Here is a 49,171-nt window from a genome sequence, read left to right on the forward strand (position 1 = left end):
AATAAGGCACCAAAAGAATGGGGAGAATTATTGGGTGATCAAGCTATAACAACAGCAATTCTAGATAGGATTCTTCACCGAGTAGAAATCATTCATTTAAATGAAGATAGTTATCGTATGAAGCATCGTTCTACCATATTTGGGGAACAAAGTGTTTCAAAATAACGAGCAAAAATTGTTTCATTCTACTTGACGGTCACACACTGTTTTTGTCATAGTAATAATTCCTAATAATTCGACAAAATCCTCCATTATTTAATAATTAATCTGCTTCATTCAATAATCAGCAGGTAAGCCCTGTATTCAATCAACTATAATTGTACAAGTCTTTAGATAAACAAAAACAAGTGGAAGTTTTTCCACTTGTTTTTGTTTATCGTTTGAAAGAAAATAAAAAAGGTTATCCAATTTCTTAATCATGGTCATTATAAAAAACTTCTTTCACAAGTCTGTTAATCATTAAATAGATATTAATCGTTTCTATTTTTAGCCCCATTTCTTGATTCATGAATATGATCAAGCCATTGTTTTTTTCTGGATTGTAAAGTGCTATAGAAAATACCCCCGGATCAGAACCAGTGTGTCCAATAATGTTTCCGCTATTCAATCTTTTCATAAAAATATCATCTAAAGCTGAATAACTCCATCCTAAAGCTTGCTTTCCATCGTTCGATTGGGGGCTTAGCATCTCTTTAATGGTTTCCGGTTTTAGTATGGCATTATCTTTATTTAGAGTGGACATACTCATAAGAAATTTACTAAAATCAACCACATTTGTCTTTAAAGAACCATCAGGATATGTTGGAAAAGAGTATTTTGGTAATTCTTTACTCCCATCATATGGTGCTGCAAAATTATCTGTTTTTACATCTTTATGAAGCCAATATGTTTGTGACATCCCTAACGGATTAAAAATGTATTGTTGAGAATATTGTTCAAATGGCAATTGACTAATTTGTTCAACCATATAACCTAATAGTCCGTATCCGACATTACTATACACAAAAGTGGTTCCTGGTTTATATTCTGTATAATTATTTTCCGCCGAATACCATTTCCCGTCTTTATTTAAGTATTCTTTAGAAAATTCACCGATTGAAATTTCAGAGTCTCCTCCACCATTATCAATCGTATAAAGACTGTTTAAAATATCCCAATTATCTTCAATTCCTGATGTATGATCCAATAACATTCGAACAGTTATCGGCTCATTTGAAAAATGGGGGTGTTCAACTGAAAACGGAAGATGCATGTTAATGTCATCATCCAAATTGATTTTTTTCTTTTCAATTAGTTGCATGATAGCGGTAGCTGTGACAACTTTTGATAATGACGCAATTTGAAATACGGTGTCTTGATTTACTTTTCTTCCTTCATTGATATTCGCATAGCCATAATTTATAAACCTCTCAACTTCGTTATTTTTTATGATAGCAATGGAAACACCTGGTACATTTGATTTATCTAGCTTATTATGTACAAAACGCTCTAAGTTTCCTGGGGTTGAAAAATCTACTTTAATTATGACTGCTATACTTGTAACTATTAGAACTAGAGCGATCAATGCTCCCAATATTTTAGTGATCTTAATAGCCATGCAAACACTCCTTTTTCTTAAAACAACTATGTTTATTTAATATACCATTTTTTTCTATTAACTAATGTTAAAGAATATTAAAGTTAACGTCAACTTTTCTTAGTATTTCATTCTACAAATCATAGTTATTAAGATTTCAAGACTCGTTAATCGGAAAATTACTAGATGGTCAGGATAGAACAAACAGGGGAAAATTTCAGATGAGGATATACTAGGTGATACGATAGATTTAAGGCAGTCGATCTGACGATTCACATTTATAATAAATGACCCCCGATAAGCTGTCGCGAAGGTTTTTATCCAGAGAATCAAATATGTAGCATTTATTGATCGTGCAATTAACTATTTTTAATGAAGCTATGTTATATATTCAAGGCGAGTTTTGAAAGCTTACTAAAAAACCGTTATTTTGAGTAATCTCAAAATAACGGTTTTCTTTCACTTTTCTTTTAACGGTTAAAAAGGATATTTTTTCTCAATATTAATTTTATGGAAATGGTTAATGACACTTGGTTTTTCCCTTACCGTAATTTTCAATGCTCCAAAGGGACAATTGTCAACACATGCACCACAAAGACTACAATCTCCAGCTCTCACGTATTCATTTTCTCTATTTATCGCAGGTTCTAAAATGTCAGGGTCAGCAAAGCAAACAGATCGGCATTTTGTACAGCCAACACAAAGATCATGGTTAAATTTTACTTGAAAGGCTCCCACTTTCCCAATCGATTGATAGAATCCACCAAGAGGACAGAAATATCGGCACCAGCCTCGCTTAGAGATAAACAACTCAAAGAGAACGATAGCCACGATTAACCATAAACCGATACCAAAGGTAAACAAAAGATTACGCATCGCGAATCCAATAGGTGAAATCATTTCAAAAACTGGGACTCCGAGAAAAAAGGACAGCAAAATAACTGCAATTGCATAGTATTTTTTATGCTGCCTCTCAAAACGCTGATCAGGAAGCTTGAAAAAATTCCTTATTTTATCCGTTAATTCTAATAACGTATTCAATGGGCAAATCCAACTGCAAAAAACTCTCCCACGTACAAACAAATAGAATAGAAAAATTAGGAGAGCGCCGCCGAGATAAACAAAGCTGATTTCCCTTGAAGCAAATAAAATTTGCAAGGCAGCAAATGGATCAGTCAATGTGATCCCGAAAAAACTTGATGAAGTAAGAGAGCCAAAAAAGAAATTATCACTCTCTACTTTGACGAAAAACAGTGGGGTAAGGAATAGAAATAGAATCCCCCACTGAACAAATCTTCTAGCAAGAGTCCATTTTCGAATGACTTTTGGTCTTTTAACCATTTTATCATCCCTATCTTAATGATTGATTATACGATGAAAGAGGTAAAATTTGAACTCCCTTATGTTCGGAAATACAGTGAGCCACACATTGTCCACACCCATTACAAACATCTTCATTGATGACTGGTTTCCCATTTTTTAATTGAATTGCTCCTTCTGTCTTACAAGCATAAACGCAATAGTCACACATGACATCCTTGTAGGCTAAGCAGATATGCTTTTGAATCGCTGCATAACCAATCTTTTTCGGAGCTTCTTCATTTAGGGCACCCGTTGGACATATATCAACACAGCGATTACATAAAGTACAGGGACTCTTGTTTGGATCAATAAAAGGCGTATTGACAAGTTTCGCACCATAGGAAATTGAAAATAAACTTATTATTCCTTCTGGACAGCTCTCCTTACAATCACCACATCTACTACAGGCCGTTATAAATTCAAGTTCATCAAGAGTACCAGGTGGGCGAAAGAAATCTCTCTCCAAGTCCAATTCATAGGTTAAGAGATTTCCTAAAAAACCGGCAGCAGCCTCCATATTCAATGAAAAAAAACGCCTTCGGTTCAATCTGTCGCTCATACATGATCAGCTTCTAGTTGACAATTAGGATCTTCTTCAAAGTTGCTATACACAAGGCAAATTGTTATGATTCCATCAATCTCTTTAAAGCTTTCTCCCAGTTGATAGCTTTGGTCCGCTGTATCTGTTTCCATCGTAATAATGATTTTATAATCCTGTTCTATATGATGCACTTCTACACCGTTTTTTTTCTCAAGCTCCTTCGCCACAAATAAAGCACGCCCAGGAACTGTTTCAATAAAGAGGCCAGAAATAACCATGTTCAAGTCTCCTTTCTGACAGATTTCATTCATACGCTGGTTGTATGGAAATCAGTTGTTCACTTCGCTAGTCTTCACTATTAAAAGCCGACTTCGTATCGTTCTGCTGTCCATGACATTGAATACAGTTATCTCTAAAAATCGGATTATTGATATTATTATCATAGTAATGGTCTTCTGGTATTTCTCTAGCACCAGTTGTTTCTGGAGTAGCATGGCAAGTTAAACAACTTTCATGACGTTGTTCCGGAATCCAGCGGTCAATATGATCCGCTGGTTGCATTGGAGGGGCACCAATAAGAACCATAGTTGCTGAATCTTCTCTTTCCTCCGAATTAAGCTGAGGAACCACGATCTCAACCGCTTCCCCGTCAAGTTCTTCACTTGCCTGTTCAGTTGAACCGATTTTAGATACTCCAATTGCTAATCCTACAATTAGAATAAATCCTAACACATAAACATATTCTTTACTCAAAGTGCACACCTCCACTATGCTTTCATAATTTTAACAGCACATTTTTTATAGTCTGGTTGTTTCGAAATTGGACAGTAAGCATCAAGAGTTACTAAATTAATTAGTGTTTCTTCAGCAAAGAAAGGAACGTATACTAGACCTTTAGGAGGGTTTCCTCTTCCTTTCGTAGTTGCCTTGACCTCAACCTCTCCACGTCGTGAAATGACTTTGACCATATCTCCTGTTTTAATTCCCATCGCTTCAGCATCCTCTGGATGAATCTCGCACAATGCTTCAGGCACCGCTCGATGCAATTCAGGCACACGTCTTGTCATAGAGCCGCTATGCCAATGCTCTAAAACGCGTCCTGTGCATAACCAAAATGGGTATTCCTGATCAGGAATTTCAGGTGCATCCTCAAACGGACGGAAGAAGACTGACGGACGATGATCTTCCGATTTATAAAAATCTATATCTTGATATTTGCCAACCTCTCCGAACTCTTCCACTCCGTATTGGTCGAAGCCCTCTTCCTGCTTTCCATGCACATAGCGCCAGTTCGTTTCAACCCATTCCCCATTTACGTTTCTTACCGGCCAGCAAATGCCATGTTGTTTGAAATATTCTTCATAAGGAGCCATTTGCTTCGCTTTTGTTTTTAATTTTTTCCCTAACTCTTGAATTTCTGGATTATCACTTTCATGGGGGTTCGTAAAGGCACGATACTCATCCCATAAAATTTTGTTTACTTCGTGTTGATCGGAAATGAGATCATTATTTGCGCTATCCCATATATTTCCGAACAGGACATCGAACGCAGGTTGATCGCCAATTTTTTTCCCTTCAAGAACTCTTTTGGCAATTTGCACAATAACCCAAAGATCCCATTTCGCTTCTCCCGGTGGTTCCGTACATTTTTCAAACACTGAGGTTCTTCGCTCAGCGTTGCCAAATTGTCCTTCCCTTTCGACCCACATTGCCGCTGGAAAAACAACATCTGCCAATTCCGTTGAGCGGGTAGGATACACTTCGGAAACAACAATAAATCCGTCTTTCACACCTTTACCATCTTCGTCGTTTCCTCTAAAGCGATTGAGTTTTGGTAATGTTTGTCCCCAATTGTTCGACATGCTCCATAAAAACTTCACATTGCCCTTTCCAAGTTCGCGGAACATTTTAATCGTATGATAGCCTGGTTGTTCAAGCGGATCCAAATATCCTTTTGGTAAATTCCAAATCAATTCAGAATAACGGCGATGTTCAGGATTTGCCACAACTAAATCAGCAGGAAGACGATGAGAAAACACGCCAACTTCCCTTGCTGTACCACACGCACTTGGCTGCCCAGTTAAAGAAAACGGTCCATTTCCAGGCTTGCTAATTTTTCCGGTTAATAAATGCAGATTATAAACAAGATTATTAATCCATGTCCCTCTCGTATGCTGATTCATTCCCATCGTCCATAAAGACATAATTTTCTTATTTGGATCAGCAAATTCTTTCGCCAATGCTTCAATATCTGCTGCCGGCACGCCAGAGATCTCTTCCGCCTTCTCTAACGTATATTCGCTTACCTTCTCTTTAAACTCATCAAAGCTTATTTCCCAAGCTTTATCAGCAACCATGCCGACTTCTGTACTGTCATAATCATCGTTGAGGGAATGGCCTAAATTTTCTGTTCCAGCTTTAAACTTCACATGTTCGTTGACAAATTTTTGGTCAAATTTTTGGTTGACGATTAAATAATTGGCAATGGCATTTGCGATCGCTAAATCGGATTGTGGTCGAAACTCCATCACAACGTCTGCCGTTTCTGATGTTCTCGACCACCTAGTCGTAATATCATAATGCTTTACGTCCGGGTTGCTTAATTTATGCGCTGTTAAACGGGAATACAAGACCGGGTGCATTTCAGCCATATTCGCGCCCCATGTGACAAAAACATCTGCTTCATCAAGATCACGATACGATCCCATCGGCTCATCGGATTGGAAAGTTGTCATAAAGCCAGTAACGGCACTAGCCATACATAATCTCGCATTGGGGTCGATATTATTGCTTAATAAACCAGCCTTCCAAAGTTTTACAGAGGCATATCCTTCCATAATCGTTTGCTGGCCAGAACCCCAAAAAGCAATTGACTTTGGATCCTTATCATAATTTTCTTTTAATTTACTTGCCACAAGATCTAAAGCCTCTTCCCACGTTGCTTCCCGGAACCCTTCCATCGTCCCTTTTTTTGATTTATCTTCACGAATGAGCGGCTTTGTTAAGCGATCCTTGCCAAACAGAATCTTACCTACATAAAATCCCTTAATACAATTCAAACCTCTGCTTGAACGATTATCTGGATCTCCCTTTGTAGCAACGACTTTACCATCTTTTACGCCGACGAGAACCCCACATCCAGTACCGCAAAAACGGCAAACGGTCGACTTCCATTCATCTGGCTCAACACTTTCTTGGGCGGTTACGGCTGTGCTATTTGATTTTTTATCCTCCTTTTTACATCCTGCTACAGCCAATGTCATCGAAATGGCTGTTGCTTTTAACAAACTTCTTCTTGTCAATTCCATTCGTTCTTTCCTCCCTTTTTTTAGGTAGTTAATTTCTACTTTCAGCCTACTTATCTCTTGAAATTAACTAGAGAGATTCAATTTTTTGGCTTTGTTAAACAGAATGATTGAAATACGATTTTGACTCATTTGTCTGAAAACTTAGTTTCAAAAACTTTCAATATAACTATAGTTTTCTGATTTCATAGAATCAGAAAAAAATGAGTAACGTATCAACGCCGACATATAACAAAGCCTATTTTTAAGTGAACTATACCCTTTGTTGGATAAGGACATTTTCACCAAAAACCTTCTTAAAATAATCCGCTATCTTCACGGGGCTTTACTTTAATTGCTACGGGATTATCGATGACACACCGTTGCTCGCAAATTCCGCAGCCCACACATTTTTCTTTATCAATCACAGGTGCAAAAATGGCATGGAGATTATCATCTGGCTTCATATGTATGTCGAGCTTAATCGCCTCATCTATTAATGGGCATTCCCGATAACAAACTTCACAGCGCATTCCCTGATAAGCAATGCAACTCTCCGTATCAATAACAGCAACACCAATATCAACATCGTGGACCGTTGAAATTCCTCTTAAAGCATCAGTTGGACAAACGTTCACACATGGAAAATCTTCACAAAGCATACATGGACTTTCTCTGGCAATAAAATACGGAGTTCCCATCCCAAGACCATGCTTTTCTGTCCCCATTTTAATCGAGTCATACGGACAAGCCTGGTTGCATTTACCACACCGAATGCATAACGCCATGAATTCATCTTCATCAGCAGCACCAGGTGGTCTGAGTACCTTTTTGCTACCTCCTTTCATTAAGTTGAGTAGCTCATAGGCAAGCAATCCGCCTATGCCCCATTTAATTAAGCCGATGCCTTTCATTTACTCACATCCTAAATGATCGGAATTTCCCTACCCACATCTTAATCACCTAAAATCGCATAAATCCGTGATATATTCCACAAAATGCAAATGTTCACAGTTTCATAACATTTCCGTAACGAAATTGATCCATATTTTGGTTGAAAAATATTTACTTAAAATGGAATTATTAATCTTATTGAAAAACATTTCACATGAATTTTAAATCCACGTTGTTATATAAAAAACTGAAGGAGGAGTAAAAAATAGAAGTTCACAATATATCCATAGTATTTTCCTTATTATTTTTTTATCTTTAATATGGGAGGTTACAAAATGAAGAAAATATATATTTTATGCGGTGTAATCGTAGCTCTTGCCATCACGGCTGGGATATCTTTTTTCCTGATTCGTGACAGTATGGCGAAAATACCAGAGAATATTGATTTAATCACGACGAACAATGAGGTATACAAATTTTCAGAGTCCGAAAAAAAGCTAAAACTAGTAGAATTTATGTACACAAACTGCCCTGATATTTGTCCTACTACAACCCTTAAAATGAATATGTTAAAAAAAGATTTGCAGGATGCTGGTGTATTTGGTGAAAAAGTCCAATTCATGACAATCACGATTGATCCGTACAAAGACACTCCTGAAGTTCTGCAGCAGTATATGTATAATTTTGATGTAGAAGATGATGGCAATTGGATTTTCCTAACAGGAGATCAAAATAATATTAAAGAAGACCTAAAAGAAATTGAAGAGTTAGCAAATACATTTCAATTTCAATATCGGGACCCAGGAGATGGTTTCTTCATTCATTCGACCTTTGTCTACCTTTTAGACGAGAATAATCGCTACATTAAGAAATATCCAATGGGAGAAGAATTTAATAGAGAAGACATATTTAAAAAAATCATGCAAAAAGTAAATTAAAGCATTAAAAAGGAAGCGGTCATAAAACACCGCTTCCTTTTTTCCTCTTTCATTCAGTTGCTTGGAGCCGTTTGTTGTTGAAGCATAAGTAGCGTCTTTCTTGGTTTTGTAATGCTAGCTTTTATTCCGGACTTTTTTAAACGATCGACAAGGTCTACTAGCTTCTTTTTATCCATGATAAAATCTCCTTTTACGTTCTTAATTATTTCTATTGTAACGAATAAATATGAATAAACTATGAAAAAATCGAAATTAATTCTTTTTTTTTTGGAAATTTTTAAAATGGATTCAATGAGCCTTTGGTTTTAACCTTAAAGTTTTCCCTTCGTTATTGTGTAATTTTGTTTCGTGATAGTCTCCAGTAACCCAGTTCTTTAATTGATTCTGATACCATTTATGAAATACATGTCCTGATTGTCCTGGTCCAACGAGATGGTAACCTGTTGTCTGCTTATTCATATCGATTACAAATCTCCAAGAACCCCCATGGTTAACTGTACCATCCTCCCTGAACGCGGCTGCCTGAACAGTAACAGCGCTTCCACCAACTGAAATTCTTCCTTTTTGATTGAACAAAAGATTTAATGGCTTAACAGTTGCCAACGGATGTGGAAAATAGATTTGATGGTAATCTCCCCACTGCCACTTTTCCATATTCTTTCCTTGTTGAGACTCTAAATTCGCTATAACTCGAAGTAAAGACTTTTCCAATACGTTAATGATTCCCTTATGCTCTTCTATCCATGGACCAGGCGTACCCTCAATAGCTCTTCGCAGGAGTTGATCCACTGCCTGACGTTTCCCCCTAAATAAGTCAAGTGTTTCTTGAGAAATTTCCTTTTCAAATAGAACTTTTGCGATTTCGTCCATCCATAAATTAAATAGGAGTGGTGCTGCTTGCTCTGGAGAATCGATATAATCCCATTCTTTTAATATTGATAGAGCTTGGGATACCTTATTATTACTCGATTTTTGTAACAAATCGATAAATGGAGGGACAAACTCCCTCGCTTGAATGTTCAGTTGATCCATTTGTAAATGCATCATATCCTCAACCTCGATCTGTTCAGTTGATGAGAGTACTTCTTGAATTCTCATTTGCCTATAGCCTTGCGCCCAATCATGACTAATATGATACGGATAATCATCCCCGACCACTTTATTATTAGCTGTTGAAATGAACCCATCTTCCGGATTGACAGTGCGTGGTAGCTTATCATATGGAATATAACCTACCCACCCGTATTCATCAGTCCATCCGGGGGCAGGCAACAGACCATTCCCTTTTTTACGAATCGGAATTTTTCCATTTGCTTTATAGGCTATCGTTCCATCTGTAGAAGCAAAGACGAAATTTTGTGCAGGTGTATGAAATCCTTCGAGCGCTTCTTCAAATTCTTCCCAGCTTCCAGCTTTATTCATATTAAGAACTGCCTCAAGCTCTGAAGACGGTTCAAGTGCGGTCCATTGTAATGATAAGACCGTTGCTTTCCCACTATCCGCTGCAAATTCCGACACGACTGGTCCATGCCTTGTGACCACCACTTCATATTCTACCGGGTCCTTATCCTTTACTAAAATTTTGTTTTTGATTACCGTTGCTTTTTCCCATTGATCATTATAAAGGAATTCATACGGGCTATCTGGGTTTCTTTTTTCAATGTATAGATCTTGAACATCAGGCCCTGTATTGGTAACCCCCCATGCAATTTGTTCATTATGACCAAGAATAATTCCCGGAATCCCAGCAAAAATAACACCGCTCACATTGACTGTTGGTGCTTCGAGATGCATTTGATACCAAATCGATGGTGTTGATAGTGATAAATGAGGATCGTCTGCAAGTATTGGTTTGCCAGACGCCGTTTTTGTGCCACTAACGACCCAATTATTACTGCCATTATATTCATGAGGAATGACTGCTTGAGCAAAACTATTTTCAATATTTAATTCATCCTTACCGATAATGTAAGGTGCCTCCTCAGGATAAGTCGGAAATAAATCCAATGCCTTTTCTTCTGAGAAATTTTGCAATAGATAATAACGAAACGCTTGACTTTCCCAATGGCCACCTAGGTCAAATGCCATATATTTACCAATCGTTAAAGAGTCGATCGGACTCCAATCTTCCGGCTCATATCCAAGAAGTTTGAATTCGAGCGGCCATTTTCCATTCTCACGCAGTTCATCTATATAAAGATTAACCCCTTCAGCAAACTTGGCGAGAACCTGCTTTGCCGTTTCTGAATATTGTTCATATGAGGCTTCTGCCGCTCGTCTTAAGCCTAATGTCAGAAAGTATTTATCGTTATTTAAAGCTGCCTCACCAACCACTTCACTTAGTTGCCCAGATGCTTGACGACGACTTAAATCCATTTGAAATAGGCGGTCCTGCGCTTGGGTATAACCTTGTGCTAAATACAAATCCTCCTCATTGTTCGCATGAATATGCGGTACCCCATGCTCATCGCGAATGACTTCTACTTTTTCTTGTAATCCAGATAGTTGAATCTCCCCTGCGATGGTAGGATGTGCTCTAATAATGTAAGCGTATAGTCCAACCGCTATTATGAATAAGCTTCCAATCAAGATCCCTGCTGACCAGATTAATATTTTTCTTCGCCGTTTTTCCCTTTTAACCTCATTTTGTAAAGTGATCTCCATCCTCTTCCCCCTTTTTTAACCTGCCCTTATCTATAAGCACCATTTTGAAAGCGCTTTTAAATAATATTCTTGATAAAAAGGGAATATCCTCTAGTAATTATTCCTTATAATATCGAAACCTTTATAAAAACTGTCCCCTTTAACTTTCTCTAGAAATAAGGTACAATACAGCAAGGTACAGTAGTAAAATAACTGTATTTTTATTAATTCAACGTATTTTTAAGCTAAAATGAGCCAAAATGGCATCGTCAAATATAACCTTATCTTAAAAACTAAGAAACGTTGAAATGCTTATAATGCTAATTTGGAGGATCGTAAATGATAACTGTAACGGATGTAAGTTTGCGATATGGTGATCGCAAGCTTTTTGAAGATGTGAATATCAAGTTTACACCTGGAAACTGTTATGGCCTTATCGGGGCGAATGGTGCAGGTAAATCAACTTTTTTGAAAATATTGTCAGGTGAAATTGAAGCACAAACAGGGAGCGTTCATTTAGGCCCTGGTGAAAGGCTTGCTGTTTTAAAGCAGAATCACTTTGAATATGAAGAGGAAGAAGTTTTAAAAGTTGTTATTATGGGGCACACTCGCCTTTATGAAGTCATGCAAGAAAAAGATGCTATTTATATGAAAGCTGATTTCACAGACGAGGATGGGATAAAAGCAGCTGAATTAGAAGGTGAATTTGCCGAGTTAAATGGTTGGGAAGCTGAGTCAGAAGCAGCAATACTTCTTAAAGGACTGGGAATCGAAGAAGAACTTCATACAAAAAAGATGGCTGATTTAACTGGTTCTGAGAAGGTAAAAGTCCTTCTTGCTCAAGCGTTATTTGGAAAACCAGATGTGTTACTTTTGGATGAACCAACAAACCACTTGGACATTAAAGCCATCCAGTGGCTCGAGGAGTTCCTCATCAACTTCGAAAATACAGTTATTGTCGTATCGCACGACCGTCATTTTTTGAATAAAGTCTGTACTCATATCGCTGATTTAGACTTTGGAAAGATCCAAATTTATGTCGGTAACTATGACTTCTGGTATGAATCAAGCCAATTAGCGCTGCGAATGGCCCAAGACCAAAATAAGAAAAAAGAAGAGAAAATTAAAGAATTGCAGGCTTTCATTGCTCGCTTTAGTGCTAATGCTTCTAAATCGAAACAAGCGACATCACGTAAAAAATTGCTTGATAAAATTCAATTAGATGATATTAGACCTTCTTCCCGTAAATATCCGTATGTTGGTTTTACACCGGAGCGCGAAATCGGAAACGATTTATTGAGAGTTGAAGGCATTTCGAAAACAATTGATGGTGTAAAAGTACTTGATAATATTAGCTTCATCATGAATAAGGATGATAAAATCGCCCTTGTTGGAACAAATGAATTAGCCAAAACTACGCTTTTTAAAATACTAATGGGAGAGATGGAGCCTGACAGCGGAAGCTTTAAATGGGGAGTCACGACCTCTCAAGCTTATTTTCCAAAGGACAATTCACAATACTTTGAGAACAGTGATCTCACTTTAGTTGATTGGTTGCGCCAATTCTCACCGAATGACCAAAGTGAAAGTTTCTTGCGTGGATTTTTAGGAAGAATGTTGTTCTCTGGAGAAGAAGTTCTCAAAAAAGCAAGCGTTCTATCAGGAGGAGAAAAAGTTCGTTGTATGCTTTCAAAAATGATGTTAAGCGGTGCTAACGTTTTACTTCTTGATGAGCCGACGAACCACCTAGATCTTGAATCCATCACTGCTTTAAATAACGGCTTAATTAATTATAAAGGCTCGATGATCTTCTCTTCCCATGACCATCAGTTTATCCAAACAATTGCCAACCGCATTATTGAATTAACACCAAGCGGAATGGTTGATAAACAAGTGACATATGATGAATATTTGGAAGATGAACAATTGCAAAAGCAAATTGCAGCCATGTATAACTAAAAAAACGGCTTTGCTCCTATCAAGTATAGGTTCAAAGCCGTTTTATGATTAACTTAACTGAATATCGGAAAAATGCTGATAAACACTGACCCGTTTATCGAAGGTAAGAAATTGCGTTACTTCATTTGGGACGATTACCGTTTTTATGCCAGCTTCAATAGCAGCTATACTACCATTCGCAGAATCTTCGATTGCAAGTGTTTCATGAGGCAGAACATCAAGCTCCTCCAACGCTTTAAGATAAAGTTCAGGGTTTGGTTTGACTTCAGATACATCATCCTTCGTTTTTATAACAGAGAAGGAGTCTCTTACCTTTACATGTTCTAATATATCTTCAATCCATTTTCGCGGAGAACTTGATGCAATTCCGACCTTCAAATTCATTGATTTCGCCTGTTTTATTAAATCGGCAGCGCCCTCTCTAAGTACAAGCTGGTCTTTTTGTTCCATGATCTTGCTTTTTATCTCCATTTCTAATTCAGTAAAATCAATTGTCGTTTTTGTTTGGGAATGAACATACGAATATAACGCCTCATCTGTTGTCCCTATTACTTTAGCAAACTCCTCTAACGGTAAATGAACTTCATATTTTTCCAGCAATACGTCTTTATACATTTTATACCACAACGTCTCTGTATCTACTAAAGTTCCATCAAAATCAAAAATGATCGCTTTAATCATTCAGAAAATCCTCCTTCTAAATAACATCAAAACACTTTTTCATTTTAACAAACTGCGAACTGGTTTTAAATCGATTGTTTCCATTATACTAAAAAGCATAGTATTTCATTAACGATATCGGAGAGGATTTCTTAAAACGCTTTATTATGTGACGCATTCATTATTTTTGAATCAATTGGATTTGAACATCTTTTTAAGCTCAATGATAAAAAATTTATGCCCATATCTTTTTCTTCCCTTATTTCGTTATTAGTCATGAGAGGTGCTAAAGGAGTGAAATGCATGCCAATGAATAGAAATATATCTGTGATGAGTGAAAAGCAAAAAGAAATTAATGAAACCTTAAGAAATCTCTATAAGGGGTTACAACCATACTGCCGCTTTTTAACGCGAAACAAATGGGATGGAGACGATCTTGCACAGGAATCTTTAGTGCGAGCTGTGCAAAATTATCCAGTTTCTCAATTACATCCATCATTACTAAAAAAAAATTGCGTTTCACTTTTGGATTGATATGATGCGCAAAAAAAAGATAATCGAGGTCGAATGGAGCTGCGATCAGCATAGTGAAGCAACTATCGATCCGTCAGCAACCTTGGAGACAGTGCAAAAGCTGCTGGAAAAATTAACACCGAAGCAGGCTGTCATTTTCTTTTTACATGAAGCGTTTTTATTTCGCATAAAGGAAATTGCTGAACTATTAAACATGACGGAAACAGGAGTTAAAGCGATTTTATACAGAGCGAGAAGACGTTTGGAAAAAGGCAACACAGCAGAAAATGACCCGAATTCGTTAAGCGAGAAGGATACTTCCGTACTTATCGAATTAATGTACCAATCTTTATTGGAAGAAGAGCCGCATGTTTTAATCGAACACCTTCCACATCTTCCTATGTTCACTCAAACAGAAGCACTATTCAGAACGAAGCATCATAACTCCCCTCTCCATATTTTTAGGATGGCAGCTTAAATTAAGGGAGGAAAATATTTTGACAACTATACCTTACGTCATTGAACAAACGAATCGAGGAGAACGATCTTACGATATCTATTCCCGATTATTAAAAGACCGAATCATCATGATCGGACAGCAAATTGATGATCAATTAGCCACCAGTGTGATTGCACAGCTATTATTTCTTGAATCAGAAAATCCGCAAAAAGACATTTCTCTTTATATTAACAGCCCTGGTGGTTCAACTACTGCTGGTTTTGCCATTTTTGATACAATGCAGTTGATAAAACCAGATATTAACACGATTTGCATTGGAATGGCTGCATCCTTTGGAGCGATATTGCTGCTTGCAGGCACAAAAGGAAAAAGGTATGCTTTGCCAAACAGCGAAGTAATGATCCATCAACCTCTCGGAGGAGCGCAAGGGCAAGCAACAGAAATCGAGATTTCCGCTAAAAGAATCTTAAAATTAAAAGAACATGTAAATCAGATCATTTCAGAACGCACAGGCCAACCAATAGAAAAGGTTGCTAAAGACAGTGACCGGGACTATTTTATGAACGCCAAAGAAGCACTGGAATACGGAATTATTGATGAAATAATTCAGAAATAGAATGAAAATAAAGACCATCCGTTATGATCTGCACCGCTAATTGTTAGCTACATCTCTAACCTTTGTGGTGCAGTTGATCATCACGGATGGTTTTTTTATCTTTATGAATGACGCTTTTTAGTCTTTTTACGTGCTGAAGATACACTTTTACCGTCGAGTTCAGTATTTGTTGTCCCTTGACCTTCCACTTGGCTAGAATTTAAACCAACGGTTGACGGATCTGCTTTCCGTTTTGTCATTTACATAACACCTCCATTGTTTACCTTCTCATGTTCAACATTTTTTATTCATTAAACTTTTTATATCTTGCAACAGAGAAGGACGGGTGAATATTATTTTGTGCTCTAACCCATTCTACTAATTGGAGGAGGTGTGAAGATGGCGAAAATTGGCGTGGAAGATTCTCTAACCAATATTCAAGATGCTCTTCGTGAAAAAGGTTATGATGTTGTTCAACTAAGTCAGGAGTCTGATGCGAGAGGATGCGACTGTTGTGTCGTAACAGGAATTGATTCAAATGTGATGGGAATGAACGATACAATCATCCCAGGTCCTGTTATCGAAGCTAACGGTCTAACCGCAGATGAAGTATGTGAAAAAATAGCACAAAATCTTAAATAATTCAAACGGATAACTAATTAATAGTCTTTACTGGCTGTAGACAAATTCAAAGATTTTCGAGTTTGTCTACAGCTTTTTTTGTTTTTTTACATGCATTCCCCCTTTCCGATCACTGTTCTCATAAATTTAAAGATAAACGAATCAGTTTTTAGACAAGTTCTCACTACCGTCATGCATATAGTAGTAGTGGACAACTTATAAAGGGGGATCTCCAATGCAATTCATTGTATTGAAAAAACGCTCTATCTTATTATTTGTACTCATTTTTGTTACCATCGCTGCAAGTTCTATTTGGCTGCTCTTCTCAAGGGAAACAGTCACCACTACCGCTCAAGGAGAACAGCTCAGAGATATACATCTCGTTACGACCGAATTTAAAACAAAAACAGACGATGGGAAGGAAATTGAAGCGTACCGATGGGACCCAGGAACCATTTATGTTGGCAAAGATGAAAAAGTTCTGCTTCGGTTATACGGTGTAAACGGCCATGAACATCCTTTTATTATTGAGGGCACAGATATTAAAGGTGTTGTCAAAAAAGGCGAAGAAACAACAGTGGAACTCCAGCTTAAAGAAGAAGGAGTCTACCGCCTAGTCTGCTTAACCCATCCAGATATGGGTAGCAATGGTCCAATGATTGCTAATATTGTCGTTGATTAGAAATTACGATGGGAGAGAGATGTATTTCTTCTCCCTCTTCTATTCTTCATTGCCTCCTCTTCTTCTTTCCACTTGATTTCATAAAATCTCCAATATTTTATTAACTTATATTACGTTTTTAACGTTACAATAATAGCAATGAACTTTATTTTTATATAACAGCTTCTATAAACCATTAGAAAGTTATAGTACAGATTCATATTTTCCCAGTTTGAATAAAATTTAAATATTGATGAAATCCTTTTGTTCACAATAAATTCACGAAAATATCATTTACATGTGATGATATTCACATAAAATCTGTTATACTTTAAATATAGTTAAATTGTATCAACTGTTATATTAACAAATAAAAATGACAGAGGTGTTTTTTTATGATGGAACAGTGGAAAGGATTTGCAAAAGGAAGATGGCAAGAAGAAGTGAATGTACGTGACTTTATTTTAAGGAACTTTACGCCATATGAAGGTGAAGACAGCTTTTTGGAAGGACCAACAGAAGCGACCTCTAAATTGTGGGAACAAGTTATGGATTTAACGAAGCAGGAACGTGAAAACGGCGGCGTTCTTGATATGGATACGAAAATCGTATCTACCATTACTTCTCATGGACCAGGATATTTAAATCAAAACTTAGAAAAAATCGTCGGCTTCCAAACAGACAAACCTTTCAAACGCTCTTTGCAGCCATTCGGCGGCGTAAGGATGGCAAGTCAAGCTTGCGAATCATACGGTTATGAAATGGATAAAGAAGTAGAAAGAATTTTTACTGACTATCGTAAAACCCATAATCAAGGTGTTTTCGATGCGTATACTGCTGAAATGAGACTTGCTCGTAAAGTAGGAATCATTACCGGTTTACCTGATGCATATGGAAGAGGTCGAATTATCGGTGACTATCGCCGTGTCGCCCTTTACGGGGTAGACTTCCTAATGGAGCAGAAGCTAAATGATTTTAATAATATGACTTCTGTTATGAGTGAGGACGTGATTAGACAGAGAGAAGAATTATCTGAGCAATATCGCGCTTTAAAAGAATTAAAAGAACTAGCGAAAAGTTACGGTTTTGACATTTCTAAACCTGCTCAAAATGCGACGGAAGCTTTCCAATGGCTCTATTTTGGATATTTAGCGGCAGTAAAAGAGCAAAATGGTGCAGCGATGAGCTTAGGACGAGTGTCTACATTCTTAGATATCTATATTGAAAAGGATTTAGAAAATGGTGTTCTAACTGAACAAGAGGCGCAAGAATTAGTCGATCATTTTGTAATGAAGCTACGTCTTGTCAAATTTGCTCGCACACCTGATTATAATGAATTATTCTCTGGAGACCCTACTTGGGTAACAGAATCTATCGGGGGCATGGCAATGGATGGCCGCCCGCTTGTGACAAAGAACTCATTCCGCTTCTTGCACACATTAAGAAACCTTGGTCCTGCTCCAGAACCTAATTTAACTGTATTATGGTCCACTCAGCTTCCTGAGAATTTTAAAAAGTTCTGTTCAAAGGTTTCGATTGAAACAAGTGCGATTCAGTATGAAAACGATGATATTATGCGTCCGGAGTACGGCGATGATTACGGTATTGCCTGTTGTGTATCTGCCATGGAAATCGGAAAGCAAATGCAATTCTTCGGAGCCCGTGCTAACTTAGCAAAAGCTCTTCTATACGCCATTAACGGCAACAAAGATGAGAAGCAGAAAGTTCAAGTTGGACCAGCCACTTCCCCAATTACTTCAGAAATTTTAAATTATGATGAAGTAATGGAAAAATTTGATCAAACGATGGAATGGCTTGCTGGGTTATATATTAATACTCTAAACATCATTCATTATATGCATGACAAGTATAGTTATGAACGCATTGAAATGGCACTTCATGACACAGAAATTTTACGGACGATGGCAACAGGAATTGCCGGATTAAGTGTTGTTGCCGATTCATTAAGTGCCATTAAATACGCTCAAGTAAAAGTAATTCGCGATGAAAATGGCTTAGCGGTAGATTTTGAAATTGATGGTGATTTCCCTAAATACGGAAATAACGATGACCGTGTTGACAGCATCGCCGTAAATATTGTTGAAAGATTCATGAAGAAATTACGCAAACACCCTACTTATCGTAATTCTCTTCATACGATGTCTATCCTGACCATTACATCAAATGTCGTTTATGGTAAAAAGACTGGTAACACTCCAGATGGACGTCGCGCTGGCGAGCCATTTGCTCCAGGAGCCAACCCAATGCATGGACGTGATACCAAGGGCACATTAGCATCCCTTTCTTCTGTCGCAAAATTACCGTACAGCTACGCGATGGATGGTATTTCTAACACATTCTCCATTGTACCTAAAGCATTAGGGAAAGAGGATGAAAGCCGCGTCAACAACCTTGTTAGCATATTAGATGGATACGCTGTAAAACAAGGGCATCATTTAAATGTCAACGTGTTTAACAGAGAAACATTATTAGATGCAATGGAACATCCTGAGGAATATCCACAGTTAACCATTCGTGTGTCTGGTTACGCAGTAAACTTTATTAAATTAACAAGAGAACAACAATTAGATGTCATTAATAGAACATTCCACGGTTCTTTGTAATTAAATCGTAGAGGAGTTGATTCATAACTCCTCTTTCAAAAAATTTTGAGCATGCGATAAAACGTGCTTTCCTAATTTGAAGGGAGATTAATCATCATGAACGGAAACATTCATTCAATCGAAACTTTTGGAACTGTTGATGGGCCAGGGATCCGCTACGTCATTTTCACACAAGGATGCCTTCTTCGCTGCCAGTTTTGCCATAATGCCGATACTTGGGAAATAGGAATTGGTAAGCAAATGTCTGTTTCCGAAATCATCGATGATTTAAAATCCTATTTACCATTCATTGAAGCATCTGGAGGAGGAATTACCGTTTCTGGCGGAGAACCACTTCTACAAATTCCATTTTTAATCGAATTATTTAAAGAATGTAAAAAATTAGGGATTCATACGACAATCGATTCTTCTGGCGGCTGCTTTTCGCATGCAGAACAGTTTCAGACGAATTTGCAAGAACTCCTTCAGTATACAGATTTAATTTTGCTGGATTTAAAGCATATCGACAGAAAGAAACATAAAAAACTTACTGGAATGGCTAATGACCATATTCTTGAGTTCGCTAAGTATTTATCGGCACATGAAATACCAGTATGGATTCGACATGTTCTTGTTCCGACAATCACAGATGATATCGATGACTTAAAACAATTAAGTGAATTTATCGGCACACTAAAAAATGTGCAAAAAGTCGATGTTCTACCCTATCATCAGCTTGGTGTCTATAAGTGGGAAGCTCTTGGCATGGAATATCCATTAAAGGGCATCGAACCACCTAGTAAGGAAAGTACGGCTTTTGCTCAAAAAATATTGAACGAAAAGCTAACATCAGAATAAAAACAGAGGGAGCGCCATCCAAATTTTTAAGTGCAAATTGTTCCTAAGATGGATGCAAATCTGTTTTCCCTTCGTGCTCAGCATCGTATAAACAAAAATAGGCAAGTTCAAAACGATAAAGAAACCTCCAGTACTAATCTAGCACCGGAGGTTTTCATCGTTGGGAGGAGCCTGAAAATGGTTAGGCTTTAGCTGATTGCAAAAGACTAGATCACTCATTAAATTCACAATAAACAATATTTATAACTTCCGAAACCTTAAAAAATGACCGTTGCCGATTTATGCGACAATGGGGATTTCTTAAGGTTATTATTATCCTCTGTCCAAGCCTACTCACAAATTCTTTTCTGCTAACTTTGAGCGTTTATTAAAGAAATTACTGCCATTTGTGATTAAGATTACTTAGCTCTTCGCTAATTATTTCCACCATTGATCAAACATTGTTGCTGGGAGCTGCCTTTTATGCTCTGTTAAAAGATAACGCTCTTCTATTTTCTTTGCTACTTCCTCTGATACTTCTTTTCCTTCTAAATAATCGTCTAATTGATCATACGTGATTCCAAGTTCCGTTTCATCAGCTTGCCCAGGTGTTTGATCAAGTAAATCCGCTGTCGGGACTTTCAAGTAAATGCTCTCATCAGCACCCAATTCTTTTAAAAGAGCTTTTCCTTGACGTTTTGTCAAACCTGATAATGGCAGTAAATCGGCCCCACCATCGCCATACTTTGTAAAAAATCCAGTAACAGCTTCTGCCGCATGATCAGTGCCAATAACTAAAAGATTAGCTTGTCCGCCAATCGCGTATTGGGCTATCATTCGCATTCGTGCTTTCACATTTCCTTTATGATAATCCCTTAATTCTTCTCCTTCGATACTCCTATCATATTCAACTTTGACGGCATCAACCGCATCCTTCACATTAAACGAGTAAGATTCATCAGGCCGAATAAACCTCAAAGCCTTTTGTGCATCATCTTCGTCCTTTTGCACACCGTAAGGAAGACGAACAGCAACAAACTTCACAGAAAATCCTTCAGTTCGTAGTTGCTCAACAGCAAGCTGTGCCAAGCGACCAGCTAATGAAGAATCCTGTCCACCACTTATCCCTAACACAAAACCGTTTGCCTTCGTTTTCTTTAGATACTCTTTAAGAAAATGAACTCGTTTTGTAATTTCCTCTTTAGGTTCTATTGCTGATTGAACGGATAGTTCCTTTATAATTCGCTGTTGTAGCTTTCTCACATGACTCTCCTCCTTATATCGTTGTTAAAGCTTTTTTTAGTACATCGTCCAGTATTTTAAATGGTACCGAGTCCTCAATTAAAAGTTCCTTATTTTAAAAAAGCGTCCTTTTTCAGCTTCGCTTGGACTTCTTGAATGTTCTTTATTTTATTGTCCCAACATTTTTGACTTAAATCGACAGGATATTCTTCTGGATTTAATGTCCTTTTATACTCTTCCCACAAGAGTTCAAGATTTTCATCAGCATAGCGTTGCATTTCCGAAATTGACGGAGACTGGTAAACAAGTTCTCCATCTGCAAAAATATCGTGATGCAATTCTTTCGCCACGAAGTTCGTAACAAATTTACTTACATAAGTGTGAACAGGATGGAACATTTTTAACGGTTCTTCTTCCTGCGGATTTTCATCCTCTAAGGCAATATAATCCCCTTCTGATTTATGATTAATGCTATTGATAATACGATACACCCTTTTTAAGCCTGGTGTTGACACTTTTTCTGGATTTCCACTGATTTTCATAGTATCCTGCATCACACCATTGTCATCTTCTATCGAAGCTAATTTATAAACAGCACCTAAAGCAGCCTGATCATAAGCTGTAATTAATTTTGTTCCGATCCCCCAAACGTTTATTTTCGCATCCTGTGCTTTTAAGTTCATGATCGTGTATTCATCTAGATCATTGGAAGCGACAATTTTCGCATTTGGGAATCCAGCCTCATCAAGCATTTTTCTTGCTTCTTTTGAAAGATATGCTAAGTCACCGCTATCCAAACGAATTCCGACAAAATTAATTTTATCGCCTAATTCCTTGGCAACCTTTATAGCATTTGGTACCCCTGATCTTAACGTATCATATGTATCAACAAGGAAGACACAGTTCTTATGACGACGTGCATATTTATGAAAAGCAGTGTATTCATCCTTATAAGCTTGAATTAACGAATGGGCATGCGTACCCGATACTGGAATACCAAATTTTTTACCAGCACGAACATTGGAAGTAGAATTAAAACCACCGATAAAAGCAGCTCTTGTCCCCCATATAGCAGCATCGAGTTCATGTGCTCTTCTCGTTCCAAATTCCATCGCTATTTCGTCACCAACAATATGCTTGATGCGAGAAGCTTTTGTTGCAATTAATGTTTGGTAATTCACAATGTTAAGCAGCGCCGTTTCAATTAATTGAGCTTCTGCCAAAGGAGCTTCAACGCGAATAAGTGGTTCATTGCCAAAAACAACTTCTCCTTCCACAACAGAACGGATATTCCCAGTAAAACGCAACGTTCTCAAATATTCGAGAAAGTCGTCTCCATAACCGGCCTCATTTTTCAAATATTCAAGATCACTCTCTGTAAAGCGAAATTGTTGGATATATTCAATTATTCGTTCAAGCCCTGCAAAAATGGCATAACCATTTCCAAATGGAAGCTTACGGAAGTAGACCTCAAAAACAGCTTTTCGATTGTGAATCCCATCTTCCCAGTATGTTTCAGCCATATTAATTTGATATAAATCTGTATGTAAAGTTAAGCTATCATCTTGATAGTGGTTACTCATAAACTTTGTCCTTCTTTCTTCTCCAATTCGATTGCCAAATAAAATATTTGAAAGCAATCGATTCATCATTAAAGCTATACGATTTTACCATTTAAACAACCTTTAATATGTTCCAACGCCCACCTATGTCCCACCTCATTAAAACTTGCAACAGCATTTTCATAAACAGTTATATTAAAACCTTTATTATATGCATCAACAGCAGTGTGCAACACACAAATATCTGTACAAACACCAACTAGATGTAATTCTGTAATTGCTCTTTCTCTTAATTTAATTTCCAGATCAGTTCCCGCAAAGGCGCTATATCTAGTCTTATCCATCCAATAAACATTTTCAAGCTCTTTGCTATCATGATAGAGCTTTTCTAAACCTCCGAACAAATCACGACCATTTGTACCTTCAATATTATGTGGCGGGAATAGCTTCGCTTCTGGATGATAACGGTCATCTCTTTTATGTAAGTCGATAGCAAAGACAACCAATTCACCTTGGTTAATAAATTCCTCTGTTATTTTTGTAATTTCTCTTTCTATTTTCTCGCCTGGCTCTCCACAAGGTAGAGCTCCAGTCACAAAGTCAACAGTATAATCGATATTTATTAACGCTTTTTTCAAAGCTTTCCCTCCCCAAATATGTTTTGTAAATCATTTTAACGTATTTAAGAAATTTTCACAATCATTCCTCACTAACGATAATTGGATTGACAAATATTTCTGTAAACCTTATAGTCTATATGTAAACCAAATTTATAAATAAGTTAACATTTGAAAGGAGCATATGATGAGTAAGGAACAGATCAAATTAAGATCCATGATTTTAACAGCTCTTTTTGCAGCAATCATTGGAATTATGGCACAGTTAACCATTCCGCTCCCACTTGTTCCCATTACTGGACAAACATTAGCAATTGGGTTGGCCGCAACTATTTTAGGTTCAAAATATGGAACTTTATCCGTTCTCTTGTATTTAGTAATTGGTTCTGCAGGAGTTCCTGTTTTTGCTGAGTTCTCTGCAGGAGTTTCAAAACTTATCGGACCGACAGGAGGATTTTTAGTTGGATTTCTTCCTGCTACTTTTATCATGGGGATATATTTAGAAAAGTTTGGCTTTACTTTTAAACATGCACTTATCGCTAATATCATGGGGATGTTCATCACCTTATTTTTTGGGACAATGTGGTTAAAGATTTCAGCAGATTTATCTTGGGTTGCTGCTTTTGCCAGTGGCTTTACACCATTTTTGCTAGTTGGAATCATCAAAGCTGGACTTGCTTCATGGATCGGTATTCTTATTAGAAAACGATTGATTCAAGCGAAACTGCTTTTTACAGCAAAAACGGATATGCAACGCTCTCTTTAAGATTTTAAAAGGAATAAACGCGTGATCTAGATAAAGTATGAAACCTTTGCCAAAGTAAATCGTATAAATAGTTAAGTTGCATTTACATCTTTCACCTCTTATACTGAAAGATAGTGCTTCTCATTATCGAGGTGAACTTATGCTAGAATCCTTGTTTGATTTTATTAGCCTTTCGGCACTTTATACGATGTATGCCGGCTTATTCCTTATTTTGCTCGATCTAATTTGGATCTGGAATATCGAATATCAATTTATCGCTTCCCAGCAACTAGATAATGAACATGGATTGCTTCCTGTTGGCACCCATCTTTTCAATGCAAATCCATCCTTTCATTATATCTTGATTTGGGTTATGAGATATATTAGAAAAAAAACAGGAACTCCAGATGAGGACGACAGTCGCGCTATTTCATTATTAATAGCAGACTAGTACTCATACTGGAGGTTCAGAATGAAATATAAATTAAAAATATTAGTTGTTTTATTATTTACGGTTATCTTTTTATCTGCTTGTTCTGCACAGAACGGAAATAGTGAAGGTTTCTTTCACACTTTTCTTGTCGTGCCTTTTGAAAATTTAATTCATACAACTGCCAATTTATTTGGAGGGAATTTCGGTTTATCGATTATTTTTATTACATTGATTATTCGGCTTATCCTTATGCCAATGATGCTTAAACAAACGAAAAAGCAACGGGCTATGAAAATAAAAATGGATGCGATGAAACCGGAGCTTGATGCCATTCAAACAAAGTTAAAGAAAACAAAAGACGTAGCAGAACAACAAAAGCTTCAGCAAGAAATGTTTGCTCTATATAAAAAACATAATGTTAATCCATTATCGATAGGATGCTTGCCTCTCTTAATTCAAATGCCTATTCTGATCGGATTCTATTATGCAATAAGAGGTTCTGCTGAAATAGCCAGCCATTCTTTCTTATGGTTCAGCCTTGGACAACCGGACATTTGGCTAACAGCGATTGCTGGTATTGTTTACTATTTGCAGTTTAAAGTTTCCTTAGCAAATATGCCGAAAGAACAGCAAAAGCAAATGAAAATAATGGGCTTACTTTCACCAGTGATGATCGTTTTTGTTTCATTAAATGCTCCAGCTGCTCTTCCCCTCTATTGGGCTATTGGAGGAGGCTTTCTAATTATCCAAACTTTAATAGCAAAATTTTTATATAAAAAAGAGGAATCGATTGCTGTCACAAACCAACAATAAATTAAGAGGGTGTCTTTCAGACATCCTCTTAATTTATTGCCAAGACATAGCCATAAAAAGCCAGCAGCACACCAATTAGGTACGTAATTCCTATATAAAGAACTCCTGTAAAGATGCGTTTTTCATTTAACAGTTGCATTGCTTCTACATTCATTGTAGAAAAGGTGGTAAAGGCTCCCAAAAAACCAACACCAAATAATGAATATATATGTTCTGAAGCTCCTGCAAATAAGTATCCAAGAAAAAAGGAGCCGATTAGATTGACAATTAAGGTTCCTAGTGGTAATTTTGTTAGCTTTAGCCTTTTTACAACATTTCCAATCCAAAATCTACTTATCGCACCGAAGAAGCCACCAACCGCAACCAATCCCCATCCGATCATTAAGAATCCACCTGCTTATGCCCAATTTTTAACCCTGCGTATCCAAAAAAGAGACCACCAATCATACTAATCGTGACGTATAAGAATAGAGCCATGATCGCATCATTTTCCCATAAAAATAAAACATCTACACTTAATGTCGATAAGGTGGTAAAAGAACCAATCATTCCTGTTCCAATTCCTCTAGCTAACGAAGGATTCGTCTGATAAAGTATATGAGAAGTGAACCATCCTAAAAAGAAGGCTCCTACTAAATTTACTGCGACGGTACCGTATGGAAAAGCATTTCCAAAGAAATAGAGCGTTATCAATGAAATGAAATATCGCAATAAACTTCCAACCGCCCCACCAATCCCGACATATAAATAAGCCTTCAATATATATCCACCTCTATGTTGAAATAAAAACATCACAATTCCATCAATTATTCATTCTAAAATATCATAATATATTTTAACATCTTCTAGACAATATATTTTCTTTATTTCATCGATTGTCAACCCTTTATAAACGTCCTTCATGTGTTCTCTTTATCTGCTTCATAGATATTTCCCGCATTAATTCTTATATATTGAATCAAATTATTAAAACCATATTATTGATTTTGCTCCTAGAGAACATGAACAAAAAGTAAACAAAAAAACTGCGATTTTTATAAATGCGCAGTTTTTTATGTACAATTTAATAGTCATTTTATTATTCTTATCGGTCCTAGATGAATATCTGTTTCCATATAAAATAACAACTTTACTTATGAAATTTCCTCAAAATAATCCTTATAAAACCCACCAACTTTTCCACTATTGTCGACAATAAAATAAAATTCCTCTGTTTCATTTTTAACTTTATAAGACTGGCCGACTGTTAACGCACGATTGACGATATACTTTTCAGCATTTGTATGAATGCATTTGACCATTTTGATTGTATCCGAATTATTCCAAGTTAGATGTCTCATTCTATACTCCTTCATCGTTTATTACTACATTATTATAGGAAATTTACTTGGAGTGGTGCAACCTTTTTTGATAATGAAGATACTTTTCTCAAAACAATTGCTTATTCGAAAACAAACAGAGAAAAGAAGGCTGTTCTTCATTAAAAAATTTCAGCAATAGGCTCATGCCCAAAACCACTATACACACAACAACAACCTTAATGAGTTAGCTTTTTTCTTATTTTCATGATTTTACCTTCATCAAAAGTGAAGAGTTCGCCTGTAAAAACATTTTTTAAGGTTACATATGTTTTTTCGCAAATTGTATCAAGCCTTATAAATTCAAGAAATTGATAACATTTATTTTCGTACACCACTTCATAATAGCTATTTTCAGTAAATGTCTTCATAAAGAGTACCTTCTTTCTGAGATGGTGTTAATCTTTTTTACCACCCTAATGCTTGCTTAAAACATTTTTCTCAGAAAAAATCACAATTTACACCCGAGTCTGACAAGTTCTTCCTCCAATTTCTGATAATATCCTTGGCTCACTCTCCCTTTTGAGCCTCGCAGAATTTCTTTTGCATAGTGAAGTGGTGGAGCCAACTCTGGTTGTTTCTCATATACATGAAAGGTTAAAACGTCTGGAATCAGTTTTTCACCTATTTTCACATCAACAAGTGTAGGTCGATACCATCCAAGGTTAAAACCCTCCCTATCAAAAAGATAGTATATTCCTTGAAAAGGAATATTATATAAGATCCCTTCCGTTACACCACCATCTTCAATAATATCAGCGCGTCCTCCATCATTTGCGCTAAATAAATATTTCATAGAATAGCCTTCCAGTGTACAAGCTCCTTCCACTTTTTCAAAAAAATGAGCGACTTCTGCTTTCTCAAATCTTTCGACATCCATACAAGAGCCGTAAGCAAAATAATAAATGGAAGCTGGTTTTTGGTTTAATAACTGATATAACTTCCAATCTCCATGAGGGATCAGTTCCTTACCTAAACCTTCCTGTTTCTCTATGTAGACAAAGCCTGAATACTCTCCTATATCCGTAAAGATTTGTGCTTCCACTCGCTCATATAGATTATCTTCCCTGTTAGCCTTATAGTCTTCCAGATGATCCAATTTCGAAAGGATCGTTTGATCAATTTCATACAATTCTCCATATACTTTCCCTTGTTCCGAGCACTTCAGCGCTGGGTAACCATAACCAGTATCAAATAGCTCTCCATATGTCCACGCTTGTTGAGCAATAGGAACAGCGTTTTTTAATAGCCCATGATTTCCTTCATGTTTCCTTAATGTGCCGTATACAAAAACCTTCACCTCAACGACTCCTTTAATATTAAGACTTTTTTGACATCTCTATTTTAACTGAAGGGATTCCGTTTGTCTTACAAAGTCTATTAATTCCAGAACAACTCTATCAAGCTTCGGATATGGTTGCGTCCCTTTTTTCTCTTTAAGTTTGAATACTTATATGAAGTTTGCCTAAGTTCAATCACTTTTATTTTCGCCAGTTCTGTATAGATATAGTAGTCATAATTCATTTCTCCATCCCCCCTTATACATCCATCATACCTTTACATCACTTCATCTACATTGGGAGTAAGAACGAACAGATCTCCACCTATAGGTTGAATAAATTTCAGACTACATTATTTTTCGAAAATTTCGCGAAATGTCTTTTCAAAGGAGCAAAGATCCTTTACAATGAATAAACATAGATTTACAATCCTTTTACCTGGAGGTATGCACAATGAAGATTATGAGTAATGAATTGTTAATCGTCTCGTATCGTGATGCATTGAAGTCGGAAAAGGATAAGGAATGGGCAAAAATTTTGAAAGATGAAATTAGAAAACGTGGATTAAAGCCTTTTAAGGACTAAAAGTGATAATGAATAATATTTTGGAAACCAAAAACAGCCACCGTGCACTTTGCACTAGTGGCTGTTTTTTATATAATGCTTATTCAAATATTAATGATTCAGGATCCTCGATAAGTTCTTTAATTCGCTTTAAAAATGTAACTGCCTCTTTGCCATCAACGATGCGATGATCATAAGAAAGGGCAATATACATCATCGGACGGTTCTCCATCCTTTCCTCATCAATGGCAACTGGACGAAGTTTTACCGAATGCATGCCTAAAATTCCAACCTGTGGTCCATTTAAGATTGGTGTGGAGAGCAAAGAACCGAACACTCCTCCATTTGTAATCGTAAAGGTACCACCTTGCAGATCAGTAAGGGCCAGTTTGTTTTGACGTGCCTTATCAGCAAGCGCTAAAATATCTTTTTCAATTTCCGCAAAACTCTTTCGGTCTGCTTCCCGTACAACCGGAACCACAAGTCCCTCCGGAGCGGAAACAGCTATTCCAATATCATAAAACTTTTTCAGAACAATTTCATCACCTTGTATTTCAGCGTTCAATAGCGGTGATTTCTTTAATGCAGCAACGACCGCTTTTGTGAAAAATGACATAAAACCTAACTTTACATCATTTTCTTCCAAAAATTTATCTTTCCGGCGCTTACGCAAATTTAATACATTTGTCATATCAACTTCGTTAAAAGTAGTCAGCATTGCCGCTGTATGCTGCACTTCCACTAAGCGATTAGCAATCGTTTGCCGTCTGCGGGACATACGAATTCGTTCCACCGGCTTATCATCGCTTACCATCTCTTGCCTTACTGCAGGCGCTGGTGTTGGAACCGATGTAGCAGCGCTCGGTTGACCATGTTGAAATCCTTGAACATCTTGTGCACGTACACGGCCTAACGGATCAACTGTTGGAACCTGGCTCAAATCAAGTCCTTTTTCTCTTGCTAGTTTCCGTGCCGATGGAGATGCGATCGGGCGCTCCTTCTTTTCTTCTTTGAATGTTGAATTTGATTGCTCTTGTACATTTTCTTCAGCGTTTTTTTCCTGAACAGAGACAGGAGCTGGTTCCTCTCCCTCCTCTGAAACGATAGCAATCACTTCTCCAACATTAACGGTATCCCCTTCATTATATTTCATTTCAGTCAAGACCCCACTGTAGTCCGAGATGATTTCAACATTGACCTTATCAGTTTCTAATTCAACTAAATAGTCGCCTTTTTCAATTTTGTCGCCCACTTTTTTTAGCCATCCAGCTACAGTTCCTTCTGTAATTGATTCTGCTAACTCTGGAATTCGAATTTCCGCCACCTTAATTTCCTCCTTCTTCAAAAACGGGTGATTACTTTATCAATAATACATGCTTGCTCCATTTTGTGAACATCAGGATCTCCCTCAGCCGGACTTGAACGACGACGGCGACCAACATAGCGCACCTCTATATCGCTTGCCGCTATCTCTTTAATACGAGGTTCAACAAATGTCCACGCTCCCATGTTTTTCGGTTCTTCTTGGACCCAAACAATTTCTTTTACATTCGGAAGGCTATCCAAAACCATTTTCAGACTTTCCATTGGAAAAGGATAAATTTCTTCCACACTGACCACATGGAGCCATTCCGTATTTTCCACAGTATCTAGCTGTTCAAGAAGATTGATAACCATTTTCCCTGTTCCTAAAACTACGCGCTCGACCTTATCGGCCTCTTGCCCGATCGCTTTATGCTCAATAATTGAATGGAATTCTCCTTCACTTAGGGCACTCGGATGTGATGCTACTCTTGGGTTTCGCAGCAAGCTTTTTGGCGTCATGATGACAAGAGGGCGAACCTCTTCTTTATTTAAAATCGCTGCCTGCCTTCTTAAAATATGAAAATACTGTGCAGCAGAAGTTAGGTTAGCAACAGTCCAGTTATTTTCCGCAGCCAGCGTTAAAAATCTTTCCATACGGGCGCTAGAATGCTCTGGTCCTTGGCCCTCGTATCCATGAGGTAAAAGGATTACGAGTCCCGATTTTTCTCCCCACTTCGCCCTTCCTGAAGAAATAAATTGGTCAAAAATAACTTGTGCCGCATTTGAAAAATCACCAAATTGCGCTTCCCATAAAACTAATGTTTCAGGTGCGAAAACATTGTATCCGTATTCAAAACCTAGCACGGAACCTTCTGACAACGGACTGTTGTAGACACTAAAAGAAGCCTTCGCATCTGATAACCGATGCAATGGAGAGAATTTTTCCCCTGTATTCTGATCATATAAAACGATATTTCGATGAGCAAATGTACCACGCTCTGAATCCTGACCTGAAAGGCGCACAGGAGTTCCATCGGCAATTATGGAGGCAAAGGCAAGAGTCTCGGCTAAGCCCCAATCGACTTTTCCATTATCTTTAAATGCATCTAGACGTCTCTTTAAAATTCTACTTAATTTACTAAATACTTGAAATCCTTCCGGCCATTGCAAAAGCTCTTCGTTCATTTTCTTTAACTTTTCAAGAGGCACCCCTGTTTTCATCTTAGAAATCCCTTTTTCAACCGTTTCAGGAGGTTTTGGATCTCCCTCTTTCTCCTCTTTTTCCGGAACCTTTGCATATGCTTCCTGAAGTCTAGTAAGTACTTCACGTTCGAGCTGTTCAAGCTCGCCCTGAGAAAGAATGTTCTCCTGAAGTAATTTTTGTGCGTACAGTTCCTTCACAGTCGGATGCTTTTGAATTAGTTGGTACATTAACGGATTTGTCGTCATCGGTTCATCCATTTCATTATGACCAAACCTACGATAGCCAACGAGATCAATTAAAACATCTTTTTTAAACGTTTCGCGATATTCACAAGCAAATTGGGCTGCTGCTAATACCGCTTCTGGATCATCGGCATTAACATGTAAAATCGGCATTTCATAGCCTTTAGCTAAATCGCTCGAATACCGTGTTGAACGAGAGTCCATTCTCTCAGTAGTAAAACCGATCAAATTATTGGCAATGACATGAATCGTACCACCTGTACGATATCCTTTTAAGCGGCTTAAATTTAACGTTTCAGCTACTATTCCTTGTCCAGGAAATGCGGCATCACCGTGGACAAGAATGGCTAACGCTGAGCTTAAGTCTTCTTTCGGATAGCCCTTGTCTGTGCGATCATCTTGCGCAGCACGGGTAAACCCTTCCACTACAGCTCCAACAAATTCAAGGTGACTCGGATTATTCGCTAATGTTATTCTCGCTTTGCGTTGATTCTTCTCAGGTAATTCACGATTAAGACCAAGATGATATTTAACATCTCCTGTCCAACCAAAGTTAATTCCAATTGAGCCTTCTGAAGGCACTAGTTCTTTGTTTGGCGCATGCTGAAACTCTGCAAAAATCATTTCATATGGCTTTCCTAAATTATGAGCAAGAACGTTCAAGCGCCCTCTATGAGCCATTCCGATGTTAATTGTTGAAGCACCGTTCTCAACCGTTTCCAAAATAATTTCATCAATTAATGGAACCAATGTGTCCAAGCCCTCTATAGAAAAGCGTTTTTGGCCAACGAAGGTTTTATGGATAAATTTTTCAAATTCCTCGACCTCTGTTAAGCGCTGCAACAACTTTTTCTTTTTATCAGCAGTTAATGATGGAAGCAGACTCCCACTTTCAATTTTGTTGCGAATCCACATTTTTTCTTGATTATTATTAACATGTCGGATTTCAAAAGCAATTTTCCCGGTGTATACCTTTTTCAAGTACTCAATAGCTTCATAACCATTTTTTAGATGGTGTGGAATATCCGTTGAGATAAAATGAGCTGGTATTTCCTCTAAATCTTGTTTCGTTAGTCCGTAATAATCCATTTCAATTAGTTCTTTATCAGGTTCTTGATTTTTCAACGGATAAATATCAGCTGCTAAATGGCCATAGCCCCTGACTTTGTCAGCAAGATTGGCTGCTGCTAATATTTTTTCAATCGGTGTGCTAACTTGAATTACATTAGTTTGAGAATGTGCAATCTCACTCTTTTCTAATGTAGGTGGTCCATTTTCTGCGAAGTATGCTTTTATTTCTTCGTCCACTGAATCAGGATTTTCTAAATAGGCTTCATACATCTCAATGACATATCCTAAATTCGGTCCGTGAAATCCTTGCCATACTGGTCCTTGACCATCTGATGGCTTCCTCATGTGAAATACCTCCAAAATCTTTTAAGAAATTGATCACTTTATCCTCTTCTTCTCCATTCGGAAACTCAAATGTTAGAATAATATTATTTTTCAGAGGATATAACGTTTTCAAAGCTATTCTAACACGTTCATGTAAGAACTACAAAGGTTTTAACTGTGTAAATAGTAAAAACTTTCATTAGGCAATTACCTATTGTAATAAAATTTTAACACTCGTTTAAATTATTACATCATTGGATAAATTTCCTCATCAATAGGCAAATTATGAAAGAACTTAAATCAAGGAGATGAACGATGCGTGAATATTGGTCGTGCAAAGGAAATAGCAGAAAGTGCTGAAGTTCATAACGTCACTTATGAAGGACTTCCAGTTATCATCCAACATGTTGATGAACAAACAAAAACAGCGAGAATTTATTCGAAGCAAAATCCTGAATATGAGCAGAATGTCCCAATCTTAAACTTAATTGAAGAGGAATAAAATCAGGCTGCCCGCAAACGCTCGCTTTCTTCGTTGCTCGTCTTGTCCGGTGCTCATTACCTATTATGGTAACTCCGCTCCTCCCAAGGCTTCGCGCCTCGAAATCAAACGTTTTCAATCAGCCTGAAGGTGACTGATTTTTTTTATTTTTGACTTTGTCTACACTCTGAAATAATTTCTCATTGACTTTATTGGTTTATTGTAGTAAATTTTAGAAAATTGAATTTAATTTCTTATCAAGAGAGGTTGAGGGTCTGGCCCTATGAAACCTCAGCAACCTGCAAGCATTTATTGCAAGGTGCTAATTCCTGCAAGTTTTGTAAATAAACTTGGAAGATAAGAAGAATGGCTGTTATCCGTTATGAAAAGTCTTCTTCTTATAGAAGACTTTTTTTGTTTGACTTTGTTATATATCGAAGTTGTATTTGGCTCATTTTCTCTCTTAAAAGACCGCTCCCCCCTAAAAAGGTGTGCGAAATTTTAGTTTCACATGATATGTGCAACAACTCTGTTTAACAAAGCCTTTCTTTTATATGCAGCTTTATAACAGCAAATTTTATGAATGTAAGGAGTGTTTTCTTATGTATGAACTCGAAACAAAATTGGCGCAAATCGGAAATCGCAGTGAAAAAACAACAGGGACTGTAAACCCTCCTATCTATCTTTCCACCGCCTATCGTCATGAAGGAATTGGTCAATCAAGCGGCTACGATTATATCCGAACTGGCAATCCAACAAGACAAATTCTAGAACAGACGATAGCTGAGCTTGAAGAAGGTGATGGTGGGTTTGCCTGTAGTTCTGGAATGGCCGCTATTTTGACAGTACTTTCTCTCTTTAAATCAGGAGACGAGTGGATTGTTGCAAAGGATTTATATGGTGGTACATACCGTATTCTGGAGGAGAACTTTAAGAAATGGGGCCTTAAGGCAACATATGTGAATACGAGCGATGCTGCCAATATACAGAAAAGTATTTCTGAAAAAACAAAAGCTATCTTTATTGAGACACCTACAAACCCTCTTATGGAACAAACCGATATCAAAGCTGTTTCAAAAATAGCAAAAGAAAATAAACTTTTAGTAATTGTTGATAATACGTTCTATACTCCTTATATTCAAAAACCAATTACAGATGGTGCTGATATCGTCATACATAGTGCCACTAAATATTTAGGGGGTCACAATGATGTTCTTGCCGGATTGATTGTTGCGAAAGGAAAGGAACTTTGCGAGTCTCTAGCTTTCTATCATAATGGCAATGGCTCGGTTCTAAGCCCTTTCGATTCATGGCTGTTAATGCGAGGAATGAAGACGTTAGCCCTAAGAATGGAAAAACATGAGCAAAATGCAAAAGAGCTTGTCCGCTTTCTATTAGAACACGACGCCGTGACAAATGTCCTTTACCCAGGACGAGGAGGAATGGTTTCATTTCGAATTCAACATGAAGCATGGGTGAATCCTTTCTTGCAAAACTTGCAATTAATCACGTTTGCTGAAAGCTTAGGCGGAACAGAAAGCTTTATCACCTATCCTGCAACACAGACCCATGCAGATATTCCCGAAAAGATTCGATTTGAAACAGGGGTAGATAATTGTTTGCTGCGCTTTTCAGTTGGATTAGAGCATAGCGATGATTTAAAAAATGATTTACAACAAGCATTCATAAAAGCCCAACAGGAGGTAGTACGATGAACGAAGACTGTTGTTACTCTTTTGAAACGAAGTTGCTTCACAATAACTCAAAATTTGATCTTACAACTGGAGCTGTCAGCGTCCCCATTCAGCATGCCTCAACCTTCCATCAATCAAGCTTTGACACTTACGGAAAGTATGATTACGGTCGCAGCTTGAATCCTACAAGGGAAGCGCTCGAGGAGCAATTAGCCCATTTAGAGGGTGGTATTCGTGGGTTTGCATTTGCTTCTGGAATGGCTGCCATTTCAACCGCCTTTCTCCTCTTATCAAAAGGTGACCACGTTGTCATTACGGAGGATGTATACGGCGGAACCTATCGCATGATAACAGAGGTTCTCTCCCGCTTTGGCATTGAGTATTCATTTGTCGATATGACTGATCTCGATGCAGTCACAAGAGCTGTTCAAGCAAATACGAAAGTATTTTATATCGAAACTCCCTCAAATCCTACTTTAAAAGTTACAGACATTAAAGCAATCAGTCTGATCGCCAAAAAACATGGGGCTTATACATTTGTCGATAATACTTTCTTAACTCCTGCCTTACAGAGGCCTTTACAATTAGGGGCAGATGTCGTCCTTCACAGTGCAACCAAATTTTTATCCGGTCACAGTGATGTAGTTGCAGGAGCAGCAGTTGTAAGAGATGAAGAATTAGCAAATCGACTTGCCTTTTTACAAAACTCTTTCGGGGCTGTGCTTGGCGTTCAAGATTGTTGGTTAGTACTGCGCGGTCTTAAGACATTATCAGTACGATTACAGCAATCGGTCAAAACAGCTAATAAATTGGCACACTTTTTCCGCCAGCACGATTCAGTAAAAAATGTTTATTATCCTGGTTTAAAAGAGCATCCCCAATATGAATTGCAAAAAAAGCAAGCTTTAAACGCTGGCGCTGTTTTATCTTTTGAACTTGAATCAGAAGAACTAACTAAAAAATTCGTTGAAAATGTTAGAATCCCCGTTTTTGCAGTTAGCTTGGGCGCGGTGGAATCAATCCTTTCATATCCCGCGAAGATGTCGCATGGAGCGATGCCAAAAGCAGAACGAGAAAAAAGGGGAATCAGCAATAGTTTACTAAGATTGTCTGTTGGTTTAGAACATGCGGACGATTTAATTAATGATTTTACAACGGCATTAACCTATGCCTATTCACCAATTAAATAAAAAGGAGTAAGAATATGAGTTTCCTAGAAAAACTAAAAAGTGAAATTCTCATTGCAGATGGTGCTATGGGGACCCTTCTATACTCCTATGGGACAGATAGCTGCTTCGAAGAATTAAATCTTTCACACCCGGAAGAGATCAAAAAAATTCATCAAGCTTATATTGAAGCTGGTTCAGATATTATCCAAACAAATACGTATGCAGCCAATTATTTAAAACTTCAAAGATATGGTTTAGAAGACTCTGTTAAGGAAATAAATAGCGCTGCAGTTAAAATTGCCAAAGAAGCGGCACAAAAGGATGTATATGTCCTTGGAACAATGGGTGGAAACCGTGGTGTAAATCCAAAAGCCCTCTCGATTGAGGAAATTAAACGCAGCTTTCGAGAACAGCTTTATTGTCTGCTATTAGAAGATATAGATGGAATCCTGCTTGAGACCTTTTACGATCTTGAAGAGATTGAAACAGTTTTAGCCATTGCTAGAAAGGAAACTTCCCTTCCTATCATTGCACAGGTTTCCATTCAAGAACCAGGAGTCATGCAAAATCAAACAGCTATTAACGATGCCTTCTCAAGACTTGAGGAATTAGGAGCAGATATTGTTGGTTTAAATTGCCGAATCGGCCCTCATCATATGATTAAAAGTTTAGAAGAGGTGCAGATTCCTAGCAGAGCTTTTCTTTCTGCATTTCCAAATGCTAGTCTTCCAACTTATACAGATGGCAAGTTCCATTATGAAGGCGATGCAGACTACTTCAGAAGTTCAGCAAAAGCTTTTCAGAAGCAGGGGGTTCGATTGCTCGGAGGATGCTGTGGTACAACTCCTGCGCATATACGTTCATTTGCAAAGGAATTAAAAGGCGCTACTCCGATAACCGAAAAAGTCATCAAACAGAAAACGCAGTCTTCCATTAAAGTCATGCAAGCAGCTGTTCGAAATGAGGTGCCTCTGCAAACGCTCGTCAAAGAAAGACCATCGGTTATCGTTGAGTTAGACCCGCCGCGCAAACTCAACACGGAGAAGTTTTTCCAAGGGGCAAAAGAATTAAAAGCTGCAGGTATTGATGCCATTACACTAGCAGATAATTCCCTTGCCTCACCTCGAATTGAAAATTCTGCTCTTGCCTATTTAACAAAAACAGAGATTGGTATGCGTCCTCTAGTTCATATCACCTGTCGTGATCGTAATATTATTGGTTTGCAATCCCATCTAATGGGACTGCACACACTCGGGCTGCATGATGTACTCGCTGTAACCGGCGATCCAGCACGAGTTGGCGATTTCCCTGGCGCCTCTTCCGTTTATGACGTCTCTTCATTTGAATTAATACAAATGATTAAGCAATTTAACGATGGGTTATCAAGTTCAGGGAAAGATTTAGGACAAAAAGGAGCTTTTTCAGTTGCTGCAGCATTCAACCCAAATGTTCGTTCAGTAGAAAAAGCAGTAGATCGGATGGAAAAGAAAATCCAATATGGTGCTGACTATTTTATTAGTCAGCCGATCTATTCAGAAGAAAAATTAATCGAGGTTTATCAAGCAACTAAACATTTAGACACTCCTATTTATATAGGTTTGATGCCATTAACAAGTAGTAGAAATGCGGAGTTTCTTCACAACGAAGTACCTGGAATCAAAATTTCGCAAAATATTCGTGATACAATGGCATCATTAGCGAATGATCCGGTTCAAGCAGCTCGTGAAGGTGTTGCAATCACGAAAGATTTAATCAATGCAGCGACAGAATTATTTAATGGGATTTATTTAATCACACCTTTTTTACGCTATGAAATGACTGTTGAGCTTGCTCGCTATACAAACGAAAGTAGCAACAGGATGTTGAGGAGGAAGCAAAATGTCAAAAGCATTACTCAATAAGCAGTTAACGAAAAAAATTCTCATCATGGACGGAGCAATGGGAACGATGCTCCAACAGGCTTCATTAACGGCTAACGATTTTGGTGGTGAAGAGTTTGAAGGCTGCAATGAAATTTTGAATATTACCCGTCCTGATGTTATTGAGTCAATTCACCTCCAGTATTTACAAGCAGGTGCAGATATTATTGAAACGAATACATTTGGAGCTACTGAAATTGTGCTAGATGAGTATGGGCTTGGACATAAAGCTTATGAGCTAAACAGGCAAGCTGCACTCATCGCCAAAAAGGCAGTCGCCAAATTAGCGACTCCCGATTGGCCAAGGTTCGTCGCAGGTTCAATGGGACCGACAACTAAAACACTATCAGTTACTGGCGGAACATCATTTGAAAAACTGCAAAAATCATATGAAGAGCAAGCGCTCGGCCTCATCGATGGCAATGTGGATATTCTGTTACTCGAAACGAGCCAAGATCTTCTAAACGTAAAAGCTGGCTTTTTAGGCATCCAAGAAGCATTCAAAAAGCGGCATATCGAACTTCCGGTTATTCTGTCTGGAACGATTGAGCCGATGGGAACAACACTGGCAGGACAATCAATTGAAGCATTTTACATCTCGGTTGAACATATGAACCCCCTCGCTGTTGGACTCAATTGTGCAACCGGACCTGAATTTATGCAAGATCATATCCGCTCGCTCTCACAGCTTTCAACCGCTGCTGTCAGCTGTTATCCAAATGCGGGGCTACCGGATGAAGATGGCAACTATCACGAAACACCACAGTCACTTGCCAAAAAACTCGGTGGGTTTGCGGCTGAAGGTTGGCTTAATATTGTTGGTGGTTGCTGTGGCACAACACCTGAACATATTAAAGCAATCGCTGAAGAAATGAAGCATTATAAACCAAGGAAGCCGGTAAACACTGACTATCATATGGTATCAGGGATCGAACCTTTTATTTATGATGACCCTACCCTTCGCCCGATTATGGTTGGTGAAAGAACGAATGTCATTGGCTCACGGAAATTTAAGCGCCTTATTTCTGAAGGAAAGTTTGAGGAAGCAGCAGAAATTGCACGAGCTCAAGTTAAAGGTGGCGCACATGTGATCGACATTTGCTTAGCCGATCCCGATCGTGATGAGCTTGAGGATATGGAAAACTTCTTAAAAGAAGTAACAAAAAAAATTAAAGCACCGCTTGTCATTGATTCAACGGATGATACAGTCATTGAAAAAGCACTTGCCTATTCACAGGGTAAAGCAATTATCAACTCCATTAACTTAGAAGATGGCGAAGAACGCTTCGAATCAGTCGCAAGGCTTGTGCACCGGTTTGGAGCTGCTGTTGTTGTCGGAACAATTGATGAAAAAGGGATGGGTGTATCAGCGGAAAGAAAGCTAGAAATTGCAAAACGTTCTTATAAACTTCTTGTCCATAAGTATAAAATTCCACCACAAGATATTATATTTGACCCCCTTGTCTTCCCTGTTGGGACGGGGGATGAGCAATATATAGGATCCGCTAAGGCAACCATTGATGGAATACGCATGATTAAAGAAGAGTTCCCTAAATCCTTAACGATCTTAGGAATTAGCAATGTTTCTTTTGGTTTACCTCCAGTCGGGAGAGAAATTTTAAATTCTGTTTTTCTCTATCATTGCACACAGGCCGGTCTTGATTACGCGATCGTTAACACAGAAAAGCTTGAACGTTTTGCCTCGATTTCAAAGGATGAGGTCACACTTGCGGAAAAACTGTTATTTGAGACGACAAATGAATCTTTAGCTACCTTTACAGAATTCTATCGAGATAAGAAAAAAGAAATCAGGAGCTCGACTCCAAATATGCCCCTTGATGAAAGATTGGCATACTATGTAATTGAAGGTACGAAAGAAGGATTGCTTAAAGATTTAGACAATGCCTTAAAAGCATTCCCAACACCATTAGCAATCATCAATGGACCTTTAATGGATGGAATGAAGGAGGTTGGCCGCCTCTTCAACAATAATGAATTAATTGTCGCCGAGGTTTTGCAAAGTGCTGAGGTAATGAAAGCAGCAGTATCTTACCTAGAACCTTTTATGGAAAAAAATGATACAAGCTCAAATAAGGGAAAAATTATCTTAGCTACCGTTAAAGGAGATGTCCATGATATTGGTAAAAATTTAGTCGACATCATCTTAAGCAATAACGGCTATGAGGTTATCGACCTAGGCATTAAGGTAGCACCCTCAACATTAATTGAAGCAGTAAAAAAGGAAGACCCCGATATAGTCGGCTTGTCTGGCCTATTAGTAAAATCTGCTCAACAAATGGTCGTAACAGCCCATGACCTTAAACAGGCTGGGATCAATATTCCGATCTTAGTTGGCGGTGCAGCTCTTTCAAGAAAATTCACAGATACAAAGATCTCGAAAGAGTATGATGGTCTTGTTCTTTATGCAAAAGATGCGATGAATGGTTTATCATTAGCTAATCAAATACAAAATCAAGAAGAAAAACAACTGCTGTTAGAAAAAAAGAGAGAAAAGATTTTAGAGGCGACTAGTACTCCTATCTTCGAACGTCCTGTTACAACTGCAGTAATGGAAAAGCCAAAAGTGTCAACAACGGTCCCTGTTCATATCCCGCGTGATCTGGAGCGACATCTATTGAGAAGCTATACTTTAGACCATATTGAACCATATATCAATCGGCAAATGTTGCTTGGCCATCATCTTGGAGTAAAGGGAAAAATTGATAAATTATTGGCTAGCAATGATGAAAAAGCGCACAAGGTAAATGATACGGTTAATCACCTTATTTTCGAAGCGAAAAAAAATGTTTGGATTAAGCCTAGAGCTGTGTATCAATTTTTCCCAGCTCAGTCTGATGGTAATCAAATCTATATTTATGACTCAACTAATCGAGAACAAATAATTGAAACTTTTGATTTCCCACGTCAACATAAAGGCGCTTATTTATGCCTTGCTGATTATATAAAATCAGTGGATAGCGGAGAGACTGATTACGTTGGATTTTTCGCCGTCACCGCCGGAAGAGGAATTCGCGAACAAGCAGAGAAACTAAAAGATGCGGGAAGATTTCTAGAATCACACGCCTTACAGGCATTAGCACTTGAATCTGCAGAAGGCTTTGCTGAATTGATTCATCGGCAAATGCGAGATGCATGGGGCTTCCCAGACCCTGCAAGCATGACGATGCAGCAGCGCTTCTCTGCAAAGTATCAAGGTCAGCGTTTTTCATTCGGTTACCCTGCTTGTCCTGACTTAGAAGATCAAGCAAAGCTTTTTCAACTTCTTCAACCACAGGATATCGGGATTGAACTAACAGATGGTTTCATGATGGAGCCCGAGGCATCGGTTACAGCCATTGTTTTTGCTCATCCAGAAGCAAGATATTTTAATGTATTATAAGAAAAGCCCTTTTCAAATATCATTGCTCCTCTCTATCTGATTACCCAAAAAGTAGGTGTCCCAAAAGCTTAGCTTTTAGGGGCGCCTCTTTTTTAATTTCCACTATGTCTGGAACGGAGGGCGGAGCAAGCCACTTTTCCTGCAGAAGTCACCACCTTCGCGTTCCAATCAACGATATGCACATGAAAAATAAGAGATACAATTAGGTGAAAACATCTAGTTCATATCGCATTTAGGGATCAAAAACCTGATTTTTAAACGATCAATCGCTTCCGCTAAAAGGGCCCCCTTCTCTCCACTATTTAATAACCAAAAATACGTAAAAACCACAAAAAAAGCTGCACTCAAAAAGTCGTTTTTAACGTCCTTTTGACACAGCCTCATCTTATATGTGACTTACTCGCAAACTGGAAGAATGACTTCCACAGTCGTTCCTTTTCCTTCAATGCTATTAATTCTTAGTTCACCTTCATGACTTTCAATGATACTTTTTGAGATCATTAAACCGAGACCCGTTCCCTTCTCTTTCGTTGTGTAAAAGGGATTGCCAATTTTATTTAAAAGATGTGCAGGGATACCAGCACCCGTATCATGAAACGCTATTAAAACTTTGGAATCGAGCCTTGTAGTTTCAAGAGTAATTTTGCCACCATTACCCATTGCCTCGATCGCATTTTTAATAATATTTATAAATACTTGTTTAATTTTATTCTCAACACCATTAAAAAAAAGATTATGTATAGTTTGCTGGTTTACATGATTGATTACAACACCGTGCAAATTTGCTTGAGCACTCATTAACATTCGTACATTTTCAAGCAAATCTTCTAAACAAACTTGTTTAAATTCATCTTCTGTTGGCTTCGCTAGCAATAATAACTCTCCGACAATTGTATTGATTCTTTCAATTTCTGATATCATAATTTCAACATAGTCACTTTCCGTTGAAAATTGATGGTTGAGCAATTGAGTAAAACCTTTTAAACTGGTTAATGGGTTGCGGATTTCATGGGCAATTCCAGCAGCAAGCTCCCCGACAACATTTAACTTCTCAGATTGTTGGATGAATTCCTGATTCCTTTTGATTTCTGTAATGTCGCGAATAACAATATGTAACGATTCCTCTCCACCATAGACAAATGGAATAATCTTCACTTGAATATCAATTATGTCACCATTTAAACAAACAAATTTCTCTTCATAAGGCAGCACCGGTAAACCAGCTTCAATTTCCTTATAGACCTTTTTAGCGCGCTCGTGATAGGAAGGATGAATAATATCATAGATGCTCATGCCGACAATTTCTTCCTTTGAATTTGCTTTTAATAACTCTACTCCAGTCTCATTAATAAACGTAATCCTATCACTCTTAACTTTTCTGACTATAATCGTCTCTGGGGCCTTCTCGACAAGTAAACGATACTTTTCCTCGCTTTCATATAACTGATTAAGAGTTGCTTTCTTTTCTTCAATTTCTCGTTGGAGATCTTGATTGATTTTATAGAGTTCCTTTGTTCTTTCCACAACTAAGCTCTCCAACTGATCAAAATGCTGCTTTCTTTCAGTAATGTCTCTAATCGTACATACAAATATTTTTTCATTTTCAACTTCTGCATCTGCTAGATGAACCTCGATTGGGAAAGCCGTATTATCTTTTTTCAAACCAACGGTATCAACATTTGCTCTTCTTGGAATATTGTCGATTGAAAATTCAAACAAAATATCAACCCGTGCTCCAATCAATTCAGTGCTTAAATAACCAAACATCATGGTCACAGCAGGATTTACGGAAAGAATTTCACCTTCCTCATTAAAGAAGACAATTGTATCAATAGAAGTCTCGCCAACGGCACGAGCCATCGCCTCCTTTTTTCGAAGCTCTATCGACACTGCTTCTAGCTCTTTCGTTCTTTTCGAAATCAATTCGCTCTGTTCTATTACTTTTTTCTTATGTAAGTACATAGAAACAAAAGCATCAACCTTGCATTTTAAAATGATCGGATCGACAGGCTTCAATATATAATCTATTGCTCCGACGGAATATCCATAGAGGATATTTTCGATCGTTTGACTTAAAGCTGTAATAAAAATGATCGGAACATCCTTTGTTTTCTCTCGCTCACGAATCATTTTTGCAGTTTCAAACCCGTTTAGCGTTGGCATCTGCACATCCATCAAGATAACAGCAAATTCTTTCTTAAGCACCCATTTCAATGCCTCAATACCCGAATTTGCCTGGATGAGACAATACTCAGGTGAATCGAGCACCGCCTCTAAAGCCAATAGATTTTCCGGTCGATCATCAACCAATAGGATATTGACGCGTCTATCCTCCATTACTCTCACACCCCTGTATCCTTTTGATAGATTTTTTCTTTATTATCGATCACTTGATACTGTAAATTTGTCATTTTATTCAATAGTCCCTCACGGCTTCCTAGTCCCAAAAAACCATTGTTGCTTAAACTATGAAAAAACAAAGAATGAACACGTTCCTGTAATGATCTATTAAAATAGATTAAGACATTACGGCAAATAATCATGTGGAATTCATTAAACGAACCATCTGTAACCAAATTATGCTGTGCGAAAGTGATATTTTTCGACAAACTCGCATCAAATTTGGCAAAATCCTTTCGGACGGTATAATAACCGGAGAAATCCTGTACTCCGCCGGAATTCACATAATTATTCGTATAATCCTGCATCTTTTTTAATGGGAATTCGCCTTTTTTTGCTGCATCCAGCACTCTTTCATTGATATCTGTCGCATAAATTCTCGACTTATCAAAAAGACCTTCTTCCTTTAAGAGGATTGCCATTGAATAAACTTCCTCACCAGTTGAACATCCAGCATGCCAAATTCGGATAAGTGGATATTTAGCCAATTTAGGTAGTATCTTTTTCCGCATCGTCAAGAAAAAGCTCGGATCACGAAACATTTCCGAAACATTTATGGAAAAATCAAAATACAGCTTCTCCATCATTTTAGGATCATGGAGAACCCGATCGAGCAGTTGAGTCACAGTTGCTATCTTTTCCACTTTCATGCGGTATAAAATTCTTCTCCGAATTGAAGTCATTGCATAATCTCTAAAATCGAGCCCATAACATTGATAGATTCCTTCAAGCAAGAGTTTTATTTCAATAGTTTCCATTTTATTACTCTGCTGAATATTCATTTCATCTACCTTTCACTTCAACGTCTAAGCTTTAGACGATAATTTTATTTATAAAGCCATACCTTTAATAATGAATATAACTGCTCTAAATTAACCGGTTTCGTAATGTAATCGGACGCACCGGCATCAATACATTTCTTGCGATCATGACTCATCGCCTTAGCGGTCAATGCGATAATTGGTAATTCGGCAAAACGCGCATCTTTGCGAATCTTGCTCATCGCCTCATATCCGTCCATTTCAGGCATCATAATATCCATTAACACAATATCGACATCGTCGTTCTCCTGAAGATATTGAATCCCATCTTTCCCATTTTCGGCAAAGTTAACGTTCATTCCTACTGCCTCTAATGCTGTTGTAAGTGAAAAAACGTTTCTCATATCATCATCGACAACAAGAACTTTTTTCCCTACAAGATATTGATCGTGTACAGGCTCTGTTAAAAGAGTTGGATTTGCAATCAGTTGTGGGTTTACTTCTTCGACAGTAACTGCAGCTTCTTGTTCACTCATATGTTTTTCTGAAAAATTAGAGATTGGTAAATAAAAAGTAAATACACTACCGTTCCCCTCCTGACTAGTAACAGTTATATAACCATTCAATAGAGCCGCTAGCTCACGGCTGATCGATAACCCTAACCCTGTGCCGCCATACTTGCGGCTCGTTGTTCCGTCTGCTTGTTGAAAAGCTTCAAAAATAAGCTGTTGATTCTGTTTCGAAATGCCAATTCCAGTATCGGATACTTTAAACATGACATACTCTTCTTCCCAACTTCCAACATGCTTCTTTACTTCCAGCTTTACAAAGCCCCGTTCTGTAAATTTAATCGCGTTAGAAAGAAGGTTTTTCAATATTTGATAAACCTTTTGTTCATCCGTATATAAAAATCTTGGAATCTCAGCTTCAATATCGATCTCGAATTGAATACCTTTCTTTTCGGCAAAAGGTTCAAATTGTTTAATTAAAGATTGTTCCAATTCACTCATATTCATTTCAATTTTGTGTATGTCTAACTTCCCAGCTTCAATTTTCGTTAGATCGAGAATATCGTTAATTAAATTTAGCAAATCTTTCCCTGCTGCATAAATCGTACTAGCATACTCTTTTTGCTTAACAGTTAAATTTTCTTCTTTATTCTCAAGTAATATTTGCGCAAGAATAAGCAAGCTATTTAAAGGAGTTCTTAACTCATGAGACATATTGGCTAGAAATTCTGATTTATATTTAGAGCTTAACTGAAGCTGTTTTGTTCGTTCCTCCAATTCCAATTTTGTATTTTCCAAATCCTTTGTTTTTTGTTCTGAATGTCTATATTGAGCTTCCAGCTCTTCATTCATCGTCCTCAGCTCCTCTTGCTGAAGCTGCAACTCTTCAGATTGACTCTGTAATTCCTCATTGAGCGTTTGGGCTTCTTCTAACAGATTTCTCACCTGCATTTGTTGATTAATTCGATAAATGGTAATTCCAAGCTGCTTTGTTGCCTCCATAAGCAATTTTTCCTGCAAAGGGGTAAATTCAGTCAACGTTGCAAGCTCCATTACGCCAACAACATCCCCATCAAGATGAATAGGTACTATCATAATCGCATTCGGTTTTGCTCCACCAATGCTTGAGGAAATAGAAATATAATTATCTGGAATATGAAAAAGTTGTTTACTTTTTCCATCTTTAGCACATTGGCCAACTAATCCTTCACCCCATTTGATTGTTTCCTTACCCTCAAATTCGATATTTGGCGCACCTGCATAAGACGAGACCTTAGACAAATATCGTGAGGATTGTTCATCCTTCACAATGTATAAGGAGCCATATGTAGCGTCTACCATCGGAACAATTTCCTGAAGATATGTATCACCAAGCTTTAAAATATCCAATATCTCCTGTGATAACATGGAAAGGCCAGCCAGCTGCTTAGAGAGCCAATTTTGTTCTTCAATTTCTTCAGTATATTCTCTTTCCATACGTTCATGGTCCTCTAGCGCTTGCGCCATTTCATTATATGCCAAAGCAATTTCCCCGATTTCATCTTTTCCACTCAATTTCAGTCGTGGTAGATTTTCCGAGCCATATTGAATACTTTTCATCACATCTCTTATACTGCGAAAACGAGTTTTAATGTCGCTTATAACCCATTTGGAAACAATATAACCAAAAATCAGTGCAATAATGATAGAAGAAATGCTTATTTTGATAAAGAGATCGTATGTGGCTTTTGAATTTTCCAATGTGTCTTCCATAATTTTTTCCTGTATGGAAATTAACTCATCAATAACTGTGACAATTTGTCCATATTGCTCACTTGCCATTGAATCAATTCCCAAAACTTCATTATCTATATTTTTCATACTTGAACGAATATGATTAAGCAATTTTATTTTTTCATACCTATCCTCAACTAAATGATGTATATCTTGATTTTGATGATTGAGAATCCCGACAATAAGTGCAATGATTACAGTTACCAATACAATCATTAATCCAAAGCCAACATATAATCTTGTTGTATATTTCATCCAAGGCGACCCCTATTAATTATTGTTCTTCTCTATTTTTGCATTGCATGACATATAAATCATCAATTCTACTATTTTCCCTCTTTATTTAAAAGTAAACCCGTTATGACTTCTATTTTATATAAATTTGCTGAATTTTGTATGCAGTTTTTTCATAAATCTACTTTATCTAATCTTAGCCTTGTCATTTTAATAAGAGAGCAACAGACAAGCTTGCTCTTCCTTTTTGGCTTGGCAAAGTAGATTTTTTTACGATATGTTCATTCTTAAGGTTAAATTGCTTGAGTTAGATATAGACGTGTACTACAAAACATGCTCAACAATAGCCGATTTTTCATCTCCCATTAACTTGAAGCTTAATGGAAGGAAATATGAAGAAATTGAGGATGTAGCATTTAAAAATAGCCGTGTTCGAATAGCTAGGGGCAATAAGTGGCCATGGACAAATGCGATTCACTTGAAATGATTTTAAATACTCGCTACAATATGATGAAATACAAAAAAGGACTAAACGAGCAGAATAAAGCCGCTTAACGCTTTTTATTGTTTCCGCAGTCTACTGAACATCCAGCTTCACCAAAGTTTTTTTATCATAGCTTGTTATATGTTAGTATTGATACTTACCACATTTTCTCTCTGATTTCAGTATAACTAAAAAAACGTGTGAAACCTTGATTTCACACGACAATGACATTATGATAAAAAACGGATCATAATTAAGCTCACGATAGAGACTACCACAGAGGCGAATAACCCTGTTAAAAATGGTTTGTATCCAAGCTTAACAAAGCCTTTCAAATTAACCTGTAAGCCTACTGCCGCCATTACCATGACAATGATAAATTTCGCAAAATCATTGCTAAATACTTGTAGCCTTTCAGAAAAAAAACCAAGGGAATTCAAAATACTCATAAATATAAACCAAAGAATAAACCATGGAAAAGCATTTTTTAACGAGCTTTTGACATTCCCTTTCTTTTGATTGCCCATTAAAATAGATAAAATAAGAACTACCGGGAGCAAAAATAACGTCCGTGCCAATTTCACAGTTGTTGCAACATCGCCTGCTTCGCCGCTGTATGCAAAACCGACAGCAACTGCGGAAGAAGTATCATGAACAGCGGTGCCGCTCCATATTCCAAAATCAATTGCATTGAAATTTAGTAACTGACCGACAAAGGGATAAACGAAGAAGGCAATTAAATTAAAGAAAACAATCGTTGAAATAGCATAAGCGGTTTCATCCTCCTTCGCTTCCAGTATCCCCTTAACACAAGTAATAGCTGTAGTTCCGCAAATACTAGTCCCAATTCCGATCATCAGCACAAGAGTATGATCAAGCTTAAGTAATTTTCCAAACCAGTAAGTAAGTGCAATACCCAAAACAACAGAAGTGATAACTACGATCAAAGACTGCCGACCGATTTCTACAATCGCATTTAAATTCAAGCTTACTCCTAATAAAACTACAGCCAATTTTAACAGCTTTGCCACAACAAAGTTTAATCCTGACTGATAAATGGTCCGAACATCCCATATACTTCCTAAAATGAGGCCTAAAATAATGGCAAATAGGATACTCCCAATTAAAGAAAAAATATTCCCTAAATAATGGGCAGTGATCGCAATCACAACAACAAGGATTATCCCCCTTGCTCTATTCATCCATTTTGTGTTCAAATCTTGATGTATAAACAAATTTTCCACTACTCCTCTAATAGACGACCGAACAAATCAATATCTTTATATTGTGCATATAAAAAAGGGTATCAAAGAATAAACTGGCACCTATGTCAAGGACACAATAAAAAAAGAGATTAAGCAACTAGAAGATGATTCCTATATTGAATAGGGGTCATCTTTTTTAAGTCCCACTGATATCGATAGTTGTTATAGTAAACCA

46 protein-coding genes and 1 riboswitch are annotated in these 49,171 nt (G+C 37.5%); of the genes, 19 read left to right on the plus strand and 27 right to left on the minus strand.

Features of this window, described 5'->3' with window-relative positions:
- Window positions 1-165: ATP-binding protein (locus PZE06_RS16865; RefSeq protein WP_033369568.1), on the plus strand; the 165-nt coding region annotated here is incomplete at its 5' end.
- Between the two features lie 247 nt (window positions 166-412).
- On the opposite strand, the gene PZE06_RS16870 is transcribed toward PZE06_RS16865, so the two are convergent.
- The 7 genes from PZE06_RS16870 to PZE06_RS16900 all read right to left on the minus strand — a co-directional run bounded on the left by PZE06_RS16870 (window position 413) and on the right by PZE06_RS16900 (window position 7,677).
- Complete coding sequence (locus tag PZE06_RS16870; RefSeq protein ID WP_150949037.1) at window positions 413-1,597, minus strand: serine hydrolase domain-containing protein; 1,185 nt, start codon at window positions 1,595-1,597, stop codon at window positions 413-415.
- Between the two features lie 456 nt (window positions 1,598-2,053).
- Entirely contained in the window at window positions 2,054-2,917 is an 864-nt protein-coding gene (locus PZE06_RS16875) for a NapH/MauN family ferredoxin-type protein (RefSeq protein ID WP_150949034.1), read from the minus strand.
- A 10-nt stretch (window positions 2,918-2,927) separates the two neighbouring features.
- A complete protein-coding gene (locus tag PZE06_RS16880) occupies window positions 2,928-3,485 on the minus strand; it encodes a 4Fe-4S dicluster domain-containing protein (RefSeq protein ID WP_225310719.1) in 558 nt (185 codons plus the stop codon).
- Window positions 3,486-3,493: 8 nt separating this feature from the next.
- Window positions 3,494-3,757 (minus strand): chaperone NapD, encoded by a 264-nt coding sequence (locus PZE06_RS16885; protein WP_150949029.1) that lies wholly within the window; start codon window positions 3,755-3,757, stop codon window positions 3,494-3,496.
- A 67-nt stretch (window positions 3,758-3,824) separates the two neighbouring features.
- Window positions 3,825-4,232, minus strand: a complete 408-nt coding sequence (locus tag PZE06_RS16890; RefSeq protein ID WP_150949026.1) for a nitrate reductase cytochrome c-type subunit — start codon at window positions 4,230-4,232, stop codon at window positions 3,825-3,827.
- Window positions 4,233-4,246: 14 nt separating this feature from the next.
- Entirely contained in the window at window positions 4,247-6,787 is a 2,541-nt protein-coding gene (gene napA, locus PZE06_RS16895) for a nitrate reductase catalytic subunit NapA (RefSeq protein WP_150949023.1), read from the minus strand.
- 293 nt (window positions 6,788-7,080) lie between these two features.
- Window positions 7,081-7,677 (minus strand): 4Fe-4S dicluster domain-containing protein, encoded by a 597-nt coding sequence (locus tag PZE06_RS16900; protein WP_150949020.1) that lies wholly within the window; start codon window positions 7,675-7,677, stop codon window positions 7,081-7,083.
- Window positions 7,678-7,992: 315 nt separating this feature from the next.
- Between PZE06_RS16900 and PZE06_RS16905 the strand changes: the two genes are divergently transcribed.
- A complete protein-coding gene (locus PZE06_RS16905; protein WP_150949017.1) occupies window positions 7,993-8,595 on the plus strand; it encodes an SCO family protein in 603 nt (200 codons plus the stop codon).
- A 53-nt stretch (window positions 8,596-8,648) separates the two neighbouring features.
- On the opposite strand, the gene PZE06_RS16910 is transcribed toward PZE06_RS16905, so the two are convergent.
- Both PZE06_RS16910 and PZE06_RS16915 read right to left on the minus strand, forming a co-directional pair.
- Window positions 8,649-8,771 carry a hypothetical protein gene (locus PZE06_RS16910; RefSeq protein ID WP_263641566.1) on the minus strand — a complete coding sequence of 41 codons (123 nt, stop codon included), beginning with the start codon at window positions 8,769-8,771 and terminating at the stop codon, window positions 8,649-8,651.
- A gap of 112 nt (window positions 8,772-8,883) precedes the next feature.
- Entirely contained in the window at window positions 8,884-11,259 is a 2,376-nt protein-coding gene (locus PZE06_RS16915; protein WP_150949014.1) for a penicillin acylase family protein, read from the minus strand.
- 318 nt (window positions 11,260-11,577) lie between these two features.
- Here PZE06_RS16915 and PZE06_RS16920 point away from each other — a divergent pair, with 318 nt between their 5' ends.
- Window positions 11,578-13,197: an ABC-F family ATP-binding cassette domain-containing protein gene (locus PZE06_RS16920; protein WP_150949012.1), complete on the plus strand. Its 1,620-nt coding sequence runs from the start codon at window positions 11,578-11,580 to the stop codon at window positions 13,195-13,197.
- Window positions 13,198-13,245: 48 nt separating this feature from the next.
- Here the strand turns inward: PZE06_RS16920 and PZE06_RS16925 are convergent, their stop codons facing one another.
- Entirely contained in the window at window positions 13,246-13,878 is a 633-nt protein-coding gene (locus PZE06_RS16925) for an HAD family hydrolase (RefSeq protein WP_150949009.1), read from the minus strand.
- A 282-nt stretch (window positions 13,879-14,160) separates the two neighbouring features.
- Between PZE06_RS16925 and PZE06_RS16930 the strand changes: the two genes are divergently transcribed.
- Genes PZE06_RS16930 through clpP form a run of 3 tightly spaced genes read left to right on the plus strand, consistent with a single transcriptional unit; the run spans window position 14,161 to window position 15,446 of the window.
- Window positions 14,161-14,391: a hypothetical protein gene (locus PZE06_RS16930; protein WP_150949006.1), complete on the plus strand. Its 231-nt coding sequence runs from the start codon at window positions 14,161-14,163 to the stop codon at window positions 14,389-14,391.
- A gap of 4 nt (window positions 14,392-14,395) precedes the next feature.
- Complete coding sequence (locus PZE06_RS16935) at window positions 14,396-14,848, plus strand: sigma factor-like helix-turn-helix DNA-binding protein (RefSeq protein ID WP_191963267.1); 453 nt, start codon at window positions 14,396-14,398, stop codon at window positions 14,846-14,848.
- A 19-nt stretch (window positions 14,849-14,867) separates the two neighbouring features.
- Complete coding sequence (clpP, locus tag PZE06_RS16940) at window positions 14,868-15,446, plus strand: ATP-dependent Clp endopeptidase proteolytic subunit ClpP (RefSeq protein WP_095306213.1); 579 nt, start codon at window positions 14,868-14,870, stop codon at window positions 15,444-15,446.
- A gap of 101 nt (window positions 15,447-15,547) precedes the next feature.
- Here clpP and PZE06_RS16945 read toward each other — a convergent pair whose 3' ends face one another.
- On the minus strand, window positions 15,548-15,685 hold the full coding sequence (locus PZE06_RS16945; RefSeq protein ID WP_095306214.1) for a YuzL family protein: 138 nt from the start codon (window positions 15,683-15,685) through the stop codon (window positions 15,548-15,550).
- A gap of 139 nt (window positions 15,686-15,824) precedes the next feature.
- Here PZE06_RS16945 and PZE06_RS16950 point away from each other — a divergent pair, with 139 nt between their 5' ends.
- From PZE06_RS16950 to pflA, 4 genes are all read left to right on the plus strand, one after another.
- Window positions 15,825-16,067 carry a YkuS family protein gene (locus PZE06_RS16950; protein WP_150949000.1) on the plus strand — a complete coding sequence of 81 codons (243 nt, stop codon included), beginning with the start codon at window positions 15,825-15,827 and terminating at the stop codon, window positions 16,065-16,067.
- A 214-nt stretch (window positions 16,068-16,281) separates the two neighbouring features.
- Window positions 16,282-16,728: a cupredoxin domain-containing protein gene (locus tag PZE06_RS16955; RefSeq protein ID WP_150948998.1), complete on the plus strand. Its 447-nt coding sequence runs from the start codon at window positions 16,282-16,284 to the stop codon at window positions 16,726-16,728.
- A 377-nt stretch (window positions 16,729-17,105) separates the two neighbouring features.
- Complete coding sequence (gene pflB, locus PZE06_RS16960; RefSeq protein WP_150949039.1) at window positions 17,106-19,331, plus strand: formate C-acetyltransferase; 2,226 nt, start codon at window positions 17,106-17,108, stop codon at window positions 19,329-19,331.
- A 96-nt stretch (window positions 19,332-19,427) separates the two neighbouring features.
- A complete protein-coding gene (gene pflA / locus PZE06_RS16965) occupies window positions 19,428-20,168 on the plus strand; it encodes a pyruvate formate-lyase-activating protein (protein ID WP_150948995.1) in 741 nt (246 codons plus the stop codon).
- 417 nt (window positions 20,169-20,585) lie between these two features.
- Here pflA and nadE read toward each other — a convergent pair whose 3' ends face one another.
- From nadE to PZE06_RS16980, 3 genes are all read right to left on the minus strand, one after another.
- Entirely contained in the window at window positions 20,586-21,410 is an 825-nt protein-coding gene (gene nadE, locus PZE06_RS16970; protein WP_150948992.1) for an ammonia-dependent NAD(+) synthetase, read from the minus strand.
- Between the two features lie 89 nt (window positions 21,411-21,499).
- On the minus strand, window positions 21,500-22,972 hold the full coding sequence (locus PZE06_RS16975; RefSeq protein ID WP_150948989.1) for a nicotinate phosphoribosyltransferase: 1,473 nt from the start codon (window positions 22,970-22,972) through the stop codon (window positions 21,500-21,502).
- Between the two features lie 74 nt (window positions 22,973-23,046).
- Window positions 23,047-23,589, minus strand: a complete 543-nt coding sequence (locus tag PZE06_RS16980) for a cysteine hydrolase family protein (protein ID WP_150948986.1) — start codon at window positions 23,587-23,589, stop codon at window positions 23,047-23,049.
- Window positions 23,590-23,755: 166 nt separating this feature from the next.
- Between PZE06_RS16980 and PZE06_RS16985 the strand changes: the two genes are divergently transcribed.
- From PZE06_RS16985 to yidC, 3 genes are all read left to right on the plus strand, one after another.
- Window positions 23,756-24,334, plus strand: a complete 579-nt coding sequence (locus PZE06_RS16985) for a biotin transporter BioY (protein ID WP_150948983.1) — start codon at window positions 23,756-23,758, stop codon at window positions 24,332-24,334.
- A gap of 139 nt (window positions 24,335-24,473) precedes the next feature.
- Window positions 24,474-24,764: a hypothetical protein gene (locus PZE06_RS16990; protein ID WP_150948980.1), complete on the plus strand. Its 291-nt coding sequence runs from the start codon at window positions 24,474-24,476 to the stop codon at window positions 24,762-24,764.
- Window positions 24,765-24,785: 21 nt separating this feature from the next.
- Complete coding sequence (yidC, locus tag PZE06_RS16995; RefSeq protein ID WP_150948977.1) at window positions 24,786-25,559, plus strand: membrane protein insertase YidC; 774 nt, start codon at window positions 24,786-24,788, stop codon at window positions 25,557-25,559.
- A 28-nt stretch (window positions 25,560-25,587) separates the two neighbouring features.
- Here the strand turns inward: yidC and crcB are convergent, their stop codons facing one another.
- The 6 genes from crcB to PZE06_RS17025 all read right to left on the minus strand — a co-directional run bounded on the left by crcB (window position 25,588) and on the right by PZE06_RS17025 (window position 28,441).
- Window positions 25,588-25,941 carry a fluoride efflux transporter CrcB gene (crcB, locus tag PZE06_RS17000; protein ID WP_150948974.1) on the minus strand — a complete coding sequence of 118 codons (354 nt, stop codon included), beginning with the start codon at window positions 25,939-25,941 and terminating at the stop codon, window positions 25,588-25,590.
- On the minus strand, window positions 25,941-26,318 hold the full coding sequence (locus PZE06_RS17005; protein ID WP_150948971.1) for a fluoride efflux transporter FluC: 378 nt from the start codon (window positions 26,316-26,318) through the stop codon (window positions 25,941-25,943). Before PZE06_RS17005 ends, crcB begins: the two co-directional genes overlap by 1 nt.
- Window positions 26,319-26,692: 374 nt before the next feature.
- Window positions 26,693-26,899, minus strand: coding sequence for a DUF6501 family protein (locus PZE06_RS17010; RefSeq protein WP_150948968.1), 207 nt, complete (start codon window positions 26,897-26,899; stop codon window positions 26,693-26,695).
- Window positions 26,900-27,096: 197 nt separating this feature from the next.
- On the minus strand, window positions 27,097-27,288 hold the full coding sequence (locus PZE06_RS17015; RefSeq protein ID WP_150948965.1) for a hypothetical protein: 192 nt from the start codon (window positions 27,286-27,288) through the stop codon (window positions 27,097-27,099).
- An 80-nt stretch (window positions 27,289-27,368) separates the two neighbouring features.
- Window positions 27,369-28,217, minus strand: a complete 849-nt coding sequence (locus tag PZE06_RS17020) for a gamma-glutamylcyclotransferase family protein (protein WP_150948962.1) — start codon at window positions 28,215-28,217, stop codon at window positions 27,369-27,371.
- An 80-nt stretch (window positions 28,218-28,297) separates the two neighbouring features.
- Window positions 28,298-28,441 carry a hypothetical protein gene (locus PZE06_RS17025; RefSeq protein ID WP_191963266.1) on the minus strand — a complete coding sequence of 48 codons (144 nt, stop codon included), beginning with the start codon at window positions 28,439-28,441 and terminating at the stop codon, window positions 28,298-28,300.
- Between the two features lie 209 nt (window positions 28,442-28,650).
- Here PZE06_RS17025 and sda point away from each other — a divergent pair, with 209 nt between their 5' ends.
- Entirely contained in the window at window positions 28,651-28,782 is a 132-nt protein-coding gene (gene sda, locus PZE06_RS17030) for a sporulation histidine kinase inhibitor Sda (protein ID WP_095306228.1), read from the plus strand.
- A 79-nt stretch (window positions 28,783-28,861) separates the two neighbouring features.
- Here sda and odhB read toward each other — a convergent pair whose 3' ends face one another.
- Entirely contained in the window at window positions 28,862-30,085 is a 1,224-nt protein-coding gene (odhB, locus tag PZE06_RS17035; RefSeq protein ID WP_150948958.1) for a 2-oxoglutarate dehydrogenase complex dihydrolipoyllysine-residue succinyltransferase, read from the minus strand.
- Window positions 30,086-30,102: 17 nt separating this feature from the next.
- A complete protein-coding gene (locus PZE06_RS17040; protein ID WP_150948955.1) occupies window positions 30,103-32,928 on the minus strand; it encodes a 2-oxoglutarate dehydrogenase E1 component in 2,826 nt (941 codons plus the stop codon).
- Window positions 32,929-33,226: 298 nt separating this feature from the next.
- On the opposite strand from PZE06_RS17040, the gene PZE06_RS17045 reads away from it, so the two are divergent.
- From PZE06_RS17045 to metH, 5 genes are all read left to right on the plus strand, one after another.
- On the plus strand, window positions 33,227-33,409 hold the full coding sequence (locus PZE06_RS17045) for an H-type small acid-soluble spore protein (protein WP_150948952.1): 183 nt from the start codon (window positions 33,227-33,229) through the stop codon (window positions 33,407-33,409).
- Window positions 33,410-33,639: 230 nt separating this feature from the next.
- Window positions 33,640-33,752, plus strand: a riboswitch (SAM riboswitch).
- Between the two features lie 238 nt (window positions 33,753-33,990).
- Window positions 33,991-35,103 carry a methionine biosynthesis PLP-dependent protein gene (locus tag PZE06_RS17050; RefSeq protein WP_150948950.1) on the plus strand — a complete coding sequence of 371 codons (1,113 nt, stop codon included), beginning with the start codon at window positions 33,991-33,993 and terminating at the stop codon, window positions 35,101-35,103.
- Complete coding sequence (metC, locus tag PZE06_RS17055) at window positions 35,100-36,272, plus strand: cystathionine beta-lyase (protein WP_150948948.1); 1,173 nt, start codon at window positions 35,100-35,102, stop codon at window positions 36,270-36,272. Before PZE06_RS17050 ends, metC begins: the two co-directional genes overlap by 4 nt.
- Window positions 36,273-36,286: 14 nt before the next feature.
- Window positions 36,287-38,152, plus strand: coding sequence for a bifunctional homocysteine S-methyltransferase/methylenetetrahydrofolate reductase (locus PZE06_RS17060; protein WP_150948945.1), 1,866 nt, complete (start codon window positions 36,287-36,289; stop codon window positions 38,150-38,152).
- Complete coding sequence (gene metH / locus PZE06_RS17065; RefSeq protein ID WP_150948942.1) at window positions 38,130-41,570, plus strand: methionine synthase; 3,441 nt, start codon at window positions 38,130-38,132, stop codon at window positions 41,568-41,570. Before PZE06_RS17060 ends, metH begins: the two co-directional genes overlap by 23 nt.
- A gap of 396 nt (window positions 41,571-41,966) precedes the next feature.
- On the opposite strand, the gene PZE06_RS17070 is transcribed toward metH, so the two are convergent.
- From PZE06_RS17070 to PZE06_RS17090, 5 genes are all read right to left on the minus strand, one after another.
- Complete coding sequence (locus PZE06_RS17070) at window positions 41,967-43,907, minus strand: PAS domain S-box protein (RefSeq protein WP_150948938.1); 1,941 nt, start codon at window positions 43,905-43,907, stop codon at window positions 41,967-41,969.
- 5 nt (window positions 43,908-43,912) lie between these two features.
- Entirely contained in the window at window positions 43,913-44,728 is an 816-nt protein-coding gene (locus tag PZE06_RS17075) for a CheR family methyltransferase (protein ID WP_225310718.1), read from the minus strand.
- A 68-nt stretch (window positions 44,729-44,796) separates the two neighbouring features.
- Window positions 44,797-47,268: a response regulator gene (locus tag PZE06_RS17080; RefSeq protein WP_150948933.1), complete on the minus strand. Its 2,472-nt coding sequence runs from the start codon at window positions 47,266-47,268 to the stop codon at window positions 44,797-44,799.
- A 693-nt stretch (window positions 47,269-47,961) separates the two neighbouring features.
- Window positions 47,962-48,966 carry a YeiH family protein gene (locus PZE06_RS17085; protein ID WP_150948930.1) on the minus strand — a complete coding sequence of 335 codons (1,005 nt, stop codon included), beginning with the start codon at window positions 48,964-48,966 and terminating at the stop codon, window positions 47,962-47,964.
- A 119-nt stretch (window positions 48,967-49,085) separates the two neighbouring features.
- A partial coding sequence (locus tag PZE06_RS17090; protein WP_275791704.1) for an IS3 family transposase occupies window positions 49,086-49,171 on the minus strand: 86 nt, incomplete at its 5' end.

Origin of the sequence: Robertmurraya sp. DFI.2.37, from assembly GCF_029211245.1 — a bacterium.
Taxonomy (GTDB): domain Bacteria; phylum Bacillota; class Bacilli; order Bacillales; family Cytobacillaceae; genus Robertmurraya; species Robertmurraya methanolica_A.

Excerpts from the sequence above, each read along its gene's own strand:
- metH (WP_150948942.1), top strand. The coding sequence starts at position 38,130 with ATGTCAAAAGCATTACTCAATAAGCAGTTAACGAAAAAAATTCTCATC.
- sda (WP_095306228.1), top strand. The coding sequence starts at position 28,651 with ATGAAGATTATGAGTAATGAATTGTTAATCGTCTCGTATCGTGATGCA.
- yidC (WP_150948977.1), top strand. The coding sequence starts at position 24,786 with ATGAAATATAAATTAAAAATATTAGTTGTTTTATTATTTACGGTTATC.
- PZE06_RS16990 (WP_150948980.1), top strand. The coding sequence starts at position 24,474 with ATGCTAGAATCCTTGTTTGATTTTATTAGCCTTTCGGCACTTTATACG.
- PZE06_RS16955 (WP_150948998.1), top strand. The coding sequence starts at position 16,282 with ATGCAATTCATTGTATTGAAAAAACGCTCTATCTTATTATTTGTACTC.
- PZE06_RS16900 (WP_150949020.1), bottom strand. The coding sequence starts at position 7,677 with ATGAAAGGCATCGGCTTAATTAAATGGGGCATAGGCGGATTGCTTGCC.
- PZE06_RS16915 (WP_150949014.1), bottom strand. The coding sequence starts at position 11,259 with ATGGAGATCACTTTACAAAATGAGGTTAAAAGGGAAAAACGGCGAAGA.
- metC (WP_150948948.1), top strand. The coding sequence starts at position 35,100 with ATGAACGAAGACTGTTGTTACTCTTTTGAAACGAAGTTGCTTCACAAT.
- PZE06_RS17080 (WP_150948933.1), bottom strand. The coding sequence starts at position 47,268 with ATGAAATATACAACAAGATTATATGTTGGCTTTGGATTAATGATTGTA.
- pflA (WP_150948995.1), top strand. The coding sequence starts at position 19,428 with ATGAACGGAAACATTCATTCAATCGAAACTTTTGGAACTGTTGATGGG.
- PZE06_RS16930 (WP_150949006.1), top strand. The coding sequence starts at position 14,161 with ATGCCAATGAATAGAAATATATCTGTGATGAGTGAAAAGCAAAAAGAA.
- PZE06_RS17010 (WP_150948968.1), bottom strand. The coding sequence starts at position 26,899 with ATGAGACATCTAACTTGGAATAATTCGGATACAATCAAAATGGTCAAA.
- PZE06_RS16975 (WP_150948989.1), bottom strand. The coding sequence starts at position 22,972 with ATGAGTAACCACTATCAAGATGATAGCTTAACTTTACATACAGATTTA.
- PZE06_RS16910 (WP_263641566.1), bottom strand. The coding sequence starts at position 8,771 with ATGGATAAAAAGAAGCTAGTAGACCTTGTCGATCGTTTAAAAAAGTCC.
- PZE06_RS16935 (WP_191963267.1), top strand. The coding sequence starts at position 14,396 with ATGCGCAAAAAAAAGATAATCGAGGTCGAATGGAGCTGCGATCAGCAT.
- PZE06_RS16945 (WP_095306214.1), bottom strand. The coding sequence starts at position 15,685 with ATGACAAAACGGAAAGCAGATCCGTCAACCGTTGGTTTAAATTCTAGC.
- PZE06_RS16875 (WP_150949034.1), bottom strand. The coding sequence starts at position 2,917 with ATGGTTAAAAGACCAAAAGTCATTCGAAAATGGACTCTTGCTAGAAGA.
- PZE06_RS16950 (WP_150949000.1), top strand. The coding sequence starts at position 15,825 with ATGGCGAAAATTGGCGTGGAAGATTCTCTAACCAATATTCAAGATGCT.
- crcB (WP_150948974.1), bottom strand. The coding sequence starts at position 25,941 with ATGATCGGATGGGGATTGGTTGCGGTTGGTGGCTTCTTCGGTGCGATA.
- PZE06_RS16920 (WP_150949012.1), top strand. The coding sequence starts at position 11,578 with ATGATAACTGTAACGGATGTAAGTTTGCGATATGGTGATCGCAAGCTT.
- PZE06_RS17075 (WP_225310718.1), bottom strand. The coding sequence starts at position 44,728 with ATGGAAACTATTGAAATAAAACTCTTGCTTGAAGGAATCTATCAATGT.
- PZE06_RS17070 (WP_150948938.1), bottom strand. The coding sequence starts at position 43,907 with ATGGAGGATAGACGCGTCAATATCCTATTGGTTGATGATCGACCGGAA.
- PZE06_RS16870 (WP_150949037.1), bottom strand. The coding sequence starts at position 1,597 with ATGGCTATTAAGATCACTAAAATATTGGGAGCATTGATCGCTCTAGTT.
- PZE06_RS17060 (WP_150948945.1), top strand. The coding sequence starts at position 36,287 with ATGAGTTTCCTAGAAAAACTAAAAAGTGAAATTCTCATTGCAGATGGT.
- PZE06_RS16885 (WP_150949029.1), bottom strand. The coding sequence starts at position 3,757 with ATGGTTATTTCTGGCCTCTTTATTGAAACAGTTCCTGGGCGTGCTTTA.
- PZE06_RS17050 (WP_150948950.1), top strand. The coding sequence starts at position 33,991 with ATGTATGAACTCGAAACAAAATTGGCGCAAATCGGAAATCGCAGTGAA.
- napA (WP_150949023.1), bottom strand. The coding sequence starts at position 6,787 with ATGGAATTGACAAGAAGAAGTTTGTTAAAAGCAACAGCCATTTCGATG.
- PZE06_RS17025 (WP_191963266.1), bottom strand. The coding sequence starts at position 28,441 with ATGAATTATGACTACTATATCTATACAGAACTGGCGAAAATAAAAGTG.
- PZE06_RS17040 (WP_150948955.1), bottom strand. The coding sequence starts at position 32,928 with ATGAGGAAGCCATCAGATGGTCAAGGACCAGTATGGCAAGGATTTCAC.
- pflB (WP_150949039.1), top strand. The coding sequence starts at position 17,106 with ATGGAACAGTGGAAAGGATTTGCAAAAGGAAGATGGCAAGAAGAAGTG.
- PZE06_RS17015 (WP_150948965.1), bottom strand. The coding sequence starts at position 27,288 with ATGAAGACATTTACTGAAAATAGCTATTATGAAGTGGTGTACGAAAAT.
- PZE06_RS16905 (WP_150949017.1), top strand. The coding sequence starts at position 7,993 with ATGAAGAAAATATATATTTTATGCGGTGTAATCGTAGCTCTTGCCATC.
- PZE06_RS16925 (WP_150949009.1), bottom strand. The coding sequence starts at position 13,878 with ATGATTAAAGCGATCATTTTTGATTTTGATGGAACTTTAGTAGATACA.
- PZE06_RS16985 (WP_150948983.1), top strand. The coding sequence starts at position 23,756 with ATGAGTAAGGAACAGATCAAATTAAGATCCATGATTTTAACAGCTCTT.